Origin of the sequence: Paenibacillus sp. 7541 (genome assembly GCF_002276395.1) — a bacterium.
Taxonomy (GTDB): Bacteria; Bacillota; Bacilli; order Paenibacillales; family Paenibacillaceae; genus Paenibacillus_AQ; species Paenibacillus_AQ campinasensis.
Window position 1 is genome coordinate 1 of the sequence record NZ_NQLZ01000007.1, and the last position, 57,671, is coordinate 57,671.

Consider the following 57,671-nt stretch of genomic DNA (forward strand, 5'->3'; position numbering starts at 1 on the left):
ACCTCGATCATGCGCCGGACGGAAAGTTCACGACCTTCCTCGCTCTGAAGTTCTTCACGTGCTTTTGCCTTTTAGCCAAGATAAGTCATTTCTCACTTTAATCTCGCGATTCCCTTGCGCTTTGCTGCAACGCTCCTTAAGTGGGCAACCTTCAAGTCTGCACATCGGTAGTAACGCATTTGTACTTCATACACGCTTTCATTTTTTTGTATGCTCTCGCGCAGAAGTGAAGCGCGCATGGGCTTAATGACTGCAGGCGGCTCATTCAGGTTACAAAAGGGCGAGGGAGTGGGTATGGGTGAAGGAGTTTACGTCCGCCCTTTGAACGTCGTGTTGTACTCTTCTAACCTTTTCCAAGAACACGACGTTCAAGAGCGACCAGAACTCGTTCCCCCTCCCGACAACTGCAAGATTATAAAAGAGGGATCTGTCCCTAGTCATTTATGACTTTGAGACAGCCCCTTAAAATTAGAGTAGTAACCCGTAGTGCTTGATTTTACAACTTTTCCTCTAGATGGTTCAGTTATGACCGTTATTCCAACACCTCCACATTCGCATAAGGAGATTTTGATGACTCTAACAGGGGCTGCGACACCCCTTTCAGATGCATGTCGAAAAACGCGGTAATGTAATCGCGTTGTGCCGCAAGCGCCTGTTCCGGCTCGACGATTCCAACACTCCCCTGGACGACTTGAGGAGAAAGGCTCAGCTTACTGCTTATTTGCGGCAGCAGATATTGTTGATCGGTGAACGTATAATGCGCCCCGTTCGGTATCGCTACATCTAGTTTCCACCCGCTCGACTCGTTCCAGAACGATGCCCTATCCTCCGCCGTGAGATGGGAATCCACCTCTCCCTCGTCGGTAAAACCAGCATTCATTAGTAAAAACGGGCGGTCAAGTCCATGCTGAGCAACCGGAAGCAGGTGGTTGGGTAAATAGCCCATCGAGCCATCCATATCGATACCGGCGCCGATTCGCTCATCTTCATACATCGCTTGGGCAGCCGTTGCGCCGCCAGCAGAATGACCAAAAATGCCGATTCTAGATAAGTCCAGTGCAAGGTCCAACCCTTCAGGCAGCTCACGTTTCGCATGATCCGGATTGTTCCCTTCCTTGAGCGCCTCCAGTCGATCCAGTACAAACCGGACATCATCAACCCTGACGCTCATCATTTTCAGTACCGTATCCGCCCCGAAATCAGGCAATTGCTCGGTCTCTATTCTCCCTTCGGGAAACTCGACGACCGTTGTCTCATATGTGTGGTCAATGGTCACAACGACATAGCCATTACTGGCCAATTCCTGAACGTTAATCGTACCTAGACTTCTCGGAACAGATCCGCCCGGAGAATATATGATGACAGGCCAGCCCTTCTCTCCGTGCTCTGCGGGTGCGTTCAGCGAAGCATGAACGCCGATGTTGGATAGATCGATTCGGCCGGGCTCTACTCCGATTGTCGGCATGACGGTTTCGTCGTAAAATGCAGCTGCGTTTGGCGGTATATATTTGGCTTTCTGGCCAACCTCCCGGGTGGCCGGGTACCAGATGCTGATCATAAGCTCCCGCTTTCGATCCTTTACCCAAGGATCGGCTCGGTCGATATCTGTCAAGTGGAGCTCCGTCACGCCCACTGGCATCTCGCCAGTCGGCTCAGGTAACGTGATGTGAATCCGTTCACCGGTATGCGGTTCGTCGTATTGTACTGGCGGTTCCGCCAAGATGAACAGGCTAACGGCCGCAACCATTACGGCTGCTGAGGCGAACATGGCGAACCTAACCTTACGAGCAGACTCCCCGTTGATAAACTTTATGATAGAATTTACTGTGATCATGTAATATGTCATATAGATCACCATAAACAATCCAACGCAAACCAATATTGGAAGCAGGAGATTTATACCGCCCATTCCTCCGAAGAGCTTCCGCAGCCAGTTAAAGATAATCAAATAATGACCGAGGCCGACCAACAGCGGCAACAAGAAGATCAGTGCGTTCTGTTTCAGGATCGTAGCGGCGATTTCCTTGTGGCTCACGCCGATTTTTTTCAATATCTCATAGCGAGAACGATCGTTCGTCGCCTCCGTCAACTGTTTAAAGTATAGGATACTTCCCGTTGCTAGAAGGAACATCACACCCAAAAACCCTAGAATGAAAACATTGAAAGCTGCATTCTCGATGCCGAGGCGATACACGGAATAATAGGTCGATAGCTTCATTTCTGATGTCTGTATAGCTGCAAGCGCATCAGCGGTCGCCTTCGTATTCTTCTGGTCCTGAACGATGTAACCAACATATTGCTCGGTAGGAACTTGCGCTTCCAGCATGCGAAATGTATCGTCCGCAACGACGACCATAATATCCGGATAATGCCAATTGAGAACACGTTCAATCGTCATGCCTGCAAATGCTAAATTAACGTTCCCATTAGGCAAATCCAGGGTGATGGTTTCTCCTGCATAATCCGCCCATTCGTAATCGGTATACATGGGGCGAATCGCGATCACTTGATCTGATTCGTTCAGCGTTAACCGGTCAAGACTCAGTGCCTCCGCTACGCGATTATATTCGCTGGCCGATATCACTTTCACCGGATGCTCGGCTGCCTTGCGCTCACGATCAGACAAGATTTCGTCACTTGACGCTTCGCCGCTCAGATGGATGACCGGAATCGACATCTTGGCTTTCACGGGATGTGCATTGTCGCCACGTATGATCTCCTCGATCTTTTGATCGACTTCGTCATCCTGCGCTATATGCATGTAACTGAAAGGTGCCGTTACACGTGCCGTGTGCTCGTAAGCGTAGTAAGTGCTGAAACCGAAACTGAAGGCGCATAATGCGATAGCGGACAAGATGGAAATGACGCTTAGCGTACGTGCATTCCCTTTCATTCGGTACACCAGGTTGGAAATCATGATTAGGTTCATGCCCTTGTAATAATGGGACTTCCGCCTCTTGGCGTATTTCAGCAGGTAAATAACGAGCGATGAAAAAAGCAAAAAAGTTCCTGCGATGATGCCGACGGTCATGACGCCCAGGTTCGTAAAGATCTGTTCATTATTTTCAAAATTCCGAAGTCCAAATCCGTAGCCGACGATGAGCAACGCGACCGCGGCGGCAGCGGGAACGATCGACGCCCTCGGTTCCTGCTCCCCTTCCTGCTCTGCGCGGAACAATTCGATAAGCTTGAATCGATAGACCAATCGATAAGCTTGTATAGAAGTTATTGTAATTAGTATAAGAAATATAACCACAGTGGTAAGCACCGCAGGAAGGGAGAACGTGATTCCGACATCGACAGCTACTCCCAATAAGCGCATTAAAATCATGGCAAACAGCTTCGACAATAGCGTACCGGCCACAATGCCGAGAACCAGGACGCCGGCTCCAATTGTCATATTTTCATAGAACAGCATCCGGCCGATTGTTTTTTTTGGAAAACCTAATAAAGCATATAGCCCGACTTCTTTTTTTCGTTTGTGGGTAAAAAATTGGCCAGAGTACATCATAAAGACGGATACAAACAATACCAGGATGATTGATCCAACCATGAACACAGATTGCATGCTATCTGAAGATTCGACAGCCTCGACTACCTGCGTACTATATTGTAGTGAAGCAAAGACATAAAATATGGCGACGCTTGCGAACATGGAAAATAAATATATGAAATAGTTGCGAAGATTACCTTTTATATTTTTCTTGGCCAACTCAAATAACGTCATCCGTACGCCCTCCAAGCACCGTCAACACATCCAGTATCTTTTTAAAGAATGCTTGTCGCGGTGTCGTTCCTTTGACGATCTCGGCAAAAATGACACCGTCTTTTAGAAAGAGAACTCGACTGCAGTAGCTTGCCGCTAATGCATCATGAGTCACCATCAGAATGGTCGCATGCTCTTGTTCGTTCAGTTCATTTAGCGCCTCTAGCAGGCTGGCCGCAGCTTTAGAATCCAGCGCTCCCGTCGGTTCGTCGGCCAGAATCAGTCGCGGACGCGTCACAATGGCACGGCAGGCAGCAGTTCGCTGTTTCTGACCTCCGGAGATTTGGTAAGGGTATTTTTCTAGAATATGCTTGATGTTAAATCGTTCCGCAATGGCAGACACTCTGTTCTCCAATTCGTCGACCGATATACCGGACAACGCGAGGGGGAGCAGAATGTTTTCCTTGACCGTCAACGTATCCAGCAAATTATAGTCTTGAAAAATGAATCCTAGCTTGGATCGCCGAAAAGCCGATAACTGCGCCTCGTTCATTTGAAGAACGTTTTCCCCGTCGATCACGATGCTGCCGGAGGTCGGTTCATCGATGGTGGCGGCCATATGAAGCAGTGTTGTCTTCCCGGAGCCCGATGGCCCCATAATGCCGACAAATTCTCCTTCGCCTATGCACATATCGATCCCGTGAAGCACCGGCACGACGTTCCCTTTATTCCCATAACTTTTCGTTAACGCTTTTATATCAATAACCGTTTCCACTGTATCTTTCCTCCCTGCTTTCCCTTTTTCAATTTCCATCGTACCATGCCGGTGACTAGTTATCCTTACGCTGAACTTACGTTTTTCTACTGGCGAGCTTACATTTTTGTCACGGTACTAGTTGCAGTAGTGTTAGCCGAATTAATATATAATAGGAAAAGAGATACATATGGAGGCGGATGGAATGAAGATGAAGATTATGATCGTAGAAGACGACCCGACTATTCGGGGGTTGATCGGCGAGACCGTCGGGAAGTGGGGATACGAATCCGTGACCAATTTCAAGACATCCTTGTCGTCCTGCAAATAGACAAACGGGTTATAGCCATGCGAACGATGCGGGTGAATCAGGTCCAGCACTTTGATGTCATAGCCTTTGGCTTTAAGCAGATGACCGGTGTCCCGCAATATTTCCCCCTTTGGGTCCAGAACGACGTAAGAGGTCGAGGCTTGCATCACATTCGGCTTAGCATAGAACCGTGTTTTGCCCGCGCCGGAGCCGCCGACAACCAACACGTTCAGGTTCCGGCGATGCTTGCGGCCATCCAGACCGATTTTGACCCGCTGCGTCAAAATTTTGTTTTGTTCCGTCCGTCTGTCTCGATACTTGGCATTGACGGTTTTCGCTCGGCCCCAGCGGGCGCTGCCGTGCTCTTCCCGCCGACGATAATTCCGTGGTGTCGCCAAATAAACCCCAGCGCAAAGCCCATAGATCAGCGCAAAAATCAACAAGCAGCGGGGCGTATCGTCCACCCACTCTATGTTAAGCGGCTGGCGCATCGCCGTGCTGAGATGGACCAACATACTCGGCAATCCTTCTGACCATGCGGGAGCAACCAACAGTGCCAACCAGATGACGGGAATAAAAAAAGCCGCAAAGAGTATCAAATTACTCCTTGCGGCTTCATCGCGTTTCATAATGCCTCCAGCGCTTTTTATTTAGAAGTGGGGCATCAATCATTTTTAACAATAAATCATCCACGGCATCCGTCGGTCGTTTCTCACCGATTAAGTCATTTCGTAACGCATTCAGCGCATGGACGACTATCCCGTGCTCATAATGATTCAAAGACAAGATTCGTTCCTGTTTTTTCATAGCACTCCCTCCAGACAAAACTTAGCGAACCGGATCGTATCGTTTAGGCTGGCGCTGTTGTGACAGGTTCCGGTTCATTCTCTGGGATGTTTGTTGAAAAGCTTCCTTCATGAGCGTCAACTCGGCACGAACTTGCTGCGGTTCCAACCCGTTCCACTTCTCCGGCGCTCGATCAAAGCGGAAGGTGTCGGTTGCAACACCAAATTGCCTGCACAACATATAAGAAGCGGAGTAGGCAACAAACTCGTTATCTGAGCGGTTGTACCGTCCATCGCCACGATCCAGTTCAGCATGTGTCAGTTCTTGGGCAAGCGCTCGAAAAATATCGCCGGCCTCAAGCCCGCGACGAATGGTAATGTTTTTTGTATCTGGCTGATAGAACGCGTGCTTTACCGATGGCAACGCATCACCAATGCCAATCGGAACAGGGGCGAGGTCAATTAACGCTTTAATACGGGCGCGATCATCCGGGAATGCCGGTTCTTCCCGTTTCAACGCGGCGGTCGTTTGCGCAATATCAAACATCTTTTTCGGATTGTAGCTGATACCGGTGCTGCCATCCTGCTTTTGATAGGTTTCGCCCGGTTCCAGAATGTAAAACCCTGTTTCCTTTCGACGAATGAATACCCCTTGTTCCTTCCATGTGTCAAAATCGGCAATGCGAGTCGCGTTTGGCCGCTGCGCCAGAATCAGCAACGCATTGGCCACGCTATAGCGGTCAAAGCGGCTCTGGACATCCAAATATTGCTGGAACGCCTCACCGTTCTGCATCACCGACAAGGTGGTGGCATCAATCGTATCATATGTCCATTGCCGCAGCTCCTGTTTCTTTTGCACCCATGCTTCTTTATCGAAGGATGGTTCGGTTGTACGGAAAGAAGAGGAAGCCGCAGCATCCTGTCGGAATAAATCATCCAGTTCGCTCATTTGGCTTTCCCTCGCTTTCGTCCTTTTGCTTTGTTGGCTTGTTGTTTATCGGCGGCTATCCGCTCCTTTCGAGACGGCAACGGTTCCGCTTGTTCCCGCGGCTGTCTGTCTTTCTCCCATATCCTTTGCTGCCGGTTCTCTTCGCGTATTTCCCGCAATAATTGACGGACGGACACTCGCTCCGGCTCTTGACGAGAAGGTGGATCAGTATCCCTTGCGGTAACCTCGTTGCGCTCGAAGGTATTCTCGGACGGATGGGACGTTTCCGCCGGTTCCTTCTCCGCTGTTGAATGGTCGTCCTCCGATGGAGTCGGCTCCGGCAGTTCGGACTTTCCCATCAATTCATCCAACAAGTCGTCCGTATTCCTTTCTTCTGCGATTTCCTTCGACAGCTCTTGTTCCTGAACTTGCTCGTGACCTGGTTCATGTCCTTGTTCCACAGCAGGAGCTTCGGACATTCCATTGGATTTTTCAATTTCACTCTTAATTTTGGCGGTATCCACAGTGGCCAAGTGGAAACGCTCCACGATCCGATTGATTTTGGACGCATCCTCCGCCCGGACCATCACATCGCACATCCCGTCCACGTTCTTTTTGTCGCGCAAAGCACAGTACAACACGCCATACCGCTTGGCTTCCTTGCAGAAGGTTGCCAGGTCTTCGTTCTTGACCGCAAATACCTTTAATTCTTTCCCACTGCGCAGCAAACTCTCCAACCGGATGCTGCCCTTTGTTCGTTTTTGTCCTTGCAAGGCCGCAAACAAATATACCGCCAAATGCTTAGCGCCTTCGCCGGAAATCTTGGCCATGACTTCGATGCTTTTCAAGCTCATGTTGACAACCTGATTGGCGGCTTCCGTTTCGGTACTCATCGAAAATTTCCTCCTTTCGATCCTGTGCGCCACTTCTGTTTAACGTCTCTCGTAATTCTCCTGATCGCTCCAAAATGCCTTGAACCAGCTTCACCTCCTTTCGAAGCGAGGCAAGCCGTTTAGAACAAACAGCAATTTGCGTTTTGTATTGTTCTCGCTGGCCAGCATCCTTGCAGCGGCGAATTCGGTTGTACAACGACTTGCGCTTCAGGTGCAGGGATTGGATCTGTTCCTCCAACCTGTCACGGAAAGCGAGAAGCTCCTCTTGATGGGTGAGGCGATACTTGCATAGCAGCTTGGTTTGCTCCATCAATACCGACAAGTGTCTCAAATCCTCCCGAAGTCTAAAGGATGGCTTTTTGACAGGCTTTCGTTTTCTAGGAAGCACACCCATTTCAAACAAGTAGCGGATATATAAAGCTTGCAAGCCGCGCAATTTGCGACCAGACCGAACATGGCTCTTACACATGGCACGTCGTCTGCGGACATGGGATGGCCTTTCCCGTTCAGGTATTCGGTTTCGCAATATTCGCTGCTTGATCGCTTCCTCGGTATAGCCATCGCCTAGACTGCGCAAACGGACAAAGCGTGTCTTTCCAGGCGGCCGTATCGCCATATGTTTAACCGCCGTTTTTAGCTCATAACCTTGCTTTTGTAAATGGGCAAAAAACTGTGTCATCGTCATGGAAGATGCAATAGCCTGATCGATGTCCTGCCGGATTAGCCCTCTCCATGTTGGCTTTCGCTCACGTTCCGCTTTCCATTCTCCATAATGCTTGGCTTTGCCCGATTCGGGATGCTCGATCACCGACAAGTGATGTTCCTGGCAAAGCCGGTCGGATGTCTGTCTCAGCAGGGCATAGGAAGCTTTGTTGTCGTAATACCGTTTCCCATCCACAAAGGAAACCGAGTTTAACACAAAGTGATTGTGCACATGCAGTTTATCCAAATGGGTCGATACGACGACTTCAAAGCGCTCCCCCCACAACTCCTGCGCTAACTTAACACCGATGGTATGAGCGATTTGCGGCGTTGTCTCCCCCGGCGCAAACGCTTGATAGGCGTGAAAGGCCAAAATGCCGTCCGTCTTAAAAAACCGCCGCTTCGTCCGCTGCATCTGCTCATAAGCCGTTAACGGATCGCAGTTGACACCGCTGACATATAGTTGCTTCTCCGTTTTGGCATCCGCCTGTGTATAAGCGAGTACCTGCTCCAAACCACCTTCGCTACGTTCTGCTGTCTTGTCAGGATTTGCGGCGTAATCCAGCACCCGCTTAAGCCTGTCGGTCACCCCCCAGATTGCGGTCGTTGCCACGTGAAATTCCCCCCCCCTTACGGCGGATGCACATTTGGATGCACTGGTGGTCTTCGTTCCGGTTCGGTTACAGCCTGTTGAATCTGCTGGACTGCGTGACGTAAGCGGTCGGCTTCCACCTGAAATGCAGCCCGTTCCAGATGTCCAGTCGTATGGGCCTTCACAGTGAGTTGATTCAGGTTATTCCCAATAGCGTTCAGTTCACGCATCATCGCGTAATAATCCAGGGGCGGTAGCGGTTTGGGAATATACCCATTGATCAATGCCCGAATGTACGCTTCCCGAGAAAGTCCCGTTTTTTTCACTTCTGTCATAAGGCGAGCATGCTCGCTTTCATTTAAGCGAACCAGAAAAGAGATTGGTCGTTTCCTCATTTGCATCACCCCTTTCCGAACATGAGCTTCCGACAGAAAATCTCATCGCCGCGGGAAAATTCGAGCATCGAGACAATAGCATCGTGTAAACGGGGTCTTAGGGGTTGTACCCCTAACAAACGAATTTGGATATCCAAATTCAGTGCTTGCTGCAACACGAGACATTCGTCTCGCGTTGCCTTCAAGGCACCTGCCGGGAAAAAGAGAGGGACCCAAAAAACACAAAAAAGACGCCGATCCGCTCAGCGCCTTCCTTCGAACTTTTTTGTTATCTCACCAACCAGCGATAATCCTGACGGCAGTCTACAATGTAATCGACATACACGATTTCATCCTGAATTTGATATAACACCAGATACCATTTTTCCACGAACATCTTGTGATACTTGTTTGACGGGATAAATTCCGCTTCCAGAAAAGGATAGCGCTCCGGCATTCGCGCCAAGGAACGTATCGCTTGCAGTAATTCGTTTTTCGTTTTTCGCGCGGCATCCGGACTTTTCTCCGCAAGAAATCGCACATGAGTCGCCAGCATTTGGCGGGCGCGATCGGAGACGATGATCTTATAACGGGGCATCTTTTCCATGCTGCACCTCGTCAATAATGCCCTCCAGGTAAGCGTCCAGTTCATCCGGCGTCACGCCAACACGGCCCGCCAAACGATCTTCTTGCACAGCGAGCAGTTCTTCACGCAGCTTTAACATCTTCTCGCGACGGGAAAACGTATCAATGTCCATTACGACAAGATCGCCTTCACCGTTCTTGGTCAGATAAACCGGTTCCCCGGATGTTTTGCATAGATCGGCGATTTCATTATAGTTTTGCCGGATACTGGCGGAAGGTTTGATAATCATCTTGGTCACTCCTTGCATAGCTGTATATTGATTTTATTATACCTATTACATGCTATACAATCAATGCGGCTGCACTTATCCCCATATATTCACATCTTATCCACATGCTGTGAAAATTTTCCGTAGCCCAGAAAGAAAAGACGCCAACCGTTCAGCGTCTACCGCTATCGGGATGGTTCACCGCGTCTTCTTCGGAATTCCATCAAATCGTTGTTTACATCCTTTCCGAACTTAGGCGGCTCATCGGATATGAGAAGGGCGGGGGAGAGGAGCCTCTGTATCGTGGCTGCCGCCAATCGCCCCGGCTCATCATTGTCCAGGTGCAGGACAAGTCGATTCACCTGGGGAAAGCACTGCAAGTAATGCGTTAGGGCAGACGGGGGAGTAGAGTCCTCCCCATTTGTCCTGGGCCTGTATATTCCGGCCAGCGACAGCTTATGCGCCTGCCGCCAATCCCGGCCAGCGAGATGTTCCAGCGTACAGTAGGATAAGAGATCAATAGCGCTCTCAAACAGATGCAGTTCCGTACAGTTTCCCGAGGCCGGAATGGAAAACGAATACCGCTTGTCGCTGCCAGCGGCTTCCCCCATATAACGAGTGCTTGTCGTACCGCGTATCGCCGCATAGCGCGGCGTTCCTTGCTGGTCGAAACCGACGAATACCGCGTTGTGATAGCGGCGGCTTTCATACAAACGCCCCGTTTCGAGACAGTAGTCGATCAACGTGCGATGGATACCACGTTTGCTGAGATAGGCCATGACGCGATGCGATGTACGATTCGGTTCAGGAAGTTCAAACCGCGCTGGAGATGAGCGTTGTTGCAAAGATTGCGAAAATGCAGGTGCGCTGCCTGGATGAACGCCTTCCATTTGCAGCACCGCATCGGGAAAAGACATGCCCCGCACTTTGATCAAATAGTCCAGCGCCGAGCGCCCGCCGATCCCCCTTGACCACCAGTACCATTTACCGTTGGAAATTTTCAAGCTGTCGTGTGTCCGGGTGGTGTAGACATTGCGGGAGCATCGGACCAGTTCTGCCGGCTCGTACATTTGCAAATATGTGAGCAGGTCCAGTCTTTTGGCACGTTCGATCTGTTCCTTGTTTACATAGCTCATTGCCGCAGCTCCTTTTGGAAATCCAGGCAGCGTCCGATGGGGTTATGGTTCATCGTGCCTTCCCCCTCTTTTTGGGGTACGTATAAGCTCTGCCTTCCTTCAACTTCGTAACGCCTTTCTTGTTCATGAATGCGTCTAAATCGCCTTCATGAACTTGACTGGTCACCCCGTTTGAGTCGCGGATGTAATAATACGTGTCGCCAAATCCGTTTTTCTCTTTGGATATCAACTCCAACGATGGCACGGTTTCTCCCTCCTTGATCAAGCTGGTTCCGTAACCAAAAGGCGGCAAAATCGGACAAAAGCATCCGCCGCTTGGGCTGGCATACAACATGTTCATTCCTCCGGAAACGAGAAAAGGACCCCAAAACCGGAGTCCCATTCGTCATGAAATTGATAATTTTAACAAGTGAGCGATCTTCGACCTGTGAAATGCTCGCACCGATACCATGTTCTTCTCCGTAATGGTCAGCATGAAGTTCCCTTTCAGGGGGAGGAACGACGGTGTCAGGCCGTTATCGCCCACGGCCCACCACTCGCCGTTCGGGCGCTTCCGGTTCTTCGTCCGGAACGCTGTCCACGGCTTCATTCTCCCGCTTATCCATATTAAGCAGGGCATTCAGTTCCGCGAGTCGCGCCGATTTCGTTAGCAGCTCCTGTTCTTTCTCGAAAGGAGCTTCGACTTGTTCCTTCGCTGTTTCCATCTGCTGGAGCAGCGTGGAGAGTTGCTGGCGGCTATGTTCCAGTTTGGCTGGCAAATCCGCCAACATATTGTTCAACCGGGTGATGTTGCCGCCTGCATCCATCCCTAGCGAGATGGTATGGTCCAATGCGCCGCGCAGGGTCGCCTTGTATTCTTTATGGAAGCTGTCAAAGGATAACCATAGGGAAAAACCGAGATAACTGCCCGCCTCCTGCGGCTCGGATGAAGTCATTCCCTTGCACGCCTCCAGCAAGGCCGCGCCTGCTGCCGCTCTCTCCGTGTAGGTAAAATCCTTAATGACCATACCTGGGAACTTGGATTCATCCGTTCCCTCCGGCACAGCCGATTTGGAACGCAGATATAGAGCGACATCCTGTTCATATCCGGCAATTCGATCTTCTGTAGATTTGACTTGTTGCGGCAATACTTTCAGCAACCGATCCTCCAATGCGTAGCGTTGGCTCAAGTGATTAGCCTTGAGCAGCTTAAGCTTGGAAACCTGGATATCCAGGTCCATCTTCTCTTTGATATACGGATTACCGGTTGCCAGCGCCTTGACTTCGGCATAAGAAAGGGCTGCTTCATCGATATCCTCGGCAGAACGTACCGGCGATTTACTGGTCATGATTTGCGAGATAAAGCGCTGTTTATTCTCCAGCGTCTGATACAAATAAGCGTCGAACGTGTTCTCCGTCACATACCGAAAAATGTGTACCTCGCTATTCTCATTGCCTTGCCGGATAATGCGTCCGCTTCGCTGCTCCAGGTCGCGCGGGCGCCAAGGGCAATCGAGATCATGAAGCGCAATCAGCTTCGTTTGCACATTGGTGCCCGCCCCCATTTTAAATGTCGATCCGAGCAGTATACGAATCTGGCCAGTCCGCACCTTGGCGAACAGTTCCTTTTTCTTCACCTCGGTGTTGGCATCGTGAATGTACGCAATCTCCTCGGTAGGCACCCCTTTCTCTGTCAGCTTGCGTCGCAGTTCGTCATACACATTGAACGTTCCGTCTTGCTTTGGGATGGATAGATCGCAAAACACCAGTTGGGCTAGCCGCTTTTCCTCGTGTTCCTTCCATAGCCGAAACACATTGTCCGCACAAACGCTCACTTTACTGCCTTCGTCATCGGGCAACATCGGATTGGCCAGCCGTTGATCCAGTGCCAGCTTACGCCCATCATTCGTAATCTTGAGCATATTGTCTTCGTGCGGCTCTACTTCCTTGGCTCGCACCCGCTCAGCACGGTGGGCGAGATCCGCGACCATTTCCCGCTGGAAGTCGCTTGGCGGCACGGCAACATTGTGGAAATGGGATTTCGGTACGGGAAGCTGGAGCATGTCCGCCGTCTGGATGTCAGCCACTTCCTTGAACATATTCATCAGTTCCGGCAAATTGTAAAAACGGGCAAACCGGGTTTTCGCCCGATAGCCCGTTCCTTCCGGTGCCAGTTCAATCGCCGTGACCGTCTCGCCAAACGTCGAAGCCCAGGAATCAAAATGTTGCAATCCTTGCTTTCGCAGCCGCTCATATTGCAAGTAGCGCTGCATCGTATACATTTCCGTAATGGAATTGGAGATCGGCGTACCCGTCGCAAAGATGATACCCCGGCCTCCGGTCAGTTCGTCCAGATAGCGGCATTTGGCAAACATGTCCGACGACTTCTGCGCTTCGGTTTGCGACAGTCCGGCCACATTGCGCATTTTCGTGTAAAGAAACAGGTTTTTGTACGAATCGGCCTCGTCCACGAATAGCCGATCTACGCCCAGCTCCTCGAAGGTGACCACATCATCCTTGCGGCTGGTATCGTTCAGCTTTGCCAGCTTGGCTTGCAGCGTCTTCCTCGTCTTCTCCAGTTGCTTGATCGCGTACCGTTCGCCCTTGGCCTCCTTCAGCTCGCGAATGCCGCTTGTGATCTCGTAAATTTGTTCCTCCAGTTGTTGACGTTGGCGCTCCATCGATATGGGAATTTTCTCAAACTGCGAATGTCCGATGATGATCGCGTCATAGTCGCCGGTGGCAATCCGCGCGCAAAACGTTTTGCGGTTTTTCGTTTCAAAGTCCTTCTTGGTCGCCACCAGAATATTCGCCGATGGATATAGCTGCAAAAACTCCGCTGCCCACTGCTCCGTCAAATGATTAGGAACAACGAACATGCTTTTGCTGCATAAGCCAAGATGCTTGCTTTCCATGGCCGCAGCGGTCATGGCAAACGTTTTGCCTGCGCCTACACAATGAGCAAAAAGGGAATTGCCTCCATACAGCGCCCGGGCAACCGCATTGACTTGATGCTGGCGCAGCCGGATTTCCGGATTCATTCCCGTAAACCGAATATGACTGCCATCATACTCGCGCGGGCGAATCGCATTGAAACGATCATTGTACAAGCGCGTTAATCGTTCCCTCCTCTGCGGGTCTTTCCAAATCCAATCGCGGAACGCTTCTTTCAGCATCTCCTGCTTTTGTTGGGCAATTGCGGTCTCTTGCTTGTTCAAAACTCGCTTTTCCACGCCATTCTCCAGCATGGTATCGAAAATGCGCACATCTCGCAAATTTAAGGTATCTTCCAAAATCTTATACGCATTCACACGATTCGTTCCGAAGGTCACGTTGGCTTTAATGTTGTTGCTGCGGTCATTGCTTTTCCCTCGGACATTCCAGGCAGCTGTATATTCGGAATACAAGACGTCGATAGACTGCCGGAACATGTATGGCGTGTCCACCAGTTCGAATATAAACTCCCGGATCACTTCCGGAGGAAGCCACGTCGCTCCTAACCGCACATCAATCTCGGAAGCATCCAAATCTTTCGGCTGCACCGCTTCTAATGCTTTGACATTTTCGCCGTACCGCTCTGCATCCATTTCGGCGGCACGCCGTGCAATCAGAAGTTTGTCACGAACGTTGCCAGACAAATAAGCATCCGCCGTTTCAAAAACCGGCTGTCCTTTCTCATCCAGTCTTTCCGGGTTGGGGAAGATCACGCCGCGCAACTCCTGAACAAGCTGTTCCGTTGTCATGTCGGTCAATTCTTGCATATAGGGGAGATCGACACGTGCTTTTTCTCCAATGGAGACGCCCAGCGCTTCCTCTGCCGTTTCCACATGCCGAACGGTCGTGCGCTGCCGAATCGTACGCTTCGTGAACATATCGGCTTTGCGTAGCAGCTTCCCTTCCTCGTCGAGCACTTCCAATGAACAAAGTAAAAAATAGGCGCTATCGTCGGCGAATGCCAGGCTGTTGGCGCGGCTGTTGATCAGACTGTATTGGGCGGTAAAACGATCATACTGCGCATTCAATTTCCGCTGCTGTTCCCGGATCTCTTCGTCGCTATAATCTTCCGTCTGGTATTCGATCAGTTCGCGCACCGTATCCCGCAATCGGATCATACCTTTGATTCGCCCGGCGGCCGTGGCCGACGTGTCCACTCGGTGCATCCGGCTGTTTTCGCGGTAATACAGTTGGCCGTCCACAAGGGTATAACTGAAATTGCGCACGGTCGGATCGGCCGGGAGGGACGTGTCTTCTTCATCCGGCATTACTTCCCTCTCAACCTCCACCCAATCGGCATGGATATTGGTCAGTGCTTCTCCCAGCAGTTCGCTTAAATTAGCATCCGGGTACGGGTTGCAAGTCGTCTCCTGTCTATTGCCATACATCCGGTCATCAAACGCCATCGTCCCAAGCACCATGTCAGGATGCGCAGCAAAGTACGCATTGATCGGCACGCCTTCGGCTGTCTCTGCCAAGCCAATCCATTCCACACTTTGTTCGGTGACAGTCACCATTCGGTCGCGCTTTTGCAGAAACAAAATATCCGCCGTCACTTCCGTTCCGGCGTTGGACTGAAAAGCGTTGTTCGGCAAACGAACCGCACCCAGCAATTCTGCCCGTTCCGCAATATACTTGCGGACAGCCGGGTTCTGTTTATCCATCGTTCCTTTGGACGTAATAAAGGCAATAATGCCGCCCGGACGCACTTTGTCCAATGTTTTCGCAAAGAAGTAATCGTGAATGAGAAACTTGTGCTTGTCGTAGCGTTTATCCGCCACACCATACCCGCCGAAAGGAACATTCCCTATGGCCAAATCAAAAAAACTGTCCGGCAAAGCGGTTTCCTCAAACCCGCTGATCGCAATCGTCGCCTGCGGGTAAAGCTGCTTGGCGATGCGACCTGTGATGCTGTCCAGTTCTACACCAAATAGCTGCGAGTCTTGAAACGACTCCGGAACTAACCCGAAGAAATTGCCGATCCCGCAGGAAGGCTCTAAAATATTGCCGTTGCGAAAGCCCATCCTTTCCAGACAACCATAGATTGCTTTAATGACAACTGGAGACGTATAGTGAGCGTTCAGCGTTGATGCGCGAGCGGACGCATATTCGTCCGGTTCCAGCAACGATTGCAGTTCGGCATATTCGGCCGTCCATTGCGCGTTCGCTTCGTCAAATACTTGTGGGATTCCGCCCCATCCGACATAGCGGGCGAGAACGACCTGTTCATCCGCAGTTGCCTGGCGGCCTTCTAGCTCCAATTGTTTGAGCAAGCGAATCGCGGCTACATTAAAACCATACTTAACCTTGGCTCCGCCATGCCCTAACTGGTCATCGGTGATACGGTAATTCACCGCAGTCGTTTGCGGTGCAACAGACCGTACATCCTCGACAGCGGAAGGAGCAGAGGGTGCTTCCTCATTATGCGCCTCATCCGATACTTGTTCGGTTAACTGAAGGGATGCCGAGGCAGACTTCGGCTCATCTCCATCCGAAAGCTCCGGCTCTATTTCTTTTCCGGCAGGTTCCTCCGCTTCGGTTTCCACTCCTTGTTCATCAGTTAGCAGATGATCATTAAGCGGATTTTCACGCAGGATGCGTTCAAAATCTCGGCGTTCCAGTTCCTTGGTGAAAAGCGGAAAATGAACATCCCGCAGCATCACGTTACCGTTTTCCACCAGCAAAATCTCATATTCGTCCGCGCCAAAAAAAACCGTATCGCCGGGCGCATAGGCATAACGCGCCTGCTTCCGCTCCATCGTCTCCGACTGCTGTGAGGAGGACGGATGTTCTTGTTCCAACCGTTCGCGAGCAGACGCTTCTTCGGCCATCTGCCCGCGGCGCCCCTCCAGTTGCTCGGCAAATGCAGGAAGTCGTTCCGTTTCCAAACGATTCAGATAACGTCCCGCCGCCAGCAACTCGCCGATCCGCTTCTGTACCTTCATCCAAGGCAACACTAGCTTTTGCTCTTGATCCGTCATTGAACGTCGGGTCAACGTGATGCCTTTGCTATCATGATGCTCATAAATATCCGTGCCGATCAGTACAGGGGCGCGCCCGCCCGTGCCATATTCCCGTTTCAAAAATTCGGCGTTTTCTTTCTCCGATAACGATTGCTGAAAATGGAGAGCAATGCGATATTTACTGTTGGCAAAGCCGCTTCCTTGTTGGAGAATCGCATCGATCACCGCCTGCGGCCAGACAAAAGCGGAGGCTGTATCCGCCTCCGCCTGTTCCATAAATAAGGTTTGCTGCTGAACCGATGGCTCCGTCTTTCGTGCCGGGTCAAATTCGTTAAGTACTATCATACTGTTGATATGGCCGGCGATCACTTCCCAATCGTAAAAACTTTGTGCGGTTGGTTCGGTTGCCGGACCCGTCCAAAGATGGAGCACATTGCGATACGGTTCATACCCGATGAGAAGGTCTTCGTCCAGCGTAAGCTCGGACTGACCCGGCGCAAACAGGCTACGCACATACAACGCCCGCTCCCCTTCATTTTCATGTGCGGCGAAGAAAGCCTCGATTTCCGACTTGCTTTTCAGTAAAGGAGCGGTGCGCAGTAGATCGTTGATGGCATGATGGTCATGAAAAAACGGAAGACTCCGATCTTCCGTTTTTCGATCATACCATTTTAGTTGTAAATCAGTTCTGTCAGAATGGTCTCCTCCACCTGTTGCTTCAGGCTGTTCATGTAACCCGTCCAGCCCAGCGGATCGCTCGCTTTGTCCGGGGCCGGGTGCAGACGGAGCAGTTCGTTCATCGTCTGTTCGAGCTGCGTCCGCGCCGACCGGTCGATTTCCGTCAGATGCTGGTGCAGTTCGCCCGAGAGCAGCAGGCTGGCGTATGTGCCTTTCTTCTCGGTTTTCAGGTAGTTTTTGCGCAACATCCCATACTTGCCGATCAGTTGATGATCCTCGGTCAGTGTCAGGTCGGGCAGCAGATAGCCCCCTTGACGGGTGTAAGTCACTTCCATGTTCATCCGTCCTTTCTGGCAATCGTTTAGCTTCATTTTGTGTCAAGGCCGTTTCTCTTGCAACGGTGCGAACGTCTCTAGCCTGTGAAGTCTGACGTTCTACACGCCGCTGCACCCGTATCGTCGATTCGATTTCCCGCAGCATCATCTCCGCGATGTCGCTGATCGCTGCTCCAAGCTGCGAAAGAGCGGGCAGTGTATTGAAATTCCCGATGCCTGAAAGATCCTCCCGTCCAATATAGTGAGGGGCGTTCATACCACAGCGGGTTAGTGCCATATAGGCAACGGAATGATACACAATCTGACGGAACAGCACTTCCACAGGTTGGCGTTCCAGTTCTTCAAGCAGACTGCCCTCAAGCTCTCGAACAAGCAAATCCACATAATCCGAACTGTTGTCATCCACTGCGTTCCGGGCTGCGCTCAGCAGCGCATTCGGCCATGCCGCATCCGGTTCCTGCTCGCCAAACGCATTGTTCAACGTTTCCGTAACGACCGCTATATCGCCCGGCTCCATGCGCCAAAGCGAGACCGGTCGAGGATCTCGGCTTTGCGTGTCCGAGATATCAAACACATGCCGTAACCCAAAATGGTTGCCCCGGTCTTCGATAAGTGCAATACCTTTCGCCCCGCGTTTGACCCAACGGTTGAGCCGCTTGTTCCAGACGTCGATGGATGCGCAAGCTGTAGCATCGGGCCGCTGTGCATAGATTAATAACTGATCTTGAAACGGATACTTGTAGTTCCACGCCGCTGTCGATAAAAAATCCGCCCAACGGTCGGGATGTTCCACAACCGTGCGGGCGGTATGAACGGACAAATCAACGATATGCTGTATTTTCGCGGTCAACGGTACCTTTCTCCTTTCATAAGATCGTAATCTGATTGGCCAGTTGAATCCCCTCCTCCGAATAGCGGGTCATGATCCGAATCAAGCCCTTACTCTGCAAACGGTACAAGTTTCGACATACCGTCGAAGGAGAAAAACCTACATCGATTGCCATTTTTGTACTGGACAGGTAGACCGACTTGTGTCGCCCGCCCTATCCAGCAATAGCCGTACAACAGCTTTGCAGCTGGCGGGACGGCTGCTCCCGCGATCAGCATGTAGCGTGCTAGATCATTCATTGTACGTCCTCCTTCACAAGGTTTACCGCGCCGTTCTGGTTTTGCTGAACAGATCGGCCAAGCAAGTGATTCTTGCGGTAGCAGTAGATATAGAAGCTGTAATCGCCAAGATGGGGGAAGCAGCGAATATAATAGCGATAGTGAGTGGTTTGTAAACAGAAACCACAAACATCGGAATGCCATGCGCCGGGGATACGTGCTTCCGGGTGCCGCCTGCAATAGGCTCGCATCTCATTCAAATTGAGCAAAAGTCCTTGCCATTGCAAATGTTGCACAAGTGCCGCCAGTTCCTGGCGAAAGGCAAGCGTCCTCCGTTCCCCGGCATGATCCGACCATGACATCCAAAACTGATCGTCATCAGTGCCGAAATCTCCTCGCAAATGACCGATATAGCTGAGTTCCTTGCTTTGAGTCGCGATCGCTGAATAGAAGTAAGGTGTCTCTTCCGATGCTAACGGTTGAAGTTCGCCAAACATCGCCCGAACCTCCGTTTCCACTAACGTTGCTGTTCCGTTTTTTTCTTCTGCACGGCTGACGCTTGCCGCTGCTGCTCCGTCACGCGCTCCGGCCGGGCGTAGCAGTATAAGTAAAAGTTGTAATCCCCGGCAAAAGGAAAGCATCGCAAATAGTAGCGGTGATCCTGCGTCTCCATGCGGAAGCCGTACACATCTGTGCTCCAAGCGCCGCCGATCCGTGCTTCCGGATGCTGGCTGCAGAACCGAAGCATATGCCGACGGCTTTTCAGCACGCCCTGATCGCCGATCACTTGAAACGCCTTGCCCAATTCTTCTTGAAATGTAGGCGTTTCAAAAGGTGAGTTCCGGGGAAACCAGGTCACCCAGAACTCTTCGCCCGACCGTCCAAAATCGCCGCGCAGATGACCGATGCATCCGCGCGCAATGCCCTCCTCAGCAGACGAGGAATAAAAATAAGCCGCCTCCTCCGGTGCGGCACTTTGTAACCTTTCCATTTGATCTATCCTCCCGGCTGGTGAATTTAATGGGTACCTCCTGTTCCAAAGTCATCATAAGAAGACAGGTTGGCATGATAAAAGACCACATCACCGTCCTGTAATCTAAACGTGGCTCCATACGGATCGACAAAGCGATGCTGAAACCCTTCCCGTCGCCATTGATTGCTGAGCGGCGCGTGGATATACTGCAAATGCGGTTGATTCACATTCTGATTGCGAATCGTTTCGATGTTGAAATTGACAATGATGTACCCGTCCCGCAAAAAAATAGGCGACTTATCGTCCAGCCGATTGGTGCGTCCGTACTCGGCCAAGTTGAATCCTTTGGGGACGACATACGGTGCGGCAGGTAGACTGTATTCGCCGACCCAGCGCTGCACTGACGCATGAGCACGCGAAACGTCGATGCCGGAAGGAACTTCCATACTGCCGATAAATGTCCGAAGCCGTGGTGGGAGCAACATGACATCATATCCGCCCACGTAAACGGGCTGTTGTGCATCTTTCAAAAACTGCTGAATAAACGTTTGCTGGTTGCCAGACGCACCGTTCAGCGACCAAAGGGAAGATGCCGTGTTCGTCAGTTCCTGCTGGGACATATTGCGCAAGCGGGTGTCCAGCGTCACATGACGTCGCTCCACATCTGCACTGGAGCCGATGCGAATAAACCGTTTATTCCCCGAATGATAGTACAAGTCCACCTCTTGCCGGTTCTTACCCTTGCTGTCGACAAAATAGAAGGTTGGCGTAATCTTGATCCCGTCGCCCGAACCAAACATATTGCCCATACTCTTCAATTCAAATTTAATATGGTAGCCCGTTTTGACAGCCACGTTTTTCTTACCGGCATCCGGATGGCTCCCCGGTCGAATCGGCAACACGTAAGGAGGCTGATTACCCCGTGCTGCGCCGTCGATGCCCTTCGTCCCCACCCAATAAGCGTTGCCAGTCGGCGTTGCACTTCCTCGTTCTCTGCGAAATACGGTCTCCCAATTAAAGTCGGCAATGTCTGTGATGCGGAAATCATAGACACGGCCGATCACTTCAACCGGCACAACCTGTGTGGCCACATGGTGCGTCAAGTCTAAGTTGGCGTTCATTTGTGACGTAAAGGAGGGAGGACTGTTTTCAGCAATGGTTCGGAATAGTACATCGTAATTGCCCTCGTCCACCCAAAGAGGTAAATAAAACGTTGTCTGCACCTGACCGACCGGGATCGACGTCCATGTTTCTTTCGGGATCAGCGTTTTCCGATCCGCTTTGTACACGTCAAACGGAAACCATACTTGCTTGTCGCGCATATACTTGCCATAGTCGCGATTGCCGTAACCCTTTATATCCCGATGCGCTCCACTGGTTGGGATGGCGACCGTAAATGGACGATCCAGAATAAGCGCGGCTCTCCCTGCGGTCGGCTGCGTTTTTTGATTATGCGCCTGATCGTCAGATACAGAAGCCTGATTGACGACCGGCGTATGCACCGTCACCGGATTAATGCCATCAATGGGATAGCTTTGGTTCTGACCGCCCCCAATTCCTTCGATGAGCGTAAAGAAGATCGTGCCGGAGCTTGGTTGATCGGCCTTGTTGGGTTTGCTGGCATCGATCATCAAACCGCTGCTATACAGAACTTTTTGTCCGATCTCGGGCGGAGTCGGTATCTCCCTTGGGGTCGGGGCGGTTTCTTCCGTGATCCGGTTGTCCATAATCGTTTGCCCGTTAAAGATCAGTGAGTCATTTTTCACTTTGATTTTTCCGACAGCCTGTTCCGCTTCGTTGGTCCAATCCTCATTAGGAACGGACGGGCGACTGGAACCTCCTTGAATTGTCTGCCCAGGCAACGATACATTTTGATAGACAGGATCGGTGATGTGGGCCTCACGGGAAGTGTCGTGAGAAACCGAGACCCTCGGCTGCGCGTAGCCGTTCGGCTGCAAGGTAACTTGCCCGCTGGGTAACGCGTAGTTGGAAACCTCTGCTTTTTGCAAGCCGTATACCTCTAGACGATCAATGAGCCAGTAGCTGTACTTGCGCTCCACGGTATAGCTTTTCGTTACGGTTTGCGTATCCGAGCGTGAAACAGGCACTCTGGTCGGATTGCCTTCGCTGTCCGGGGGACCGGAAACGTATTCCGTCCAGCGCAGCGTGTACGTTCGACTAACGGTAATCGGGTACGTCTTCGTCCCTTTGATTTCCGTAAATTTGTTTCGGTACAGATATGCTTTGGCATTCGCTTGAACATAGAGACTCTCCGATGTTGGGATGCCTTGAAGCACGTCGAAGCGTTCCGCACCGCGAGTATCCGCCCGGATCACAGCCGAAGCATCGGGATTCATCACTTCGTTTTCCTTGACAGCTCCAGGCTCTGTTTCGTCATCCGTATCGCCATTTCCCCCTTTGTATACCCCGATAAAATTGGAGCCTCCAGAACCGACAAAGATGGACCGATCCAGCAACTTGCTATCTCCTTTTTCCTGAATAAATAATTTCTCGTCGGGTTTGTTGTTGTTCGTGATATAAGACCGGATGATTTCATACGTCTGCCCGTCTTTGGTGAGCGTGGCTTCAAACGTGTGATTCACTTCATCTCCGGTCGCATGTTCGCCTTTATCCACCTCTTTCAGAACTTGGCCGCCTTCTGTCATATAAATCGCCTTCACCGTATTTTTCTCAGAGTATTCGGCGATTAGATTCGTTCCGCCAAGCGCGACCGTAAAGCTGCGAATGCGCACTTTTTCGTTCGTTTCCGGGTTTTCCTGCACCCATGTTTTTCGTGACGGGTCTTGCTTCGGTGATATATAGGAGCGAGCGATGGTATACGTTTTTCCATTGTCTTCGATCACCGCCGGAAATTCATGAATGATCGTTTCCCCGATCTCGAACTTTCCTTTTTCAAATGTCACATCCGGTCGGTCAATCACCCGTCCGTTTACTGTTTTAGCGATAACGTCCACCGGGAATTCCGCACTGCGGTAAGGAATATGCAAACCAAAGTAGTCATCCAGATCGTCCGGAAATCTCCAGCCTTCCGCTTGTTTGATCCCGGACAACGTATAAAACGGACCTTTCCGCACCGAGCCGTCCGCATTGACCGATACCATCACAGCATAAAAGTAAAGATCGTCATTGTTCTGAATGCCCTCCATCCCTGCTTGCCAGAGACGCTGCGTCACGATTTCTTCGGGGATTTCGTAGTATGATGTCAACGGTTGCCCCGGGATAGGAGGATCGGGATGCTGCCCGATTTGTCGTACTTCCTGATTCATAAATAGCGCATGCGGCCTGCTGCGTGGGTCAGCGCATTGTTTGGGTGATGTTGTGCTGCAAACTTGCTCCCGGGTCACCACCCAGCCCACCGTCCGATAGCGAATCGAAGTGCTCGCCGCCGTGCTGGTGATTTCGAATTGAATCTTGCCGTCACGGATAATCACTTGCGGGAGAGCTGCCGCCGCTTGTTGAACGACGAAAAACGGCATAAAAAAAGTGCATGCCAGCAGCATGCACAGTACTCGTTGATAAAGTTTTCTATTGTCCACCGATCATTCCACCTTTGAAATCGTGTGGTTGAAAAACAAGCTGGCCGTTGGCGAGACTTTCAACGTGCTTCCCCAATTGCCGCCGACATTGGTGACCATTTTGATGTCGGCGTACCCTTCATACCACACATTCTTCTCAAAATCTGCTTCCTGCGGAAACCAGTTATCATAAATCAACCGTTCATGATGTTTAAACGAGAGGAATTGAACCCGAAACTTGACGCGAATATAATCCGCTCCAAACCCGTCATAAAAAATCATGGACGGCTCCGGTTCCAGGTAGCCCATAATATGAATTTGATTTTCTTTCACCCAATCCACATATTCACGAATGTATCTCAATTCCGCATTGGAGTTTTGCATCTTCGTTGCAAACATGGCCTGCGCCCACGTATCATCAATCGTGCGGTAATCTACATTTAACAACAAAGCGCCAAACGTTTTTAAGTGTCCCATCCAGATGTCCACGTTCTGCTTGTTGTATTCGGGGATGGACGCGTACAGTTCGGAAGACACTTTGCTTTCTGAAGGACGGGAGTGGGGGTACGCCATCTCGTACATCTCATTGGGAACATCGGCCAAAATGTAGGGATAGTCCGCCGCATTTTTCGGAAGATCCGTCGTGCGGAGCAAGCGCCCCCATTTATCCGTGTCGCTCTCAGAGATGTCCTTCGTGTGAATTGTCACCGTTGACGTACTGCCGTCCCATTCCACCTCTGCGCCCAGCACCTCGCTGACAAAGCGCAACGGCACATACGTCCGGCCGTCCTTGGTTACCACTTGCGTATCTAAAGCGACCTCTTGTCCATTGACAAGCGCAATATTTGAACCGATTTGAAGTCGAATCTGCTGGCCGTCCCGTTCAATCGGCACCGATTGGCTCTGAGCTTCCCAGCCAACCTTGGCACCGAGCGACTCTGCGACAAAGCGAACCGGCACTAATGTCCGCTGGTTCTCATCAACATAAGCTTGGGCATCGGGAAACCATATTTTCTTGCCGTCCAGCACCACGCTTACAAACGCAGGAGGAAGACTGGCAGCACTTGCCGTAGCCCCGAACAAGCTGATAACCAGGACGGCAATCGTCATGGCCATAAACCATTTCTTCACTCATTTCACCTCTTATTCAAGTAATCCTGACTGGACTGGTTGTACTGTTACTACTAGCATAATGTGCATGAGTCAGACTGTCCACCCTTAGAAAGAGGAACAAGAAAGCGGCATATATCCCTGTTGCGCCGCCGTTTTTTCGCTTGCGAACGTTTCTTCTATCGGATAGGAGTACGGACAGCTTTTGCGATAATATACTTTCATATTGTCTTTCATCGCTCCTACAATCTCCGTTTGCTTCATTACGCGGCTGCCGCCCAGTGCGTAGTTGTTATATTCCTTGCGTCCCATCGGAATTCCCTGCATAAAAGCCACAACGCCTACATCGGCAATCGTGTTGTGCCATTCCTCTAGCGGGATGGACGGCAGTGTAAACGTATAGGAAAGACCATTTCGCAGGGCGACCTCGTTATGCTTGTTGATCCGATAGGACAGCTCATCCTGTATTGCGCCCACGATGGTGCTGAGCCGCACTTCATGAAATAACGCCGCATCTCGTAACAACGGAATGTTGGCCTCCGCCTGAATGTCCCTACGAAAACCCTCATGCCAACTGCGAGTTGCCGCAGCATACACCAGCACTTGTTCATCCAACGTAAAGGAATAGCTGTTGCCGCTTGAATCGGTATACGCATACGGCCGTTTGGTTCCCCAAGCCGGTGCCATGACCGTTTGGCCGTTACGATCTGTCCATTCATCCTCGGCATAAACATAAAACCCATCGTATCCAATGACAACAATCACCGGAATGTAACGGTTCAAAACCCCTTGCGCAACCGGATCGCCGGATATGCCGAAATTGGTGTACAACGTCCGGTAAAACGCCGTGAGCGCTTCCTCCGTGTTGACCGCCACTCGCTTGACCGACTCGTAGCGTGACTCATGCTGCTGATCTGCATTGATGATGAGTGCTTGTGCCGCCGCATCCACCGCTGCATCCATGGCAGCGTCATAACGCAGTTCGAGCAGCATCGTTTGACGCATCAGTTCTACGTCAATCTGATTGATTGTGGCAAACGGGAAAAAGATCAGCACACCAACGACAGCCCATTCAATCCACTTCATTGCGTACCACCCCGCCATAAGGAATGAATATTTTATCGTTCGGGCTGACGGTGCTGTTCAGAAAATCAAACAAGACCGTGCCGGGCGTACGGCTCACATTTTTGACCGTAACGGTGAACGTATCGCCCACCCGCAGTTTGTACCTTCTTGACGGGTCGTCTCTGGGGGCAGAGCTACCGGGAAACAGCACCGGCAAGATCTGAGCGTTGTAAAATGCATCGTAATGCACTTTATACGTACCCTGGAACGTTTCTGGCCTGGTCGGATCGTCATATACCGGCACATATTTCTTGCTTTCATGTTCCATCTGCACATTGAAATCAAGGCCCGTCGCCTCAATAGTTTGTCTGAAATCGGTATACATGGTCGGTGAAATATATCCTTTGTCACGTACCGCATCCACAAACGCCGTTGTCGCCCGCAGGACGACTAATTCTGAAATATCATCCTGCTGCTGGAACGCTGTGTAAATCGGGTAGATGTAAAGCAGCAGTACGGCAAGCAGTATCGCAAACACCTTAATATAACTGTTCATGGCATTCTCCTCAACGTGTGACGACTACCAGGCGCAACAGCCGCCCGTCCGTGTCACGTTCGTGCAAGACGCTGTATCGGCCATGGAGTTGGATTCTGTCTGAAAACCATTGCTCCCGGTTCACCGGTGATGCGTATCGGACGCCATCCACCACGATTTCCGCATCTCCTTCTTCCAACCGCGCGATGGCCTGAAACACTTCGGTTCCCGACATCCTGCCATCACCGGACAAGGGAGACAACGTTTGCCGGATGGTCCGGTCCTGCGTCATACCGGCGAGATAGGCCGTATCGGCAAGCGTCGCGCCGTTTTGAAACAGCCACAGCCCGCTAACCACGGCGATCAAAAACAGGAGACAGGATGCACTCATCTCCAACATCGTTCGCGTCGCGTAATCCAATGGCTTCCTCCTTTCAGCAAAAGGGGGCGACAGCTAGACGGACGCCCCTTGGCTTCATTTCATTTTCGCACCTTATTGTTGCCGGAACACGATCCCGCGAATGACATTGCTGCGATCCAGCACCAATTGCGCCTGAAACTTTCCGCTCGGATTGACATAGTTCACATTGGCTTCATCGACGGTATGCTCCAGACGTCCAGGCGCATCGCCAACGACCGATCCATACGTAATGCTGTCCATCGGAACGCCAATGTTGATGACTTTGCCATACCACTGCCCGGTCGGGTTTTTCCCGGTGATTATTTGGATGCCAAACTGTTCCTGATCCGAAAACTTGCGCAGTGCATTGACGACTTGACTGCCCGAAAGTGTCGTGTTGTCATACACTGTAAAGGCCGTCTGAGATAATTCCGTTTGGATATTGCTAAAATTGCTTTGAGCTGCTTTTGTTGAATCTTGCGCGGAAATAAACAACACGACAGCGAGGGTAATGAGCGCAATTGCGAGGAAAATGCCCGCCGCCATTACCAGCGCCTTTTGTGCATTGGACATGGTCGATCTCTCCTTTAAATGTAGAAATAAAAAACGGTCCTTTCCAACATGGAAAGCACCGCTAAGGATGAATCATTGAATGCGTTGCAATTGCTCGTAGTACACCGACATTTGGTTCAAGCTGACAACAATGAGCGGAATGACCAGATAACCGAAAATAAGCGCCATCATTGGTGCGAACCCGATCATTCTGCCCCAGCCCGCCTTGTGCTCAATCAATCGTTCGTACTCCTGCTTGCGTTCTTCCTGTGCATACACGTACTCGGACTCCAAATCATCAAACGCTTTTCGAATCGGCAGCGTGCTTGCCGCCAGTTCCAGCTTTTCCACCATGCGCACGAATGGCTGAAAAGGCGCATCCTCCTTGAGCTGCGCTAGCGCCTGTTCAGCGCCTTGATCAAAATGGAGCAGGCATGTTTGCAGCGGCTCTTCGAACACGCGGGCGAACTGCTCCATCCAGATTAGCAAATGCTCTACCGACATGCGGTCCATATCGGCCAGCATCGCAATGACCGCCTGCAATTGATCCACTTCATGCTTCATTTCCATTTGCCGCATCTTGCGCTGGAACAGGCGAATGCCGACCGGCGCCCAGTAGCCGACCCAGCCCGCCAAAACGGTCAATAGAGCTTGCCACCATTTGACGTATTGCCTGTCGAGTTTCTCCAACTTGCCCATAATGCGCTGTGCATCCGCGCGAAGCGCTTCATCCGAACGTTCTCCTCCGGTCTCCTTTCGCAACAGCTCCAAGAGCGACTCCTCTGTAGGCCTCACCCCCTTTACTTGATCGATGATTCTCCGATCCAGCACGGCTGCTTCAAGCGCTTTTTCCTGCTCCTCAGGCGTCGCTTGACCAAACAGCGTATCAGCATACACCGGCGCGTACAGCACTTGATGCCGATCCGCATAATGCAAAGCTATGAATAGTCCCATTGCTGCAAGAAAAGCCATGCTACCCGCCACGATTCGCTGGACATAAAACCATTCCAACCGCAAAGGAGAAGCCGTTTCTTTCAGCAGCTTCACCATCCGTTCCGCTTCCCTTGAGCCAGGAGCAGGACCCAAACGGTGAACGAGCCAACGCATCCAGCCCCGGCCGTGCGCCCATTTCTCCCATCTCTTTCGGCTGGTGATTTTCGGCGAGGTCTCCAAGTTCTGAATATGACGAAGCAGAACATAGGAGAGCCAAACGACCACCATCAAGCCGAGCTTTATGCTCCAACCCATTACGCTGTTGTAAAAGGCGTCCATCGCCGAAAAATAATAGCTGGCCCATGCTTCAATCGGACGGGTAAACAAGAGCGGAAGCAGGGCAATAACGGACAGCCCATGCAACAAAAAACCAAGGCGTTCCCGGCGCAACAGTTCAAAGTTCAATTCACCGGCCAATTTTCCCAATGCCTTCAAATACAATGATCCGCTATCCGTTTGTTTGTCTCCGTATTCCTTCACCAGATACGACAATCCGGCCAAACCTTTCAAATAACGGTTCGGAGCCGCTTCCAAGTATTGTTCCAGTCGTTCTTCCGCGTGGCTGTCGGTCAACACTTCAACGATTTCCTGGCCGTGCAAAGTCATTTCATACGGCGCTTCATCCGTCGCTTCGTAAATCGCTTCTTCTACCATTCCGTGTCGGTGATAATGATGACGGACATCCCCGAAAAACTGGCGTAGCTGACGCAACAATCGCATTTCCAACCGTTGTACGAATACGTCTGTTAACATGCCGTGGCAAACCCAACCGCCAATCATCAGCATGACAAGTGTAAATACATCGCGCACCCAAAGCGTGATCGGCACAGCCGCTGCAAGCAACATGCCCCAGAGCCAAAGCGCCGTCCGCATCGTCTCCAGACGCAGCTTCCACTCATCGCCCAGGTGGAGAATAACCAAACGACGACGAATGAAGTGTAAGTAGGTACGCAAGAGCGGTACACGAGAGCAGAGGGTATAGAGTTGTTGCATGCCGTTGTGCAATGCCTGCTTGTTGCTCGTTTTGGCAGGTTGGCGCAAGGCTTCATACTTTCGTGCTGCCCCGGCTTCCCCATAGCGGGACAAAAATTGAAACGCTAAGACCGCCCCAAGAAACAACAGCGTCGCTCCGCCAAGCAGCAGGGAAAGCCACTCAAGATTCATCGCCATCCCCCCAATTACACAAAAACGCCTCGAAAGCTGCCTGGTCCGGACCGGCAAGCCGCTCGGCAATCTCTTTGCGGCTTTGTTCGGACAACGGATGAACCGCGACATAACGGCCGTCCCGATATTCAATGACATTTCGCGCTTCATACAGTTTCCGATCCGTGGAGCGATGGAAGTAGTCCGTCACCGTCTCCATAAACGCATCCATCTTCTCATCCAGCGTCTTTTTCTCGCGAAAGTCTGTCCGGTAAGGCATTTCCTGTGCAAGCGGTACGCATTCCGTGATGCGCTCGATATAGCGGCGACCGTCCGCATCCCGTTTTAAATGAATATCGAAGTTGATGACGCTGACCACTTGCTGTTCTGCCACCTGTTCATTGGTAAACACGCCGGTTTTGAGCAATGAATTGCGCAAGGACAACACCAAATCGCGAAACGTTTTGGCGTGGTGGGTAAACAACGTAAAAAGTGAAGCCACTTGCGCCATTTGAATCATCCAGGCCGCTACCGGGTCGGTCGCCACCTCACCCAAAATGTTGACCGAGCCGTCCGTTTTTTTCTGTATATCCAGCCCGGCCTGACCGGAGATCGTTTCAGTTTCCCGAAGGCTGAGAATATTACGATTCGGATAAATTTTGCGCAGTTGCAGTTCAAAGCTCATCTCTTGAACGCGAATCGGGAGCAGGGCGGATATATGACGCACCATGGCCATAAGCAGCGTCGTTTTCCCGCTGCCTTGCGCGCCAGTTATCGCCGTAATGCGCTCTCCCATCACAAGATAGCGAATCAGAGCAATCGGCAGTTCCGCATGTTCATCGCGAATCAGCTGTTCCAAAGTGGCATTTTGCACATCAAATTTGCGCACAAAAAAAGCCCACGACTCGGCAAATCGGGGGCGCAGCACCACGACACGAGAACCGTCGGCCATTTCATTCACCTTGTATCCGGTCGTTTCGGACAACTGGCCGGGAAAATTATGCTTGTAGATGTTTTGGCATACGCGCCGCAGTTCCAGTTCCGATCCAAAGGAGAGGAAACTAAGGTGGATGGATTTCCCCTCATAAAAAACCCACACACTATCATGCGCCCGCGGCACCTCACCGAGTTGAACATCCCCGTCCCAATCCCATGTTTCTTCCCATACGGAAGGCGGCAAACCGGACACTCCGCCGGACACGCCGTCAATGCGCATATCGCGCAGTTCGTCCACGACACTAAAGCCTTTGTAGTGCTGGTAAATGCGCTGCACCACGATTTGAAGTTTATCCTCATCCGATAGCTGGACGTCCTCTTGTTCATAAATCTCGCCGATCTCCTCAGACGTAATACGGTAAGACAGCTCCTGTTCTTCATGGGCATTCGGCTTGGGCCGATCCAGATCATAGCGGCGTATGAGTTCACTAAGCGCATGATAGCCGTGACGTTTTTTGTATACATGAAGCAAGATGTCAAACCGATCCTGATGCGACAACGATTCAGGGCGATCAAACGGGATCAACCGGTTCAGATGTTCATGATCCAACGTATAGTGCTGTGCAAGCAAATCGGTTATATATTGCTTGACATACATTTTGTCACGCAGATCACCAGACGTGCATCCGCGCAGCGCTTTTTTCATCTCGGCCCGCTTGTTTTTCCGTCGCCGATACTCTTCTTCTGATAGACCGTAATCCGTCAGATTGGCGCTTATCACGTCATGCAGTGCTCCTTTGACGTATTCTTCCATCGCCTTCAACGTGTACACCGGCGCTTCCTGCTGGCGTTCCGGCAAGGTTCGGCTCATGCGCAAATACAGGAACAATACGCCAATCAAGACAATGCCTCCGATTAACAGACCATGTAACACGCCCATCATATCGGGGTCTCCTTCCCGCCGAAAAAGGCATTGTGCAAGCCCGTTTGTTCAATCAACGCCTGTGCCAACGCTCGCACGTCTCGCATGAACAGATAGTTTTCATGTTCCCGCTGCACTTGCCTATTGCGATACATGTAAGAAATCGCCTGCCCGTTTTGTCCATCATCCAACCACCGTGTATTGTAACTGACCGAACATGTTTGTAAACGCCGTCCATAAGGACGCAACAAATTTTTATGGGTCAAAGATGAGTACCGATCATATTTTCCGAATACGAGCACATGCTTTTTAGTTGCGAGCATCGCTTGAAGTTCATCCATCCGAAAAAAACGATGGACAGCCAACCGATTTTGCGGGAGGCACACCACCAGCACATCCGCCAGCCGCAGTAAACTGTTGGTCCATTCCGATGAATTTCCGCTGCCGCCATCCACAAACACAAGATCATACATCCGTTTCGCCATGCTTAGCAGCGATTCCATCCAAGGCGTGGCCATGTCAATAAAACGATCATCCGGCTTGCTTGAACCCGGCAGCAAGTCGAGCCTGTCCTTTAACAAAGGCAGCGTGTAATCCCGAATCATGTTGGGTTGCAATTTTCGGTTTTGCAGCAGTCGCAATAACGCATCTACCCCCATATTGACTGAGACATCCATGTCCATCTCCCGAGAGGCATGCGTTTGATAAAAGCATTGCTTCAAGGCGATATCGTGACTTTCACAATGACCCAGCAGCAACATATGTGCCGAATACTCCAGTCCCATGACCGAGGCAGTCGCTGCCAGATTGCTCGTTGTCCCGGTTCCCGATACCGGACTCCAAAACACGATTGTATGTCCCGTCACCGTGTCCCCTCCTTTTCTCAATCATTTTGATCAGCTTGATTAGCGACGGAAGGCAGCGCGTTCTTGGCGAAGTCGCTTCCATGCCCTGCGAACGGTTTTGTCGTCCCAATCAAACAACTGTTGTGCCATCTCCCATATCGTGCGGCGGTACGTTCCCGATAGTCCCTTCACATCGATGCGGCCATGATGCTGGTTTTCCAGCTCGGCGGATACATCACGCTCATCCAGCGGAAAACGAAAAACCGCTTCCTCCCAGCGAATGGTCTGCTGAGCAAAGGCGGAATCGAGATACGCTTCGGAGATGGTCAGAGGAACAACGGATAGCATCATCTTGTAAAACGATACCGGTTGATTCTGTGCTTCATGCAAGCATAACCGCTGCATCAATTCGACATTTCGCTGCATGGTCAATCGGTTGAAATTGCTGCACCAGATCCGCTTGTCGTAATGGGGTAACTCCCGCCCTTTGACCATTTCGGTATGGTCGGTGTCCAGCAGCATCACATCGTAATCCATGCCATTTGCTTTCTGATACAAGTATCGTTCCATCTGCGAATACAAGATAAACCCACAGGCCACGTCCACACCTTCAAACTCGTAGAGCGGGGCGCGTAATTCTTCCTGCGGCAAATATCCCTGTGTCGTTTGTGCGAGAGTGGAGTCCACCACCAGCACCTTGTAATCCATTGCGGCCAGGAGTTTGCCAAGCAATAACAGCACATGGCTTTTATCCGGCGCTCCTAAAAATACAATCTTTTTCATGGTTCCTCCTTATTGATTGAAGATATCTGAATAATCCAGGTCCGTTTCTGACTCTGGCTCGGATGCAGGCGGTGGTTCGGGCAACGTCGCTTCGGGCGATTCTTCTTCTACCACGACCGGAAGGGAAGAAGGCGGCCGTTCATCTTCTCCTTTCACCGACTCTTGGTCATCCTGCTCCGGGAAACTAGGGGGCTGCGGCATTTGCTGAGCGGCATTGCTTTGCTGTGTTGCGGCCCGTTCATTCATGAGTTGTTGCTGCACGGTGACATTGCCGTACATCACCCGCATTTTGTCCGCTTCGCTCATTTCATTCAGGTTGCTTTCCAACCTTTCGCGTTGCTGACGAGCCAGCTCAGTAGAAACCTGCTCAACCAGGTTCGGGTTTTGCTCCAATAAATCCAACACCATCGGATTGGCCGGATAAGTCGCCGTCGCTGCCTCTTGCAGTCCCGGTTCGATATAGGGCACCGCGTATAATCTTGCGCCTTGCAGATAAGCATCGATGATCGCGCTTGATGTGAGCAGCAGGTCGGTTTCATTCATCTCCAGCCAAATGACGGTTCCCTCGCGATCAAGCACCTGCTTTTTGGCAAGCACAACGAAATCTTCGCCAGTCGGGAAGTTGATCCTCACATCGATATACTGTGCTTTTCCCAGATGCGACGGAAGCTGAATGATTTGAAACTCTTGTGTCCGCACATCCTTGGCAATCGGGTTGCCCTCATACAGCACAGAAGCAAGAAGCGGCATTCCCGGGCGAAGTTCAACTTTGGCGTGTTTACCGACCGCCTCTTCCTCCTTAGCGATCATTTCGGGCGAAACCAATGCGGTCGGCAGGGTCATCGCCGTGACGTCTTCCGGTTCGATCTGCTCACCGGCCGGAATGGTTCGAGCCACAGTCCATACCGTTTGCAGCGATTCTTCTTTAGTCGCTGTTAACTGTTCTATTTGCCTCTCATAATGGGCGATCACTTCCTGATGTTCCTGCTGTTGTTCAGCTTGTCTCATCAAGTGAAAAATGACAGCCGACACGAGCAAAAGAATGCCGAACAAAATGGCAGCGATCACCAGCATCTTGCGATGACGATAGATCCAAGACATGCTCACGACTCCTTTCTATACCAAATGAATTTCAACTTTCTTCCTTCTCATTGCTTTTATGCTTTGCTCGACTTCTTTTTCTTCGTTCCTCTTTAGCTGTGTTGGAACGCTCCGATTCATCTTTCGGTTCTCTGCGGTCAAAACCGGGCCTTTCTTTCATTAATCGTTCGTATTTCCGCCATTTACCTTCCGTAAAGAGCATCTCCGTCACCTCCTTGTAGGCACAAAAAAACTCCCTTGCAATGGAGAGTAAGGAATGGCTATTTTTTGTTCATGTTGCTTAAGATTATCTTCCATGTTCGCGCTGCCGCTTGCGATACCAGCTTTCAAGCAATTGGACAATAAGGTCCTCCTTTTGTTTTTCAGTGAAATTCTTAGGGAAAAAGCGATCAATGCGCTCCCGCTGAATGTGCATTTTTTCCCTCTGATTGGGCTTTTCCTCCGTCAAAATCGAGAAGATAACATCCATATTGAGCCGTCCGCCCTGACTCAGTTTCTTCATACGCAGCGCCTGTGACAAAGAAGGCGTACAGTCTTCGGACTGTATCGTTTCATAAAGGTCTTGCTGCTCTTTTTCGGCCAAGTAAGACAACTCAACAGCCGGATTAAACGCGATCCGTTTTTCATCTACCATTTCAAGAATGGAAGGGATCAAATGAGTCAAGCGAATATACCGCTGAATTTGATTGCGACTTTCTCCAACTTGATCTGCTAGCAGTTCATCGGAACGTTTTTGTGTCCCAACTTGGGACACATTTTCTTTACTTGGTCTGCCTGCCTGTCTTTTCATCGCCTCCAGCTTCATCTTATAAGCAAACGCCTTCTCGCTAGGCGCGATATGCTCCCTTTGCAGGTTGCTGTCCACCATAATAATGGTCGCTTGATCGTCGTCCAGTTCGCGGACGATGCAAGGCATCGTTTCCATACCCGCCAGCTCGCTCGCCTTTTTCCGCCGATGTCCGGCGACCATCTCATAACCGCCATCTGCCTTCGGACGTACTAGTCCAGGAACCAATACACCGTATTGCTTCACACTATCTGCCATTTCCAGCATCGCTTCATCCGCCTTTACTTTGAATGGATGATCGGGGAAATCGCTGATCTCTGACAACGGGATGTCCATCACTTTTTCCCGCTGTGCATCGGCGCGGCTCTCATCGGTCGAAAACAAATCATCGACTGTGGTCAGCTTGATGCTGGCGCGTCTGTCGTCTTTCTTTGCCAATACCCTTCACCTCCTTTGTAAATGCCGCATACGCTTCGGCTACTTGTCCGTTCGGATCATGCTTATAAATGCTCTTCCCCTTGGCGCTCGTTTCCGCCGCACGGATGGAAAGCGGAATTTCCGTTTGAAACACACGCAGCTTGTCTCCATAATCACGCCGAAGAACAAAGGAAATATCCTTGGCAAAGTTGGTCCGGCTGTCCACCATCGTCAGCAGCACGCCATCTACCAGCAACTTCGGGTTGATTTGGCGTCGGACACGGGAAATGGTTTGCAAAAGCTGCGTCATTCCTTTCGCCGGTAAATAATGCGCCTGAACCGGAATGATGACGCTATCAGCGGCCGCCAGTGCATTGATGGTCAACATGCCCAAGCTGGGCATACAGTCAATAAGGACATAATCATAGTCCTTTTTCACCTTGTCTATATAGGAGCGCAAGATCGTTTCCCTGCTCATTGTATTGACAAGCGAGACTTCAACAGCAGACAATTCGATGTTACCGGGCATTAGGTCAATCCCTTCGGGATGGTGCAAAATGCCTTTTTGGGGCGGATACGATTCTTCCAACATATTTTTAACGAGCAGTGTAGCCAAAGAAATTGACAAATTATCCGGTTCGCGGTAACCCAACGCATCTGTCAAATTGCCTTGTGCATCCGCATCCACTAGAAGAACCTTTTTACCTTCAGTCGCCAAGCCAATACCCAAATTAACAGCCGTAGTCGTTTTGCCGACACCGCCTTTCTGATTGGCAAGAGCAATCACCTTCGTCATTCGCTGTTCCTCCTTTCATGAAAAATGCCGGCTGCCTGAGAGGGACAACCGGCTCTTTGAAGAAATATCTATATAAAAAGAGAACGCCCCGATAAGGACGCTCTCTTGGATATTCTTGTTTTCAATTAAAAATCACTAGGTGTATCTATCCATTCCAAGTCGAGAACAATAGAAACCTCGATTTTATCGTTTAACACCTTATTCCTGTAGTCCTTTCCATTAGTCGTAAACGAAGCATACTTTGCAGAATACTGATAATTCAGTACTTCTACGTATCGTCTCGACATATTCCTATTACGCACTCCACATGACTCGTCTGCGGAAACATATCCACCGGCTGTACCCACTCGACATCATATCCGCCGTCCAGCAGCACCTTGCAGTCCTTGGCCAGGGTGGACGGATTGCAGGAGACGTAGACGAAGCGCTTCGGGCGAGTGCGCAGCACCGTCTCCAGGAAGCGCGGGTCAAGGCCCGTGCGGGGCGGATCGGCGATGATCACGTCCGGCTTCATGCCGTCCTTCACCCAGCGCGGCAGCAACTCCTCGGCTTGGCCGACATGGAAGCTGGCATTGTCGCGGCCATTGCGGGCCGCGTTCTGCTTGGCATCCTCGACGGCTTCCGGAATGCTCTCGATGCCGCGCACCTCCTTGGCATATGGCGCAAGCCACAAGCCGATCGTTCCTGTTCCGCAGTAGGCGTCGATCACCGTCTCATTGCCGGTCAGAGCAGCGGCCGCCCTCACGGACTCATACAGCTTGACGGTCTGCTGCGGGTTAAGCTGGAAGAAGGCGCGCGGCGACAAGGAGAACTGCAGATCGCTCAGCGATTCCTCCATCGTCTCGGCTCCCCATAGCGTCATGGTCCGGTCTCCGAATATAAGCGAGGTTTTCTTCGGATTGATGTTCAGTGCAATGCCGCTCACCTCAGGCATCGACAACCGCAGCAGCCGGATGAAATCGTCCTGTCTCGGCAGCTTGCTTCCCGCAGTGACCAGCGTCACCTGAAGCTCGCCGGATTGGAAACCGTGACGCACAACAATGGTCCGCACACCGTCTTTCGTTCCGTTCTCTTTATATAGAGGGATTCGCAGCTCCTCCAAGACAGACTTCACCTTTTCTACCGCTTCGTTCACCTTCGGATGCTGGATCGGGCAGCCGCTAATATCGACGATGCTGTGGCTGTCGGCTTCATACAGGCCGGCGATGACTTCTTGATCACGCCGCTTCAGCTGCAGCTGGGCTTTATTGCGGTAGTTCCACGGATGCTCCATGCCCAGCATAGGCTTGAAGCGAAAATCCTCGCGGCCCGTATACCTGCTGAACGCCTCGCGAATGATATCCGTTTTGGCCTGAAGCTGTCCTTCATAGGAGATGTGCTGAATCTGGCAGCCTCCACATACGCCAAACACCGGACAAGGCGGCTCGATCCGGTAAGGCGAGCGCTTCTCCACCTCAAGCAGGGCAGCCTTAATGAACTTGGGCTGGACCTCCTTCACTTCGGCCTTCACGACTTCATCCGTGATCGCGCCGTCAATGAACACGGCTTTGCGGCGGAAATACCCGACGCCTTCTCCGTTGATTCCGAGACGTTTGATCGTAACGACAATGACGTCGCCTGCGCGAAGCTCATCGGCATGCTCCCGTCCAGCCGGGCGCACACGCGCTTTATACCCGCGGGAAGCAGCAGTAGAAGCGATGTTCCGTCCTTGACGGGAGTCTGCGGCAGACCCGGCCTGTCTTCCTTGACGCTTACCGACTCCAGATGAAGCCTGCCGCCCTTGAGGCGAGCCAGCTCCGGTTCCGGCATGCCGCCCTTGGCGCGCGTTAGCAGATGATGCGCCAGCAGTTGCGGCGCCAAGGCCCTGCGAGCGCCTGCTAGCTGCGCCGGCTCTCCCCCGGGACGTAGCCGGCCCTTTATCAGAAGACCCAGCTTTCGGTTGCCGGTTGTCCGCTGGTTTCCCCTTTTTCGAATAGGAGGTTCCTTTCCCACCCGACTCGCTGCCTTGCCGGCCGCTGCGGTGAGAAGATTTCGTATATTCTTTCGCTCCGCTGCGGGAGCGTTGCTCTTGATCCATCGTTATCACAATCTCCATCCTTCAAGATTATCGAGTCCACTATACCATGTCCAGCCCCTGCAATGCCATGTCCGGCCGAATTTGTGGCCAGCACAGGCAGCGCAGCATCTTGCCCGGGTAACAGACCAGAGGGTTGGAAGGATGGAGCGTGATCATGAAACGGCTCGGCAGGTGCCTCATTTCCCTAAAGTCTATCCCAATCTTCCGCATAAAAAAGGCCCGCCGCAGCACTTAGCCACAGGCGGGACCTTCATCCAATATAGGTTGTGCGCTTTATGCCTCAGCTCTGAACGCCAACAATCCGGTGTTCACATTGCGGCACCATGCCAGGGCACGCGACGGATCGCCCGCATCCTCTCCCCAGGTCAGCTTATAGCGGAACTCATAGAAACCGCCCACCGTTGCCTTGAAGTTGGTTTCCCAGAAGTTGTTGAGCACCCAGGCGTAGAGCACAGGAGTTCTCTTCTGCAAGTCATCGTGCCCCATAACCAGTCTCGCTTCGTGTTGAAGCGGACCGCACTGGATGAGCGGCGTATCCGGAGTGGCAATGGCAAGCCCTGCCTCAGCATCCGGCGCAACCAAAGCCAATCCCTCCTGAATGCAATAGAAATCCGACAACGTGCCGGGCAGCTGATCGATCCATGGACGAATCGGCGTGCCGCTTTTATCAAGCCAGACGCTATTCTCGGCCGAACTCGACGGCGCGCGGAACGGCAGTGCAATATAGACATTCTCCGGCTCCCATATACTGTCCTTATGCATGCGAATCGCAACTTCCACTCGCGGACGGGTATGGTGCACCGTCAACAGCACGGAGTAATGGGACATGCCTTCTATGCCATAGATCAGCTCCACCGTAGAAGATAAGGCTCCTTCAGCAATCCGTTTCGTTTCCTGCAGTTTGCCAGTATGGCGCTGAACATTCAGGCCTTTGCGGTTGCGGCCCATGACCGTCCGTGTTGCCCGCATCCGTTCCGGATTGTCAACCGGCGTCACTTCATAGATCGGTGTGAACGCCCGATGCGGATGAGAAGGATCTATCAGGTCCAGTCCGCGGACGCGGTCATGCCACTTGACGATACCTTCACCTTCGGCCCATTCGATCCGCACATAAGGTGAGGAGATGGAATGAGCGTCGATGCTGAACGCAGGGTCAAAAGTCTGGCTGCTTGCAGCCAGCGGCGGAATATCATGAACGCCATCCAGTCCCCGCAATCGAGTATTGCTCACCCTCCCTGCGGGTGCCGGGGCTGCGCCATCATTCAGCTTAATCTCGTACATCTGCTCCGAATGCGCCGGAACAATGGCCGATATGCATACCATATACCCTCGGCTGGTAGAGACCGTTTCGTAAGGCATGATCTTGCCGGTAGCCGATTCGACAACAGTAAAGCCTTTCTTCAGCAGCTTCGACACTTCCCACTGATCCACCGGGAGCTGCACGATATCTGCAACCTCCACAGCTGCGGGATTGATCACCTTGTACGTCAGCGCGCGATTCGGGGCCATCAGCTTCTCCCCGCGCGCAACCGTGATCTGATCAAGCGCCCGGTATATCCGCTGATGCGCTTCCGAGGCAAACTGCTCCTTCCGAGCCCCGAGCGACTGGACATAAGGGTTCCAGGGCTCGCCGACCGAAGTGTGATAACCCCAGGTATGTTCGGCGTACATCGCCAAATTGTATTCCATCTCAGTCAGCTCCGCCGCCTGAACCTGCTTCCCTTGCGGATCAAGCGCTTTCACAACGCGCAGCGTTCGCTGGGCATCCCGGAATAACTGGGTGTGCATGGCCGTTGATGCTACGCCGTCCGACCACCAGTCCGGCCAATCGCCGCGATACACGGGGATCTCCGTCCCCAATTGCGTTTCTGTTTCGCGCACCGTACGAAAGAATTCATGCAGCGTGGTCATTTCCAGCTCAATCTGGTGTCCATGCCGGCGGTTCCAGCGCTCCACAAAGTCGGTAACCTCCGCATTTGGCGGGGCATTGTCCCATATGAGGCCTGATACCATGATCGGAACGAACGGATAAGGATACCCTTCCTCCTCCAGACAGGCGACATAGGCCTGAATCCGCTGTTCGGCCACTTCCCACGCGCGTTCGTCCGCGCCGTACACATTCAACCCGTCCTCCCGCATCGAATAAGACAAGAGCGCATTCGGCGACAGGCCAAGATCATTTCCGAGATGATAATGATCCCCGTTCCAGACGAGCAGCCGCTCGCCCTTGGCGGTTTCCCACCAGAACGGCATTTGCTTGCGGCCAAGCGGGAACATGCCATGGTGGGTGTGAATGCAGGTAAACAGGTTGTCGATTCCCGCATTCAGCAGACTTTGGGCATACCCCCAGCTAAAGCCGTTGATGTCAGCATGCATGGCGCTGTCGACCTTCACCCCGATGGACTTCCCGTAATCGGTTGCCCGCCGCAATAGCCGCTCCATAATATCGGTGTCGATCAGCTCTGTCATATGCAGATAGGACCCTGACAGCTCGATCCGGCCGGATGCGACCGCCGCTTCGAACCTCGCCACCCAGTCCGCACCCGCCTGTTCGAGGAACCGTTCCACAGCCCAGAACGTCTCGCATGTCCAGCGAAATCCCTGACGATCCCCGTTGCCAGCCGCCTCCGCTTCGCATAGCTCAATCGCCTGCTTGATGAAGTCCACATGATACGCTTCTATCTTCTCCTGCCTGTCGGTATAACCGATGTCCGTATGCGAATGATGAATGACGTACATTTTAAAAGGTCGTTTCATACAATCAACTCCCATCTTATAATGGAGAACGCAGTTGCTTGCGGTAGGCCGCTGGCGGCAGCCCGCGTTTGGCTGCGAACACCTTCGTAAAATAATGCACAGACCCGAAGCCGACCTGCTCCGCGATGGCATGGGTCGTTAAATCCGTGTTTTTCAGCAAGTAATGCGCCTTCTTCAACCGTTCGCTTGTGACATAATCACCGAAGGACATGCCCGAATGGCTGCGAAAAATACGCGTCAGCTGCCTCCCTGAAATATGCAAATATTCGGCAACCTCCTCCAGACGCAGCGGGCGCGACAGATTGTCCCGGATATACAGGCTCGCCTGGCGGAACAGATGCCGGCCGCCGTCATGCTCGGCCGCACCTCCCTCTTCCGGGAGATCCGCAGCGAACAGGGCCGGCAGCGAGAGCAGCAGGCTCTTCGCCAGATCCGGCGCGATCAGCCGCAGCAGCGAAGGCGACTGCTCGGCCTGCAGCCAGAGCGCTTGCCAACACAGCGCGGCTGGCGTATTCCAGGCCGACTCGGCCAGGAACGTCTCGGTGCTGGCGAGACGGCGGAACAAGGCGGTCATCTCAGGCGACGACTGCGTCTCATCCAGCTCGAAGCCCACCCACAGCAGCGCCATGTCCGGCTCGCTCACGATCTGATGCCAACGATGGGGCCGGGACAGGAAGAGTGTACCTGCCCGCAGCGGATATTCAGCCTCGTCCTCACGATACACGCCGCTGCCGTCCACGACGAAGCAAGCCTCGAAGAAGGAATGATGATGCCGCATGTTGGTATTGTGCGACAGCGAGGAGCCCCAATAGTGAATATAGAAAGCCGCATTATCCGCTTGGATCGTGCTGACCGCCGTATTCAGCAAACGATTGCTTTCCCGGCAAGTGAGCGCGGTCAGCGCATTGCGAAATCCGTTCATCATGCTCCTCCCTTCTCCCCTGAACTGCGGTATTGTCCGACTACATAATCCTTGATTCCCCGGAACGTACTGAGCAGCGTATCGGGGCTTTTCGTTATAACCGCGTTGATGGCGCCTCTTTCCAGCTCACATGCCAGCGCCGGTACAAAGAGCGGGGATGCGTTTGCGATTTGTCCTCCCAGCACGTATGCCTCCGGATTAAACGCCCGCGTATACCGCACGAGAACCGCCCCGAGCGTGTGCCCGAAGTGCTCGAACAGCGCGCAGGCGCTGCGCTCCCCCGACTCGGCAAGCGCAGCCAGCTCCTTGACGTCCAGCGTGTCAACGTCGAAGCCGAGGCTGCGGGCGCAATGCAGCATACCGCGCCTCGAGATACAATCATCCACGATGCCGTCTTCCCACGGCGCGTTGTACAGCCAGCCGTTTGCCGGTACGCCATCCCCCTCCCGGATCACAGCTCCGTCCAGAATGAACCCGGTCCCGAAGCCAGTGCCAAGGGTCATGCAGATTGTCCTCTTATAAGAGGCGGCTGCTCCGTACACCGCCTCCCCCCGGGCAAACAGATACGCATCATTTTCCATAAAAATTCGCCCAGAGCGAAACCCCATACGCACAAGCTCCGGATCATGGTCAGCCCGGTCGGCTAGCTCATCCCGTACGTTCACGCCATACAGCGCATCGAACTTGCCCAGACCTTGCAAATAACTGATGCCCGATTCATAATCGAACGGTCCCGGGAAGGCCAGCCCGATGCCCTGCACCCGTATCCCGTTCTCTCCGGCCACAGCTTTGGCCCGTACGGCCAGCTCCTTCACGGCGGCATGCAGCTGATCGAGCACCGCATCTCGCGCTCCTTGCGCGTTCGTATTCCTATACAGAAGGGTCTCTTTAGCGACCTCGCCGTTTCCCCATACCGCGGCTCCCTTAATGAAGGTGCCTCCCACGTCAAGCGCCAGCACACAATCCCGCATCGTCCTTCGCTCTCCTTCGTGCTTTCATGAATGGGCCGTTATGAACGCACAGAGGCCCTTATCGTTGCCAGTGTCTTCCCCCGCGACGGTTCGCCTGGACGGATCGTATAGACCCCCACGGCCGCAGGAATGATGAACGTCTCGGCATACCGGACAGTGAAGGGTTCGAATGCGCCAGAAGGGCTTTCCACAATGGCCTCGTCGCCTTCCACGAGGTTAAGCATGTGGACGCTTCCCTCTGTGTGGTGCTCTACCGGGACAGAGAACCAGTGCCGCCGCGTCTCGATGAATTGCGACTCATGCAGTCCGGTTCGCTCCTCCACCCAGCCATCCCCTTCGGCCACCCGTTCAATCCGGTTCACCAGCTGTTCGTCCACCCAGTTTGCCGTTCGATCCCGCGCTACATTACACTTCCCGTGCTCCAGATGTACCGGGCGCGGCTTGCCATCGAGGCCAAGGCGGCCCCAATCCCACAGCTTAAATGTAAAAATATACGGTGTAGCGCTGATCTCCAGCACCATCGCATTGCGGCCCGAGCAGTGGATGGTCCCCGCCGGTATGAGGAAGTGATCATGCTTCTTCGCAGGCATGATATGGATATAGTCTTCCGCCGCAAACGCCGCGCCGCCGCGCTGCGCCTCCTCCAGCTCCGCCATCATCCGGTCAGCATCCACCCCTTCGCGCAGACCGAGGTAGATCTTCGCGTCCGGCATAGCGTCCAGCATATAATAGCTTTCATCCTGCGTGTACGACAGGCCAAACGTTCGCTGCATATACTCTGCGGTCGGATGCACCTGCAGGCTGAGATTCTGCCCGCCCATCGTATCCAGAAAGTCGAAGCGGATCGGAAACTCCGCACCGAACCTGGCATAGACCCGCTCGCCGAGCAGCGCTTGCGGCTGAAAGAATACCAGATTGACCGCCGGAGACTCCAGGCGAATACCGCCGTATTGAAAATACAAGCTGTTCTCCTCCGGCACGCCGTCGAATGCCCAAGCGTAAGGATGTTCCCGTTCCGGCAGCCCCAGCTTCTCTTGCATCCAGTCCCCTCCCCAGACGCCGGGGTCAAAATAGGGCACCAGACGAAACGGCCGCTGCGCCGTATATGACAGGCCGAACATGAACGCATTCCAGGTCACGGCTCGCGGATCGTTCCTCCGGTTGGTATCCAAATAGTAATCAATCCGGGCCTCCTCCGCCAGCCTGCACTTCAAGCGATCCGCCGTCCGCCATTCGATGAAGTAGCCGCGCTTGTATTTGCGCAGCACATCCTCATCCTTATTGTCCGCCCGCCAGTTGCCCATCTCCTTGCTGCGGTAACGAAGCTGAATCTCCCAGCGTGCAAGATCGGCATAGACCAGCACATCCCCCTCGGCCATCAGCGAGGCGCCGAATCCAAGGACAAGGACGATGCCTGCCTCGATATCAGCAATGCGCTCACGCAGCCGGCGGACAAGGGACGGATCGTAGAAATCCTCGATCTGAAATGGCGCCATACGACCGAAGACGCGATCCTCGGTTAGATAGGGAGCCACGCGCTGCTCCAGTTCTTGCGTGGATAAGGCGGCTTCCTCCGCCTCAAACACCGCTTGCAGCGGAAGAGAAGCACCCAGACCTCGCGTCACTTCTTCTGTCCGCACACCGGGATAGCATTCGATCACAATTACGGCCTTCGTTCTTCCAGCCACGCGCCGGGCCAGCTCTTGGCCAATCTGCTCATAGCCTTGCCAGGCCTCCTGCTCGCAGTCCGGAATGACAACGACCGGTTCCTTGTTGTATTTTACAGACACCTCGCTCCCCCTTCGCGGTTTATTCCCCCTTATCGTACACGGAATCGAAGGATTCGTCTTTGTGATATCATGCCTTGTTTATTGCAATATTCGGACATGGCGGCGCAAGTTGATGATCGACGACCTCATGCAGCTTTAATCAAGCGCAGGGCGCTGCGCATTAGTTGTGTAGAGATATCAGGACACTCCGGCTGATCCTGACGTTGTTGCATCCTATCAGCCCGCACACAAAAAATCCCGCCTCCAAGGACGGGATACTTGTACTCACGATGATGGATGAATAGGATTCAATTCCTCGATAACACCTTCCTCGGACAGGACAAGCCGCCAGGCCTGGTTCATGTCCTCGATCAGCGCCTCGGGATCTTCCAGTCCGATGTATAGCCGGATGATGGACGGGTTCGTTCCACTCGTATTGCGCTCTGGCGGGGTCGTGCCAACGGTGACCAGGCTTTCGTAACCGCCCCAGCTGACGCCAATCCGGAAGTAGCCCAGCGCATCTGCCCAGCGCTTCATCGCATTCACTGGCAGCTTGGATTCAAAGGAGAACAGGCTGCTGAATCCATCCAGCTGCCTGCTCGCCAGCTCATGCTGCGGGTGTGAGCGAAGGCCCGGGTGGTTCACCCGGTTCACCAGCGGATGCTGCTCCAGATAGGACGCCACGGCGAGGCCGTTCTTCTGATGGCGTTCCATCCGCAGCGGCAACGTGCGCAGCCCGCGTATCATCAATGACGCCGTATGCGCCGTCATGATGCCGCCGAGCAGCATGTAGCCTCTGCGCTCGATCGTATCGACCAATGCATCGGCGCCAACAACGGTACCTCCGAGGCAGTCACTGTGTCCGGAGAAATATTTGGTCATTGAATGCAGCACCAGATCAATGCCCATCGTAAGCGGCCGCTGAAAGCACGGGGTTGCCCAGCTGTTATCGATCATCGTGATTACGCCAGCTTGCCGTGCAAGCTTCGCCACGCCAGCCAGATCCTGAAGTTCGAATAGGCCCGAAGTCGGGCTCTCCAGATAAATCACCTTTGTGTTCGGCTTCAGTGCGTGCTCGAAATCGGATAGCCGGCTGCCGCCAACATACGTCACCTCGATTCCGAACCGCGTCGCCAGCTCGCCAAGAAATTCCCTAGTGGGCCCGTACGCCCGCTCGACACAAATGACATGATCGCCTGTGCCAAGCAGCGCATGCAGGGTGCTTGCGATCGCTGCCATCCCGGAGGCGAAGCAGCGCGCCTTCTCTCCCTGCTCCAGCTGGGCAATTTTCCGCTCCAGAAATTGAACCGTCGGATTGTTGCCCCGGGAATATACCGTTGCAGCCAGTACATCCTCCATCGCATGATCGAACGATGCATGATCTTCAAACGCAAACAGGCTGCTTGAATACACCGGGATGCTCACCGCACCATGATGCTGCCTATCGATTGTATCGTGAGAAACCTTCGTATGCAGCTGCTCGTCAAGGCTGCTTCTCTCCATAATCCATATCCCTCTATCCGTCTATGAAATTTATACCTGATTCATGTTGACCATTAGCCTTTCTCTGCCCCCTGTGTCAAACCGTCGACGATAAACCGCTGCGCGAAAGCAAACAGAACGACTGTCGGGATGACAGACAGCACTGTTCCGGCCGACATGGCGCCCCAATCGACATCAAATTTCATAATGAAGGAGTTCATCGCCACAGGCAGCGTCTTAAGCGCTTCGGTATCAATGAACATGACCGCCATGAACAGCTCATTCCAGTTCTGAACGAACGCAAATATAAAGGTTGATGCAATCCCCGGCAGCATGACCGGAATAATGACTCTCGCCAGTGCAGACAAACGCGAGCAGCCATCAATCATCGCCGCTTCTTCCAGGCTGCTTGGAACGCGTTGAAAGAATCCCCTCAGCATAATCGTCGAGAACGGAATGAGCATCACCGTATACATGATGATTAGCGACAGCCGGGTATTAATCAGATCCATACGGGCCATCATCAAATACAATGGCGCTAGCGACACAAAGCCTGGCAGCATCTGCGTAACCAGAAAGGCAAGCATAATCTGCCGGTGGCCTCTGAATTGAAACCGGGCCATGACATAACCGCTCAGAATGGCGATGACAATCACGATTGCCGCCGCCAGCAGCGAAATCATCAGACTGTTGGCGATATAAATATGGAACTTGGATATTCTGAATATGTTCACGTAGTTATCTAGTGTAAAGCGTTCCGGCCAGTAAGTGATCGGCAAGGCGAAAATATCCTTCTGCGGCTTCAGCGACGTAATGAAGATCCAGTACAACGGAAACACCATCACAATCAGATGCAGGCCGAGAAAGAGCAATTTCAGGCCTATCGGAGCAATAGAGCGCAGCTTCATTTTAAAAATCACCCGCCTTTTCCGATTTCGTCACAAACAGGTAGAACAAGGTGTATAGCAGCAAAATGCCAATCATGATGACGCCGATAGCGGAGGCCGCGCCATAATCGCCACCGTAAATAATTTTCTCCAGCATCAGCGAGGACAGAATATGCGTCGTGCCCGCAGGTCCTCCGTTCGTGAGGCCGTAGATGATCGTCGGATCATTGAAAATCCAGATCGCCCGAAGCAGCGTGGTTGCAATAATCGTTGGCATAATATAGGGCAGTGTCACACTGAACAGCTTGCGGGCTGCACCCGCACCGTCCATGTCCGCCGCCTCGTACAAATCATGCGGAACAGATTGAAGCGCCGCCAGCAGCATAATGGCAAAAAATGCGATGCCATACCACACATTCGCCACGATAACGGACACCATCGCCCAATTCGGATCAGACAGAAACCCGATGCGCGTTTCGATCAGACCAAGCCGCAGCAGCAGGTCATTGATGACGCCAATCTGAGAATTGAACATCCATTTCCAGATCAGACCGATCAGAAAGCCCGACAGCGCCCAGGAATAAAAAATGAACCCCTGATAGACACCTCTGCCGCGAAACGGCTTACGCAGCACAAGCGCCAATGTCAGACCGATCAGAAACTGGAACACGAGCGAGAAGAACACCCAATAAGCACTGTTGCTCAGCGCCCGTATAAACTTGGCGTCCTGGAATGCGTCCGTGAAGTTGCGGAAGCCGATAAACCGGACATTCGTCAAATCATAGAGCACATAGTTCTGGAACGCCATGACTACACCTTGCAGAAAAGGATAAAACGTAAAGACAGCCAGCAATACCATCGTCAGAAGCAGGCTGAGCCATATAAACATCCGCTGGTTTCTCAATCCCATTCACCACCTTGGTCAGAACATGGCGGCCGGCCCGAACAGCCGGGCCGCGCATGTGTTCCCGCTCATTCCACCGGGCCCTTGCGTACTAGTTTTGATTCGCCTTCGCTTTTGTCCAGTATTCGTCCCACTGCTTCAGCGTATCTTCAATGGATACTTGGCCGAGCAGCATCGCTTGTCCGGATTCCATCGATACCGTTCCCCACTGCCCGTTAGCGGCATATTGGAACGGCGGTTTGAAGTTGATGAACGTATCCGGTTTATCCGTCATATCAAGCAGCGTTTTATACGGGCCAGCCTGGAAAAATTCGTCCTCCGCCGCCGACGTATGAATCGGAATCGTGCCATGGCTCTTCGACAGCGTAATATTCTCCTCCGGTGAGGATAAATACTCGATCAGCTTCCACGCCGCCTCTTTGTTCTTCGAATATGATGTGATGCCCCAGCCAGCTCCGCCAGCCGAGATGAGCGCTTTGCCGCTTGGCCCCGTCGGCATCGGCGCAGTCGCCCATGTGCCTTCGTCCATATTCTCCGTCAGCACCTGGATCACATCCGGGTCCTGAAGAATAAATGCCGTTACTCCGGAAGTGAATGCCTGCACCTGCTCCTGGAATCCCCAGGTGACCGAGTCCGGCGGCGAAGCTTCCTTGTACAGCTTCACATACAGCTCCAGTGCTTCCAGCGCCTCAGGGGAGGAGTAGATCGTACCCCCATCCTTCAGGAACATGGAATCTTCTATGTCAATGTTGTCCGCATTGTAGGTTTGAATCATCGTGTCAGGGACCGAGTTCGCTCCAGGTCCGCCCCGGAAGGAGAAGCCGTAACGGTTCTTCGCCGGATCGGTAATCGCAATCGCTGCGTTTACCAGCTCTTCATAGCTTTCCGGCACCTTGATTCCTGCTTCCTCCAGCCAATCTGCGCGATAGAACATCTGGCGCTGATAAAGGCCGTTCGGAATGAAGTAGAGCTCGTCGCCGACCGTCGCCACGGACTGGGCCGTGGATGTCATCGTAGCAAAATCGCTCCACTGCGCCGTGTACTCGCCCAGCGGCGTGACGTAACCGTTGTTAACGAACTCGGCCACATTCAGATCGCGCACTTCGAGAATATCCAGCTCCTGCTCGGCTACCAGCATCGTCCGGATTTTGTTGTCTGCCTGATCGAACGGCGGAGAGATAAGTTCAACCGTTATGTTTGGATGATCCGCCATGAATTTATCAATGCTTGCTTGCAAGATGGATGTACGAGCAGGGCTTGTCAAACTTTCAATGATGCGAAGTGTGATGCGCTCTCCCCCGCCCCCGCTATCGCCGTTACTGCCGCTTCCTGCATTCTGCTCCTGGTCTTTGCCGCCGCAGGCCGCAATCAGGCTGACCATACAGACAATGGCAAGCGCCGTCATTACCCATTTCTTCACGTCTTTACCCCACATATTACCCCTCCCGTATCGATAGAAGTATCATACTGTCTACCTGTATGATAGGTTAAATATAAGGGAACGACGTTTACATTGTCAACAAGAATGTTAGATAATGTTTCGTCGTGTTGAATTTTGTCGAATGTTTGCGTTAGGTTAAATGACATAAGAGTGACAAAGGAGATCAGGACTGCTCATATTTGCGAATCGCTTCTTCTACGATATCCATCATTTTATGGAACTCCCGCAGCGCATGCTCCGCATCATGGTTGACCAATCCTTCGAACAACGTGCGGTGAAAAGGGTAGGTGTCGTCAAACAGCTCCTTTACGCCGAATGGACCGGAGAAAAATTTGCCGTACAGCTCGGAGATCGACTCGAACACGCTGTTCAAGAGAGGATTGGCTGCAGCTTCATATATTAATTGATGAAATTCATAATCAATTGCCGCCGTATTCAGCCCTCTGCTCTTGAAGTCATCGTATTCCTCCAGGCAAGCGCGCATCTTGTCAATCATGTCACTGTCAATGTTGCGGGCGGCCAGTTCAACTGCCTTGCCTTCCAGTGCCCGGCGAACATCGAGCACATACAGCAGAAATTTCTTCTCGTTGTCGATTTTCACCGTGCCGCTGTAACGGAAGGAGCCGATATCCTTCACATAAATCCCCTTGCCGTTCACCACCTGAACAATATCCATCGCTTCCAGATAGCGCAGCGCTTCACGAAGGGAGGAGCGTCCGACACCGAATAGCTGGGTCAGTTCCTCCACAGACGGAAGCTTATCGCCTTCCTGCAAGTTTTTCTCTTCAATGTATTTCTGAATCTCTTCGGCAACCAGTTCATGAACATGCCGCTTCTGTATTTTTCGGTTCATTCTCGCCATCCTTTCCACCTATCAGATAGGTGAATGATATTGGATTTCCCATCGATTGTCAACTGCATCCATATTGGGCCCCTGCCTATCAGCCGCAACAGAATCGAGCTCATAAAAACATCCTGCATCTGACACAGATGCAGGATGAATTCATGAATCGCTGAGCGTTTCGGTTTATTGAATTGCAGAGACCAGCATCAACACCACGTCTCTGCGGGTTACAGCGCCATCGCCTGCCGGTGCGGCAGCTGCTTCATCGCCCGCCGCCGCAGCGATAATCGCCGCAGCTTCAGCCGCTGTCAACGTTTGCTTCGGACCGAAGGACGATCCAGCCAGCGTCTCCAGCAAGCCAGCTTCCTTCAAGGACGCTACGGCAGGCAGCGCCCAGGCTGGAATGCTGCTCTCATCCGCATAGCCTGCGGATGCTGCCGATCCGGCGATGTCGAACGCACGGCTGACCAGCACCGCAAATTCAGCACGGGTGACAGCCTGGTCCGGACGGAATGTGCCATCCTGATAACCGTTGACCAAGCCTGCGTCGGCAGCGGCCTGGATAGCGTCAGCATCCTTGTCATTCACAAGGTCTTTAAAGACGCTTTCTCCCGCTGCGCCATCCGTTGCGCCGCCAGCTTCCCCAGGAAGCGCAGCTCCCTTCAGGTCAATACTGCGTCCTTCCACAGCCGCATCCACAACATCAAGCTGCTCCAGATACTCGCGGAAGATTTCATAGTCTACAATATTCAGCTCATAGAAACGGTCAGCGTCCTTCGCTTGCTTCATCGCTCTGTAGAAGTCCCCGCCATCGGCCATGTAGGAGTTGGTAGCCACAATATAATATGCGTTAGGCTCCATATCTGTATAAGTGCCGTCCGCATTCTGGATTTGAACTTTCACGATGCGCTCGCCTTGCTGCGTTACGCTGCCGCTAACGGCGTCAATCTGTTCGCCCTGCTTCGTGGAATCATAGTAGAAGCGCATGCCCGATACTTGCGGGAAGCGTCCTTCCCCGTTTTCCACACCGCTAATACCGTTCTCCAGAGCAGCGGCGATCTCTGCACCTGTCATTTTCAGCGCCGACAAATTATTCGCAAACGGCATTGTCGTCAACAGATGCCCCAGCGTAATATCCCCGGCTGGAATCGAAGCACGGATACCTCCAGCGTTCTGAATGGTCACGTACCCTTTGACATCGTCTTCCTGCACGAGGCTCATCACTTTGGCGCGCATGCCGTCCGCGATCAGATTGCCGAGATTCGTTTCCTGTGTACGGACATTGCTGCGCTCTCCGTCCAGCTCAACCTCAGAGCTGGCCACCACGGTTTTCTTCAATTCTTCCAGTGCCGCTGCATACTCCTGAACCTTTGCTTCAGCAGCAGCATCGCCTTGGATGAGGAAATTGCCTTCATCGTCCTTGGCATCAAGATTGATCAGCTTATAGTCCCAATCCGTCAAAACACCATTCTCGTCAAACGTCACATCCAGTTGTCCCAAATTGACGTTGTATTCACCTGTCTGTACGATCAGAGTAGGTTCAGCATCCGCATGAAACACTTCCGCCTGATCAAGCTTCGTATGGGAGTGGCCGCCAACGATAACGTCCAGGCCTTTCACCGCTTTGGCAAGCTTGCGGTCTTCAGCATATCCGAGGTGAGTCACTGCGATGATTTTGTTAACCCCGGCTGCTTCAAGCGCATTCACCTGTTTCTGAGCCGCTTCCACTTCATATTCGAATTTGATATGGTCTCCCGGGGAGGCCAGTACAGCTGTTTCCGGTGTTGTCAGACCGATGATCCCTACCTTCTCGCCTTTCACTTCCTTGATCAGGGCAGGGTAGATTTCACCGGCATTGCCTGGAGTACCGATCTCTTCATTAGTGAATCCGTTCAAGGCAGGCTCGGCGCTAAAATCAACGTTCGAGCTGACGAACGGGAACTTCGCTTCCTTCACGAATTCAGCCAGCACCTCCGGCCCGCGGTCAAATTCATGATTGCCGAAAGTCATGGCATCGTATTTCATCAAATTCATAAAGTAAAGATCAGCAAGTCCATTATATTGATTGAAGTACAAGGTTCCGGAAAATACATCCCCGGCATCGAGCAGCAGCGTGCTGTCATTCCTTGCTTCGTTCACCGCAGTAACCCGGCGGGCTACATTGTCCAAGTGAGCATGGGTGTCGTTAGTATGTAAGATACGAAGTTCAAAACCTTGGGCTTCTCCTTCTGCTGCAAAAACACTTCCCGTACCCGCCGGCAGCAGGCCAACGACCAATAGCGCAGCAATCAGAAGTTTGCACAGTGGACGCTTGAATACATTCATGAATATAAATCCTCCCTATCAATTTATGTGGCTACCTATTAACTATAAATTTAATAGCTTTGCATGTAAATCCTCGTGTCACATCTAATCTTCTAAATTTTAGGATGACATTGACGAAATAAATGGGGACCGGGGCAGGGATATCCACCCTGTCCCGGTCCGTTCAGCGATCAACTCGGTTCACTGAAACCTCCCGCTCCTATCACAGGCTTCTCTTTATTTTCTCTTTGTTCTTTCTTGTTCTCTACTCCAGAAAGTCTAGCAATTTCAGCGTCCGATGGAGGACCAGCACGCCCTGTGCTCGCGTCACCTTGTCGAAGGATCCAAATTCGCTTCGCTGGTCGCCCTGAAGGATGCCAAGCCCTGCAAGGTAGCCGACGTCAGAGGCAGCCCATATCGGTATGAGTCCCTGATCACGGAAACGGCTCAGTGCACCGTTTGTATCTATGCCGGTGTCAGCCGCCGCTTCCTCCATGACACGAATCGCCCGGGCGGCCATAACCGCCATCTCCGCTCTCGTTAGACCCGAGTTCGGGGCGAATGCGCCTCCTGCGCCGCCTTGTACGATGCCGTATTGTACGGCCGCCGCAATTTCACCGGCGAAGCGGTCACTGCTGCGCACATCGGTGAATCCTGCGCTGCTCTTGGAAGGGGCAAGCCCCAATCCGTGGATCAGAAGCGCTGTAAACTCGGCTCTTGTCATTTCCCTTCCCGGGACAAAAGTCTCGTCGCTCATGCCGCTGACAAGCAGCCTTGATGCCAGAAGCTCGATCTCCTTTTGTGCCCAGTGACCGTTCGTGTCGGCGAAGGATTGCGTGTGCCGCAGCAGAACATACACACCCGAAGCCGCTGCGTGTCTGATCTCCACCGCCGGCTTCCCGCTGACCGTCACCCTTGACGAAGGCACAAACCGGAAGCTGTCGGTCTCCGGATCGTACAGCGCTGCGATGATGCCGCTTCCGCTCACACCGGAAGGAAGCGGAATGATCCGGCTGGCAACCGCCTTGCCGAAGCTGTCAAGCGGCTGCTCCTTCCCTTCTTCTCCAATCGCAACGCTGAATTGAAATACACCGTCTGTCAGTACCGATGCGCCGATGAACGCCGCCTTGTCCGCCACAGCAGCCGCTGTGACAGACCCTGCCGGTCCTACAGACACCTTCAGGTGAAGTCCTTCGCTTCCGCCAGACTGTGAATCAAGAGGAAGCGTGGCCAGCGGGATGCGGTAGGAGGCCAGCCCGGTCTCTACAACAAGCGCCGTCTCTTCCGCCAGCTCCAGAGCTTCGGCCAGCCGGGCTACCGGGATGTAAATATCGGCCGCGCGATTCAATTCAGCGGCGCTCACGATCAGCTCCTTCTGCTGGCGGCTTGCCACACTTTCCACCGCACGCCTCAGAGCTTCATCCTGTATCCGCACCTGATCTGTTGATGTGCCCGAAGCATCCGTCTGCGCCGTCACGAGCAGATCCTCGCCGCTTAGCACATTCGCTTCGCCAGATGGCTCATTCCCTGCCGATGGAGGGGCCGGCTGCGAGGATGGAGGCGTTGCGCTTCCGCCGCCGGAACCTCCCGATCCGCCTGTACCGCCGGAGCCGCCCGTACCAGGGCCAGGGGACGGACCGCCGTTATCGGCCGGCTTCTTCTGCTCCACAATCCGCCCTTCCACCGTCGGTGACACGGTGCCGCCAAGTCGGCTGACATGCTCCATGAAGATTTCGTAATCCGGATAGCCCAAATCTTCGTTATATTTCCCTTCGGCAATCGCTGCGGCGAAGGAGGCGTAGCCGTCTCCGCCGTTGGCAACGAAGCTGTTCGTGGCCAGACGGTAAACTTCCGTCAGGACTAGAGGTACATAAGCGTTGCCTTTTTGAATCTGGATATCGTAGACCTTATCGCCAGCCGGGGCATTCGGGTCCCACTTGAATTTCATGCCGGCAATTTGCGGGAATTTCCCCGGCAGATCCGCCAGCTTGGCGCCGCTGACCCCGTTCTCCAGCCCGTCCTTAAGCTGTTGCCCTGTGACGTCCAGCACGAACAGTGTGTTGCCAAACGGCATAACCGTGCGCAGCTCGCCCATCGTAATCTCGCCTTCATCGATGGAGGCGCGAATCCCCCCGCCGTTCATAATGGCAATATCGGCGTTTTTGATTTCCTTAGCTTTGGCCAGCATGCCGTCTGCAATCAGATTGCCGAGGTTCGTCTCCCTGGCGCGCACATGCTCCCGCTGCCCGTCGAGCGGAACCGCTGCAATGCCGATCACCTGCTTCATCAGCTCTTCGAGTTCAGCTTTATACGGCTCCAGCATTCTTGTGGCCTCCGGGTCCTCCGGAACGGTCTCGTCAACCACCAGCAACTCCCCGCTGAGCTGGCCTTCTTCCGTTAACACAACGCCTTCCTCGTTGAAGCGCAAATCCACCCGTCCGAGGAATTTGCCCCATTCGTTCGCCTGCACAATGACCGTAGGTGTCTGATGCTCCTCATCAATCACCACCTCCGGCTTCGATAACGTCGTGTGCGTATGGCCGCCAACGATAAGGTCGATGCCTTCCACCTTCTCGGCAATTTCCTTGTCTCTGGCATAGCCGATATGCGTCAGCCCGATGATGATGTTAATACCTTCAGCCTCCATCGCCGCCACAGTCTCCCGCGCAGCTTCCACCGCATCGCGGAAGTCAACGTCTTTGCCTGGACTGGAGGTTTCCTTCGTATCTTCAGTCGTCAGACCGAATACGCCCACCTTCTTGCCGTCCACCAGCAGCGTAACATATGGATACACGCCCGCGAGATCGGCTGTTTTCGGCTTCGAAACGTCGATTGCCGCCGGCGCCTTGATCAGATTGGAAATGTCCTTGTCCTTGCTCAGATCTACATTGGAGCTGACCATCGGGAATTTCGCCTGGCGGACAAAATCAGCCAGCACCTTGGTCCCCTGGTCAAATTCATGGTTACCGAAGGTCATTGCATCATAGCCCATATAGTTCATGAACATCAGGTCGGCCAGACCTAACCATTTCGTAAAATACAGATCGCCCGAGAACACATCCCCGGCATCCAGCAGCAGGCTGTTTCCGGCTTCGCTGCGCACCGCGTTGACAAGCGTGGCGCGTCTTGCCACATCTCCCAGATGCGCGTGCGTGTCATTCGTATGCATAACCGTCAGCTTCCAGCCCTCCTCGGAGGCGCCGTCTGCTACCTTGACTGCCACTTCTGCCGAGCCGTAGCCGTCGTCGCTCAGCACCGTAATGACAGCTTCCCCTTTCGATACCGGGGTAACAACACCGCTCGCATCTACTGTCGCCACACTTGCATCCGAGGATCTCCACTGCAGTCCCGGCACAGCGCCGCCAGCAGCCTCAACCTCAGCCACAAGCTGCACCGGCTGCCCGCCCGGGGAAAGCTCCAAGGATGTTCTGTCTACGGTGATTTTCGTCACCTTGAGCTCAAGAACCGCCACCGTGCCGCTTACTTCATTCGCAACGAGCAGCAGCGGCCGCCCTGTCGGGCTGTCCGAAGCCGGAATAAAATCCAGTCCCTCTGGCGCCGAATCGGATCCAAGTCCGGCTTCAAAGTCGCGCGTATTCGTATAATTCAGGAAGACCGGGCTGTACGGATCCGTCACATCATACGTCATGACGCCGCCAATGCGCTCCAGGCCGATGAAGGCCAGCACTTTCTGACCGACCTTGCCTACCTCAACATATTCCGGCTCCGGCCCCTTCTTCGTGCTTCGGTTGTCCATCTCAGGCTTGTCATTGCTGGCGTTGAAATAACGCGGAAGACGCTCGGCCGTTATTCGCTCAAAATCACTGCCGCTGTCATACACCTGAGACATATCCGCGGCATTCCAGATCGAGAACGAACGCGCCCCGTACAGATACAAGCCGTCATGACCCATATCGCTCGCGACTTCAACCTTGTCGTAAGTGCTGCCTTTATCGGCCAGGAACTGCGCTGCCGACGAGGAAGGCGACAAAGCGGCTTTCATCTCGCCGATGTCGCTCTCATTGGAGCGATCATCCCATCCGGTGGCATCCCCTTCGTTCGCGGACAGAATATACTGCTGACCGCCCACGCTGTACGAAGCGATGCCATCTGGCATATAGATGCCGTAAAATGGCGCATTTTCCAGCTTGATAGCTCCATCTCTCAGCAGATCCAGCTCATTGCCCGGCTGGCTGAAATCCTTATAACCGAGCCCGCGCACCGCCGTAATCGACTTTCCGGCGATATCGACGATCGCAATGGCATTGTTCTCCTGAAGAGATACATAAGCCGTCCCTTCATCCTCGGACAAGGCAATGAACTCCGGCTCCAGATCGAATCTGGCATCGGCTTTCGTGCCTTTGCTTCGGATCATTCCGTCTGCTTCCACCGGTCCGCGGATATGCACATCGTTGTCAATTATCGACGGATCGTCGAATTTGAGCAGATGGATCTCATCTGTCATCGTATCAATGATCGTTACGCTTCCCTCCGGATCGGGAGCATCCTCTGTCCGAGGCTCCCCTTCATCCGCGGTCAGAATATAACGTCCGTCGGACGTATACTTAACCATATCCGGCTGAATGCCTGTCTCATACGAAGTGATCAGATTGCCCTCGTAATCGAGGACAAGCACCTTTCCGGCCTTGGTATGATCCTGCTCCTGCACAGCAACCGCCACCTGCTTCGTTGCCGTGCTGACATCGACGCTGGTCAAATCGCCAAAGACGAACCCGCCTGTGTTCACCAGCTCTTCTACATTCACCTGCTTGTCCTTCTTCGGAGTGCCGTCGGCCAGCAACGACACAATTTCCAGGCTTGCAGGCTGTGTCGATCCGTTCACCAGATAAAATTTATGATTATCTTTGTTGTATTTAATAATTTCGGCAACGCCGCCGTCCTTGTTCGATGTGCCCACCGCATAGTGACCTATTTTCTCAATTGCAATCTGGTCTGCTGCGATCGGATCACGCTTGCCAAGCACGCGCAGCTCATAATCCGACTGGGCCGTGTTCACGTCACGGTCCTGGACGGTCACCCGAATCAGGTACGTCCCTTCTTGCCCTGCAGCTGGCACGCCGGTGATGCTGCCCGAGTCCGGCGCGATCGACAAGCCGGATGGCAGTCCGTCTGCCGTGAACGTATACGGAGCTTGTCCGCCATATACGTCCAGTGTTACGGCATAAGCCTCTTCTTCGTAAGCTTCCGGCAGATCGCGATCGGCAAGCCCGAAATCGGCCGCCAACGCGCCGTGCTGAAGCGACTGTATGCTGCCTTCCTGCTGGGCAGTCTGGCTATTCTCCGCTGCCAATACAGCGCCCGGCGATAA

Annotated in this window: 42 protein-coding genes (1 of these 42 running past the window's edge); all 42 read right to left on the bottom strand. The window is 52.8% G+C overall.

What is annotated here, in order from left to right; translation table 11 throughout:
* Positions 1-532 precede the first annotated feature (532 nt).
* A complete protein-coding gene (locus tag CHH75_RS05015) occupies positions 533-3,727 on the bottom strand; it encodes an FtsX-like permease family protein (RefSeq protein ID WP_095397596.1) in 3,195 nt (1,064 codons plus the stop codon).
* Positions 3,714-4,481 (bottom strand): ABC transporter ATP-binding protein, encoded by a 768-nt coding sequence (locus tag CHH75_RS05020; protein WP_095397597.1) that lies wholly within the window; start codon positions 4,479-4,481, stop codon positions 3,714-3,716. The genes CHH75_RS05015 and CHH75_RS05020 overlap by 14 nt, the downstream gene beginning before the upstream one ends.
* 141 nt (positions 4,482-4,622) lie before the next feature.
* Positions 4,623-5,285: a type IV secretory system conjugative DNA transfer family protein gene (locus CHH75_RS05025; protein WP_255222960.1), complete on the bottom strand. Its 663-nt coding sequence runs from the start codon at positions 5,283-5,285 to the stop codon at positions 4,623-4,625.
* 100 nt (positions 5,286-5,385) lie between these two features.
* Complete coding sequence (locus tag CHH75_RS05030) at positions 5,386-5,577, bottom strand: hypothetical protein (RefSeq protein WP_007130974.1); 192 nt, start codon at positions 5,575-5,577, stop codon at positions 5,386-5,388.
* Between the two features lie 21 nt (positions 5,578-5,598).
* Positions 5,599-6,504 carry a hypothetical protein gene (locus CHH75_RS05035; protein ID WP_007130975.1) on the bottom strand — a complete coding sequence of 302 codons (906 nt, stop codon included), beginning with the start codon at positions 6,502-6,504 and terminating at the stop codon, positions 5,599-5,601.
* Positions 6,501-7,376, bottom strand: coding sequence for a PcfB family protein (locus CHH75_RS05040; protein ID WP_040739002.1), 876 nt, complete (start codon positions 7,374-7,376; stop codon positions 6,501-6,503). The genes CHH75_RS05035 and CHH75_RS05040 overlap by 4 nt, the downstream gene beginning before the upstream one ends.
* Positions 7,285-8,691: a relaxase/mobilization nuclease domain-containing protein gene (locus tag CHH75_RS05045; RefSeq protein WP_095397598.1), complete on the bottom strand. Its 1,407-nt coding sequence runs from the start codon at positions 8,689-8,691 to the stop codon at positions 7,285-7,287. The genes CHH75_RS05040 and CHH75_RS05045 overlap by 92 nt, the downstream gene beginning before the upstream one ends.
* Before the next feature lie 17 nt (positions 8,692-8,708).
* Complete coding sequence (locus CHH75_RS05050; protein WP_483310918.1) at positions 8,709-9,071, bottom strand: plasmid mobilization protein; 363 nt, start codon at positions 9,069-9,071, stop codon at positions 8,709-8,711.
* A gap of 262 nt (positions 9,072-9,333) precedes the next feature.
* Positions 9,334-9,651 carry a type II toxin-antitoxin system RelE/ParE family toxin gene (locus tag CHH75_RS05055; protein ID WP_007130979.1) on the bottom strand — a complete coding sequence of 106 codons (318 nt, stop codon included), beginning with the start codon at positions 9,649-9,651 and terminating at the stop codon, positions 9,334-9,336.
* The gene (locus CHH75_RS05060) at positions 9,629-9,919 is read right to left on the bottom strand and encodes a type II toxin-antitoxin system Phd/YefM family antitoxin (protein WP_007130980.1); all 291 of its coding nucleotides are present in this window, start codon (positions 9,917-9,919) and stop codon (positions 9,629-9,631) included. Before CHH75_RS05060 ends, CHH75_RS05055 begins: the two co-directional genes overlap by 23 nt.
* Positions 9,920-10,083: 164 nt before the next feature.
* Complete coding sequence (locus CHH75_RS05065) at positions 10,084-11,034, bottom strand: DUF3991 domain-containing protein (protein ID WP_007130981.1); 951 nt, start codon at positions 11,032-11,034, stop codon at positions 10,084-10,086.
* Between the two features lie 49 nt (positions 11,035-11,083).
* Positions 11,084-11,368 carry a hypothetical protein gene (locus tag CHH75_RS05070; protein WP_007130982.1) on the bottom strand — a complete coding sequence of 95 codons (285 nt, stop codon included), beginning with the start codon at positions 11,366-11,368 and terminating at the stop codon, positions 11,084-11,086.
* Positions 11,369-11,549: 181 nt separating this feature from the next.
* Positions 11,550-18,833 (bottom strand): DEAD/DEAH box helicase family protein, encoded by a 7,284-nt coding sequence (locus tag CHH75_RS05075; RefSeq protein WP_141235810.1) that lies wholly within the window; start codon positions 18,831-18,833, stop codon positions 11,550-11,552.
* Positions 18,834-18,922: 89 nt separating this feature from the next.
* Positions 18,923-19,111, bottom strand: a complete 189-nt coding sequence (locus tag CHH75_RS05085; RefSeq protein ID WP_095397599.1) for a hypothetical protein — start codon at positions 19,109-19,111, stop codon at positions 18,923-18,925.
* Positions 19,108-19,587, bottom strand: a complete 480-nt coding sequence (locus CHH75_RS05090; protein WP_007130985.1) for a hypothetical protein — start codon at positions 19,585-19,587, stop codon at positions 19,108-19,110. The genes CHH75_RS05085 and CHH75_RS05090 overlap by 4 nt, the downstream gene beginning before the upstream one ends.
* A gap of 20 nt (positions 19,588-19,607) precedes the next feature.
* The gene (locus CHH75_RS05095; RefSeq protein WP_007130986.1) at positions 19,608-20,081 is read right to left on the bottom strand and encodes a hypothetical protein; all 474 of its coding nucleotides are present in this window, start codon (positions 20,079-20,081) and stop codon (positions 19,608-19,610) included.
* A gap of 26 nt (positions 20,082-20,107) precedes the next feature.
* The gene (locus CHH75_RS05100; protein WP_095397600.1) at positions 20,108-23,620 is read right to left on the bottom strand and encodes a DUF5704 domain-containing protein; all 3,513 of its coding nucleotides are present in this window, start codon (positions 23,618-23,620) and stop codon (positions 20,108-20,110) included.
* 3 nt (positions 23,621-23,623) lie between these two features.
* Positions 23,624-24,730 (bottom strand): copper amine oxidase N-terminal domain-containing protein, encoded by a 1,107-nt coding sequence (locus CHH75_RS05105; RefSeq protein ID WP_095397601.1) that lies wholly within the window; start codon positions 24,728-24,730, stop codon positions 23,624-23,626.
* Between the two features lie 87 nt (positions 24,731-24,817).
* On the bottom strand, positions 24,818-25,795 hold the full coding sequence (locus CHH75_RS05110) for a hypothetical protein (RefSeq protein ID WP_095397602.1): 978 nt from the start codon (positions 25,793-25,795) through the stop codon (positions 24,818-24,820).
* Entirely contained in the window at positions 25,782-26,330 is a 549-nt protein-coding gene (locus CHH75_RS05115) for a hypothetical protein (RefSeq protein WP_095397603.1), read from the bottom strand. The genes CHH75_RS05110 and CHH75_RS05115 overlap by 14 nt, the downstream gene beginning before the upstream one ends.
* A gap of 10 nt (positions 26,331-26,340) precedes the next feature.
* A complete protein-coding gene (locus tag CHH75_RS05120; protein WP_095397604.1) occupies positions 26,341-26,730 on the bottom strand; it encodes a hypothetical protein in 390 nt (129 codons plus the stop codon).
* A 72-nt stretch (positions 26,731-26,802) separates the two neighbouring features.
* On the bottom strand, positions 26,803-27,282 hold the full coding sequence (locus CHH75_RS05125) for a hypothetical protein (protein WP_007130992.1): 480 nt from the start codon (positions 27,280-27,282) through the stop codon (positions 26,803-26,805).
* A 72-nt stretch (positions 27,283-27,354) separates the two neighbouring features.
* On the bottom strand, positions 27,355-29,418 hold the full coding sequence (locus CHH75_RS05130; protein WP_095397605.1) for a hypothetical protein: 2,064 nt from the start codon (positions 29,416-29,418) through the stop codon (positions 27,355-27,357).
* Positions 29,408-31,276 (bottom strand): P-loop NTPase family protein, encoded by a 1,869-nt coding sequence (locus CHH75_RS05135; RefSeq protein ID WP_095397606.1) that lies wholly within the window; start codon positions 31,274-31,276, stop codon positions 29,408-29,410. Before CHH75_RS05135 ends, CHH75_RS05130 begins: the two co-directional genes overlap by 11 nt.
* Positions 31,273-32,040, bottom strand: a complete 768-nt coding sequence (locus CHH75_RS05140) for a CpaE/TadZ family protein (protein ID WP_255222962.1) — start codon at positions 32,038-32,040, stop codon at positions 31,273-31,275. Before CHH75_RS05140 ends, CHH75_RS05135 begins: the two co-directional genes overlap by 4 nt.
* Before the next feature lie 120 nt (positions 32,041-32,160).
* Positions 32,161-32,883: a hypothetical protein gene (locus CHH75_RS05145; RefSeq protein ID WP_095397608.1), complete on the bottom strand. Its 723-nt coding sequence runs from the start codon at positions 32,881-32,883 to the stop codon at positions 32,161-32,163.
* Positions 32,884-32,892: 9 nt separating this feature from the next.
* Positions 32,893-33,984 carry an SAF domain-containing protein gene (locus tag CHH75_RS05150; protein WP_095397609.1) on the bottom strand — a complete coding sequence of 364 codons (1,092 nt, stop codon included), beginning with the start codon at positions 33,982-33,984 and terminating at the stop codon, positions 32,893-32,895.
* A 31-nt stretch (positions 33,985-34,015) separates the two neighbouring features.
* The gene (locus CHH75_RS24765) at positions 34,016-34,186 is read right to left on the bottom strand and encodes a hypothetical protein (RefSeq protein ID WP_155609868.1); all 171 of its coding nucleotides are present in this window, start codon (positions 34,184-34,186) and stop codon (positions 34,016-34,018) included.
* A gap of 84 nt (positions 34,187-34,270) precedes the next feature.
* Positions 34,271-35,209 carry a ParB/RepB/Spo0J family partition protein gene (locus CHH75_RS05155; protein ID WP_095397610.1) on the bottom strand — a complete coding sequence of 313 codons (939 nt, stop codon included), beginning with the start codon at positions 35,207-35,209 and terminating at the stop codon, positions 34,271-34,273.
* Positions 35,157-35,984, bottom strand: coding sequence for a ParA family protein (locus CHH75_RS05160; protein ID WP_095397611.1), 828 nt, complete (start codon positions 35,982-35,984; stop codon positions 35,157-35,159). Before CHH75_RS05160 ends, CHH75_RS05155 begins: the two co-directional genes overlap by 53 nt.
* Before the next feature lie 268 nt (positions 35,985-36,252).
* Positions 36,253-37,644: a 23S rRNA (uracil(1939)-C(5))-methyltransferase RlmD gene (rlmD, locus tag CHH75_RS05165; protein WP_176475473.1), complete on the bottom strand. Its 1,392-nt coding sequence runs from the start codon at positions 37,642-37,644 to the stop codon at positions 36,253-36,255.
* Positions 37,645-38,334: 690 nt separating this feature from the next.
* Positions 38,335-40,818 carry a glycoside hydrolase family 38 N-terminal domain-containing protein gene (locus tag CHH75_RS05170; RefSeq protein ID WP_176475469.1) on the bottom strand — a complete coding sequence of 828 codons (2,484 nt, stop codon included), beginning with the start codon at positions 40,816-40,818 and terminating at the stop codon, positions 38,335-38,337.
* A gap of 16 nt (positions 40,819-40,834) precedes the next feature.
* Complete coding sequence (locus CHH75_RS05175) at positions 40,835-41,743, bottom strand: helix-turn-helix domain-containing protein (RefSeq protein ID WP_095397613.1); 909 nt, start codon at positions 41,741-41,743, stop codon at positions 40,835-40,837.
* Complete coding sequence (locus tag CHH75_RS05180) at positions 41,740-42,711, bottom strand: ROK family protein (protein ID WP_095397614.1); 972 nt, start codon at positions 42,709-42,711, stop codon at positions 41,740-41,742. Before CHH75_RS05180 ends, CHH75_RS05175 begins: the two co-directional genes overlap by 4 nt.
* Positions 42,712-42,749: 38 nt before the next feature.
* The gene (locus CHH75_RS05185) at positions 42,750-44,501 is read right to left on the bottom strand and encodes a class I mannose-6-phosphate isomerase (RefSeq protein WP_095397615.1); all 1,752 of its coding nucleotides are present in this window, start codon (positions 44,499-44,501) and stop codon (positions 42,750-42,752) included.
* Positions 44,502-44,765: 264 nt separating this feature from the next.
* On the bottom strand, positions 44,766-45,983 hold the full coding sequence (locus tag CHH75_RS05190) for a trans-sulfuration enzyme family protein (protein ID WP_095397616.1): 1,218 nt from the start codon (positions 45,981-45,983) through the stop codon (positions 44,766-44,768).
* Positions 45,984-46,036: 53 nt separating this feature from the next.
* Positions 46,037-46,870, bottom strand: coding sequence for a carbohydrate ABC transporter permease (locus CHH75_RS05195; protein ID WP_095397617.1), 834 nt, complete (start codon positions 46,868-46,870; stop codon positions 46,037-46,039).
* Position 46,871: 1 nt separating this feature from the next.
* Positions 46,872-47,753 carry a carbohydrate ABC transporter permease gene (locus tag CHH75_RS05200; RefSeq protein ID WP_255222963.1) on the bottom strand — a complete coding sequence of 294 codons (882 nt, stop codon included), beginning with the start codon at positions 47,751-47,753 and terminating at the stop codon, positions 46,872-46,874.
* A 91-nt stretch (positions 47,754-47,844) separates the two neighbouring features.
* The gene (locus CHH75_RS05205) at positions 47,845-49,188 is read right to left on the bottom strand and encodes an ABC transporter substrate-binding protein (RefSeq protein ID WP_230875861.1); all 1,344 of its coding nucleotides are present in this window, start codon (positions 49,186-49,188) and stop codon (positions 47,845-47,847) included.
* 169 nt (positions 49,189-49,357) lie between these two features.
* Entirely contained in the window at positions 49,358-50,047 is a 690-nt protein-coding gene (locus CHH75_RS05210) for a FadR/GntR family transcriptional regulator (RefSeq protein WP_095397687.1), read from the bottom strand.
* Between the two features lie 174 nt (positions 50,048-50,221).
* Positions 50,222-52,363 (bottom strand): 5'-nucleotidase C-terminal domain-containing protein, encoded by a 2,142-nt coding sequence (locus CHH75_RS05215; RefSeq protein ID WP_095397619.1) that lies wholly within the window; start codon positions 52,361-52,363, stop codon positions 50,222-50,224.
* A gap of 244 nt (positions 52,364-52,607) precedes the next feature.
* Positions 52,608-57,671: the 3' portion of a choice-of-anchor I family protein gene (locus CHH75_RS05220; RefSeq protein WP_255222964.1), read on the bottom strand. The gene runs 66 nt beyond the window's last position; the window shows 5,064 of its 5,130 coding nt (coding positions 67-5,130); its start codon lies beyond the right edge, outside the window; the stop codon is at positions 52,608-52,610.

Bases quoted from the DNA above. Each gene is read 5' to 3' on its own strand.
- CHH75_RS05015 (WP_095397596.1), bottom strand. From the start codon at position 3,727: ATGACGTTATTTGAGTTGGCCAAGAAAAATATAAAAGGTAATCTTCGC.
- CHH75_RS05025 (WP_255222960.1), bottom strand. From the start codon at position 5,285: ATGTTGGTCCATCTCAGCACGGCGATGCGCCAGCCGCTTAACATAGAG.
- CHH75_RS05030 (WP_007130974.1), bottom strand. From the start codon at position 5,577: ATGAAAAAACAGGAACGAATCTTGTCTTTGAATCATTATGAGCACGGG.
- CHH75_RS05035 (WP_007130975.1), bottom strand. From the start codon at position 6,504: ATGAGCGAACTGGATGATTTATTCCGACAGGATGCTGCGGCTTCCTCT.
- CHH75_RS05040 (WP_040739002.1), bottom strand. From the start codon at position 7,376: ATGAGTACCGAAACGGAAGCCGCCAATCAGGTTGTCAACATGAGCTTG.
- CHH75_RS05050 (WP_483310918.1), bottom strand. From the start codon at position 9,071: ATGCAAATGAGGAAACGACCAATCTCTTTTCTGGTTCGCTTAAATGAA.
- CHH75_RS05055 (WP_007130979.1), bottom strand. From the start codon at position 9,651: ATGGAAAAGATGCCCCGTTATAAGATCATCGTCTCCGATCGCGCCCGC.
- CHH75_RS05060 (WP_007130980.1), bottom strand. From the start codon at position 9,919: ATGATTATCAAACCTTCCGCCAGTATCCGGCAAAACTATAATGAAATC.
- CHH75_RS05065 (WP_007130981.1), bottom strand. From the start codon at position 11,034: ATGAGCTATGTAAACAAGGAACAGATCGAACGTGCCAAAAGACTGGAC.
- CHH75_RS05070 (WP_007130982.1), bottom strand. From the start codon at position 11,368: ATGTTGTATGCCAGCCCAAGCGGCGGATGCTTTTGTCCGATTTTGCCG.
- CHH75_RS05085 (WP_095397599.1), bottom strand. From the start codon at position 19,111: ATGAATGATCTAGCACGCTACATGCTGATCGCGGGAGCAGCCGTCCCG.
- CHH75_RS05090 (WP_007130985.1), bottom strand. From the start codon at position 19,587: ATGTTTGGCGAACTTCAACCGTTAGCATCGGAAGAGACACCTTACTTC.
- CHH75_RS05095 (WP_007130986.1), bottom strand. From the start codon at position 20,081: ATGGAAAGGTTACAAAGTGCCGCACCGGAGGAGGCGGCTTATTTTTAT.
- CHH75_RS05110 (WP_095397602.1), bottom strand. From the start codon at position 25,795: ATGAAGTGGATTGAATGGGCTGTCGTTGGTGTGCTGATCTTTTTCCCG.
- CHH75_RS05115 (WP_095397603.1), bottom strand. From the start codon at position 26,330: ATGAACAGTTATATTAAGGTGTTTGCGATACTGCTTGCCGTACTGCTG.
- CHH75_RS05125 (WP_007130992.1), bottom strand. From the start codon at position 27,282: ATGTCCAATGCACAAAAGGCGCTGGTAATGGCGGCGGGCATTTTCCTC.
- CHH75_RS05130 (WP_095397605.1), bottom strand. From the start codon at position 29,418: ATGAATCTTGAGTGGCTTTCCCTGCTGCTTGGCGGAGCGACGCTGTTG.
- CHH75_RS05135 (WP_095397606.1), bottom strand. From the start codon at position 31,276: ATGATGGGCGTGTTACATGGTCTGTTAATCGGAGGCATTGTCTTGATT.
- CHH75_RS05140 (WP_255222962.1), bottom strand. From the start codon at position 32,040: ATGGGACTGGAGTATTCGGCACATATGTTGCTGCTGGGTCATTGTGAA.
- CHH75_RS05145 (WP_095397608.1), bottom strand. From the start codon at position 32,883: ATGAAAAAGATTGTATTTTTAGGAGCGCCGGATAAAAGCCATGTGCTG.
- CHH75_RS05150 (WP_095397609.1), bottom strand. From the start codon at position 33,984: ATGTCTTGGATCTATCGTCATCGCAAGATGCTGGTGATCGCTGCCATT.
- CHH75_RS24765 (WP_155609868.1), bottom strand. From the start codon at position 34,186: ATGCTCTTTACGGAAGGTAAATGGCGGAAATACGAACGATTAATGAAA.
- CHH75_RS05160 (WP_095397611.1), bottom strand. From the start codon at position 35,984: ATGACGAAGGTGATTGCTCTTGCCAATCAGAAAGGCGGTGTCGGCAAA.
- CHH75_RS05170 (WP_176475469.1), bottom strand. From the start codon at position 40,818: ATGAAACGACCTTTTAAAATGTACGTCATTCATCATTCGCATACGGAC.
- CHH75_RS05175 (WP_095397613.1), bottom strand. From the start codon at position 41,743: ATGATGAACGGATTTCGCAATGCGCTGACCGCGCTCACTTGCCGGGAA.
- CHH75_RS05180 (WP_095397614.1), bottom strand. From the start codon at position 42,711: ATGCGGGATTGTGTGCTGGCGCTTGACGTGGGAGGCACCTTCATTAAG.
- CHH75_RS05190 (WP_095397616.1), bottom strand. From the start codon at position 45,983: ATGGAGAGAAGCAGCCTTGACGAGCAGCTGCATACGAAGGTTTCTCAC.
- CHH75_RS05195 (WP_095397617.1), bottom strand. From the start codon at position 46,870: ATGAAGCTGCGCTCTATTGCTCCGATAGGCCTGAAATTGCTCTTTCTC.
- CHH75_RS05205 (WP_230875861.1), bottom strand. From the start codon at position 49,188: ATGTGGGGTAAAGACGTGAAGAAATGGGTAATGACGGCGCTTGCCATT.
- CHH75_RS05210 (WP_095397687.1), bottom strand. From the start codon at position 50,047: ATGAACCGAAAAATACAGAAGCGGCATGTTCATGAACTGGTTGCCGAA.
- CHH75_RS05215 (WP_095397619.1), bottom strand. From the start codon at position 52,363: ATGAATGTATTCAAGCGTCCACTGTGCAAACTTCTGATTGCTGCGCTA.